Source organism: Shewanella putrefaciens, assembly GCF_016406325.1.
GTDB lineage: Bacteria > Pseudomonadota > Gammaproteobacteria > Enterobacterales > Shewanellaceae > Shewanella > Shewanella putrefaciens.
In genome coordinates this window covers 230,686-288,356 of record NZ_CP066370.1, presented here as the reverse complement: position 1 = coordinate 288,356, position 57,671 = coordinate 230,686, and the positions used below count along the sequence as shown (strand labels likewise).

Here is a 57,671-nt window from a genome sequence, read left to right as displayed (position 1 = left end):
CTTATTGAGGTGGTTTCTACATTTTTAAAACCAGTAAAGAAAAATGCCCCCAGAGCCATTCCGCCTGCACCAATCAGCGCTGCTGGGCCTAAAAAGGCCACACCGACAATACAAACCACCACCCCAAACCAAGCCAGCCCCCGCACTACCGCGTAAGCCGCATCCGGAATCGCGTCATGATAGGTGGTAACTAAACCCTCGGAGGTGAGCCGATAATGGTACTGTTTGTCGGCCAACCAGAGGTAGCGCATGAATGGCCCAAAAATCATCACTATGATGAGAAAATAATACCATTGCTCAAATCCATACCAGTATGTCACCAACCCAACTAGAGCCGTAATCCCGCACGGAATAAGGACCATGATCCACCCAATGCCATACACAGTCGCCACCCGAATATCCCACTCATAGAGGGTCGGTGCCTCGCGTACCCGCTGTTGGCGCAGTTGATAGAGCTGGTCTTGCTCCTCTTTGGGCAGTTGCAGATATTCACTGCGCGGCAGGTCTTCATACCGACTGTCGTCCAACGGTTGTGTCTCTTGCTCTGTCGACGCCGACTGCTGCGGCGCTGCTTTATTGTTCATCCTGTTACCTCTCGGTAGACTCTACTTGTAGCGTGGCCATCGCCAAACAGTAAATCCAGCCATCCATTTTAAATCAGCAACATAATATGCTCTCGGCCTACCCTCAAGCGAATATTTACTGAAACAGTTTTAAGGAAAGTAATAAAAGTCGCTAGATGGCCAGCGAGGGAAGTAGAGACTGATTTTAAAGAGTATGTTCAAAACTTATCAAAGTTCTGCGAGGGCGCGGCAAACAAACCTCCATGATTAATACCAATCGTATTAAATATCTGTTCATTCAGCGGGAGTTCAACGCACTTTAGACAAGGCGAAGGCTTGAAGGCATAGTGGTGCTCTGTCGAAAGCCTTAAACGCAGTATAAAGCGCGTTGAAACCCGCCCTTCGGGAGCCACACAAGCATCCCACTCCGGTGTTGCATTGACTTAAAAGGGAATACCATTTCTGCGTCAATGCGCCTTGGATTGAGATGCTTGTGAGGCTCTGAACTGATGAGATATTTAATGTGATTGGTATAATACTTATCCAAAACAAGAGTCGCCGTTAACAACTAGGTTATTGAGCTTGGTTGTCTCTCGTTTCTGTTGATGAATAATTGACAGATATAATCATATAGTTAGAATGCCAAGTTGTTGAAACAGAAAAGATTGGCATCGAATGAAATCAGATCTGGTTCCACACCACTGACGCTCTCAGTTGATCAAGTGAGTAGATCATACCGAAGCAATGCAGTTTTTCACATATAAACAATGGAGTGGTTATGCGTTGGTTGATTTGGTCGGTCGTGTGCTGTTCTCTGACTGGATGTGCGACAATAACATCGAGGATGGGAGAAAATTCAACTTGGGGTCATTCTTTCTCTAGTGTACAAACGGCTGTTGATAATGGCGAGGAGTGTATGGTTATCTCCGCGTTGGCGGCCCCGCCCTTGCTGCTCTTTACCATCCCGCTGACTCTGGTGGATATGGGCAGTGCGCTGCTCGTCGACGCTGTTATGCTACCTGCAGATTTAGCGATCACGCCCAGCGATCCCAAGCTCCACACCCCACGACCTATGGTCTGCCGCTATGACTACAAGATTTAAGCATGATCGCACCCAATAAATAACCTCAAATCCAAGCACCGCTGCCTGTGTGACGATGAGTTAACGCCGCCATTTTAAATCATTTACGTTAGCGATGAGCCTTGATCACACTCAATAGCAACTGAATATCGGCTTTATCATTATAAATATGCGGCGAAATACGTATCCCCATACTACGAGCATCCACACTGATATTTGCCTTGGCAAGGGCTGCCATTATTTGCCCTTGTTGTTCACCAAATTGCAAAACTAAGGTGCCACTGCGTTTTTCTATCTCTCTAGGTGATACAAACTCTTGATCTAGCGCCTCGGCAACGATATCAATCAATAGCTGGTTCCCTTTACGCAATTGTTCAACCCCTATATCGGCAAAATAATGAATACTGTGGGCGGCAATGGCATAGGGCGCAATAGAGGGCGTTCCACCCCAAAAACGCAGTGCCGAGTTGTGATAACGAAAATCATGGATATTAAATTCAAAGGGATTTTCATGGCTAAACCAACCCACATCCTTAGGTTGGCAACTGTCTATAATGCTAGGGTTAACCCAAAGGTAAGCGGCTCCGGGGCCAGAGCAAAGCCACTTCACACTCGACCCTATCAAAAAGTCAGGTTGTAACTGAGCTAAATTAAGCGGAATAATTCCAGCGGATTGCGCAACATCGACCACACTTAAGCTGCCATATTGACGTGCCATCGCCAAGATATTCGCAAGCGGAGCCTGCTGCCCAGTATTGGAATATGCATGGCTAACAAACACTAAATCGATATCCGAGCCCATATGGGCATCCCATACATTGGCATCGGTTATATCTAACGTTTTAGGAATAAAACGCACTTCACAACTGGCGGGTAATGCCTTTTTAATAGCAAAACCCATGCTAGGGAAATCAATTTCACTCATCAACACCACGGCATGTTCGCGGTTTAGGCGTGCCAAAGACATCAGGATTTTTGCTAACGCACTCGACAAATTAACCTGAGGGCAAAAATCTTTTTGGTGACCGTTAAATAACTTAGATAAAGCAAAGGTAAAATCATCAATCACGCTTAACCATTGTCCCCAAGGTTCACGCCCAGAGTCCTGCCATGGTGCAAAAAATGCTTCTTTAAAGACTTGTTCGGTAGACTTAAGTGGACGCCCTACGGAGTGGCTCAACAAATAACCGGGATTGGCGAGACAAAAATCCTTTTTAAAATCGCTAAACATGGTATTACCTCAAACTCTCTTTTAAACAGTTAAGATCATCATAGCGGGTACGAATATCACTGCGTTTAGTGGCTGCACGCCTATCTCGAAGTTTTTCGAGGGAACCCAGCAGCACAGATAATGGTGGCCCACTTGCAGTGACCTTAGCCAGATGTTGTTGAGCCATAGTCGTAGAAGGCTCGGCAATATATTTAGTGACTAATTGATTATGGTGCTGAATTGCGGTCTCACCATGCAATTCACAAACCTCGATAAAGAGTTTAAGATTTTGCTGATACCAATCTTGGTTAACACTATTCTTCGCCCGCAAAAAATCATCCATTAAGTTAGGGCGGCGCATGCATTCCCGTAGTAGCTGCTGATCTTCTGGCATCATATATAAAAATTTATCCACCAGCATTTGCGAGTAGGAAGACTCGTTGGCAAAACAAAGCCCTAATGTCAGATCAATAACATTAATCCCCGCAAAATCCCCAGCATTTGCCCCACGATAAACAACGGAGCCTACACGATAAGGTTTGTAGTAAGGACGCACACAATAAAAGAAGCGGTCTGTATCTAATCGATTAAATAATTGGGTATTCGATTCAATTACATCCTGTAATGCCTGTTTAGCGACACGCAGTAAATCCAGACTTATTGGATGGGAAATTCCTAGCGGTTGGATCTTCAATAACGCATCCGCGGCACGTTTATAGGCTAAGATCCCCTTAGTGTTATAATCCACAAACAGTTTTTCATCAGGCAAATCGGTAAAACGCTTATAGATACCACGATGAGCACGATTGTGTGTGGTTAAATGCGCGGTGGCAAAGCGTGGCGTAACGCCAATGGAGGCACCAATATGCATCGCCAGTGCAGAGGCTTCGGCCAGTGGTGAGGTGGTTTCCCGCGACGGTTCGGTAATTTCATGGCGACGACAGGCCGCCATATACAGGCCAACATTACCGAGTAAATCAAATGCACTATCAAAGCCTTCATCGGTATTGCCTTCATCGAGCAAGGTTTTTATCAGTTCTCGCCCTTCAGATTCGAGCCGCTGTTTCGCTTCATCGCCGATATTGAGCACATTGGCGCGATCTGATTGCTGGTAATAAAGCCGTTCAAGCTCGGAGTTTAGCTCGACGAAACGAGTGCGGATCCAATCATCGAACGCTTCGGTATTGTAGGTGGCAGGTTTCACTTGGACATCCTTGGATATTGTTATCGTTATTTTGGATGAGATGTTTTCAGTCTAACGGGTTTACACATTGCAATAAACTGAATTCACCGAGTCAAGTTAACAAGAATGCAACTTATCACCGTCTGTTGCTAGAGCTTGGCCAAATTTGCCAAAGATCTAATGCCACTTTTTATTTACACCTTGTACTTAAGTATGAATCTCATCCCGTTAACGCCTTTCCCTAGACGCTCACACACTTAGAGCTTAAAATACTTGGGCGATGTATCTTACTGAATTTCAGATATTAATTTCTTGAGTTTGCCTTGTTAATGATTAAACGTATCTCCATTCTATTTTTGGGTTTAGGTATTCTCCTCAGTCTTATCTATTGTGCCTATCGTCTTATCACCCAGCATAACTTTAATACCAAATACCAAGTGGGTGACGTTATCGACTCCCTCAATGGTGTCGAGATCTATTATAACGGTGGTGTAAATACCAGTGACGGCCGCAATTTGTCTATCGATGGTTATAATTTAGGCATTAAATATCAATGTGTTGAATTTGTGAAACGTTACTTTTATCAGCGTCATCAACACAAAATGCCTGACACCTACGGTCATGCTCGCAACTTTTTTGATAACAGCTTGGCTGACGGTGCGTGGAATGAAAAACGTGCCATGCTGCAATATGTCAATGGTAGTCAATTAACGCCTCAGGCTGATGATCTACTCGTTTTTGCTCCATGGCTTTTTAATCCCTATGGCCATGTCGCTATTATTGCTGAGGTCCATGACCATCAGGTTGAAATTGTTCAGCAAAATCCAGGGCCTTTTGGACCTTCAAGAGAATATTTCCCACTAACTCAACACGATGGGCTCTGGTATATTGATGCTCCTCGGTTAAAAGGCTGGTTAAGATTGCAAACACCGACTATCGCGCCCTCGCTCTTTAACAACCATGCCGTTGAGGAATAACACCAATGTCAGTGCTCGCTTGGTTTACCAAATGCGTTAACTTGATTAAATCATCCAAGCAAGACGTGGCATTGCCTGAGGTTTTTAATCAAATACAAATGCCCTGTATCACCATACCTCTGCAGCAGACTTATCCACTGGTGATGCCTATGGCACAGGACGATATTTATGCTTATCAAATACATTGCTTACTCACACTCGAAGGTAAACAAGCCATCGATACCCTGATAAACAATGCAGGTTTTGAAGTACTGCCGGAGCACTCCGCTCCGTTTAATGGCTTAATAATGCATTCAAACCAATCGAGCTGTGTGTTTTTAAATCAATATGCAGACTTTGCAGGTATTTGCCTGAATTTAATCACTAACGATCAAACCCTACTTGAGCAACTAATTAGCTTCAAGTCACAATTACCTGATCCGTGGAAGAGTTTTCCTGATATCGATCCTGATACTCTCGGTAGCTTGCAAGGAAATCTCGATTTTTGGTGTCATTATTTTTGGCGCCCCTATTGGCTGTCACTCTCACAAAAAGAACGCTTACAATATCCCGAACCTTGGCGAGAGTTCAGCGAGTTCCATTAAAGTCTGAGGCATTTACAGAGGCTTAATTCAGGATAAATAATGAAATTGAAATATGTTGGATTAGCGCTAGTGTTACTGTTAATCAGCAGTTATCTGGTCCCTGAGTCACCCATCATCCCCGTGAAAGGCGCAAGTAGTAAAGATTGGAATAGTCAAACCTTCTGGTACGAGCCTTGGGGAGCTTCTGGCGTACATAAAGGGATAGATATTTTTGCCCCAAAAAATACCGCCGTGATAGCCCCTACACCGATGCTGATCATTTATCGAGGCGACTTCTTCCAAGGAGGTAAAGTCGTGGTAGGTCTTGGCCCTAAATGGCAAATTCACTATTTTGCCCATTTGGCGACAATTGCCGCCGATACGGGGTTAATTGTAGCAAAGGGAGAGACTCTTGGCGCGGTTGGTGATACGGGGAATGCGCAGGGAAAACCGCCACATTTACACTATTCAATATTAAGTTTATTACCTAAACCTTGGTTGATAGATACATCGACTCAGGGATATAAAAAGGCATTTTATCAAAATCCTATCCGCTATTTAGAGGCGCAATAGTCTTTTTAAACAGGCATTAAGCAGCCGCATCACTAGGCTCTGATTCGGGTAACACCGCTGGCACTAATGCTTCCCTGTCTGCCTTAGCAATATATTTGGGTTTATTGCAGGTTTGCAGCTTAGCATTGGCTTTTTTAGCCTTATTCTTCAACGTTTGATTTATCTTCTTTTTGCGATTCATATCGGCACCAATACAGCATAAAGTGGGCAATTATATCCACTAGCTAACACTTGAGACAATCGAAAGAGTCCAAACGATGCTCAGGTGTTGCATCTAAACCTATCAACCCAAATAACCACTCGAAATAGTCGTTCATTATTTATAGATACTGCGGCATAACAAAACGATTTCATTTACGACACGACTAGACAATCTATTCTTCCTCCCCTAGAATCTCGCCATTAACGAAAATCGTTATCATTTGCAATGTTATTTAACGGAATATGAACCATGCCAAGGAATCCGGTGTAACACTCTTACTCGCCTAGCAGGAAGTTATATGACGTTTAAAAGCTCACTTGTCGCCTTAGCAATATTGACTGCATTAACCCAATCCGCCGCCGCACAAGATGCCTCGGACAACAGTAATAAAGATCAAGAAATTGAAAAAATCACTGTCACCGCAAGCCGCATGGACAAATCCCCAAGTGCTATTCCAAATACAGTCACGATTATTGACCGCCTGCAGTTAGAGGAACAGTTCCGTACCACTAAGGATTTATCAACCATTATCGGTAACTTAGCCCCCAGCTTTTCCCCTAGTCGCCAAAAAATGAGTAACACTGGCGAAACACTGCGCGGTCGCCCTCCACTCATCATGATCGATGGCGTACCGCAATCTAATCCTTTGCGTAGCGGCGGGCGAGAAGGGCAAACCATAGATCCAGCCATGATTGAGCGTATTGAAATTATTCACGGTGCCAATGCAATGCACGGCCTAGGTGCACAGGGCGGGATTATCAACTACATCACGAAGAAACCCTCAGGCCATAATGAGCATGTGGTCAGTTTTGATGTCACCGTACCAGACTCAATGAAATCCAATGGCATGAGTTTTGGCACCAGCTATGCATTTTCTGGGGAGTCAGAATTGGTTGATATGCTAGGTTCGGTGAGTTATCGCAATAATGGCGTTTACTATGACGCTAACCATGATCTCGTGGGAGTCGATACAACACAAGGCGAGTCAATGGACAGCCAAAGTGCAGACTTCTTTATCAAGCTAGGCCATAACTTTGCCGAATCACGTATAGAGTTAATGGTTAACCACTACAACATGGATAACAATGGCGATTGGATGCCCATTGCTGGCGATAAACCTAATGGTGTACCAACAGGTGCAATAAAACAAAACCAACCTTGGGAAGCGGCTAACAACCAAGTGACGACTACTAGCTTAACTTATACCCACGAAAATATTGCAGGACAACAACTCAACCTCCAGCTTTTTAATCAAGACTTTAAAGCTGTGTATGGTGGCGGTTGTTTTGAAAGCTTCTACGATCCAGCCTTCGAGGGCAGCGACCAAGTTATCCAATGCGGCGTTGGTAGCAAAGGTGAAAGCTTGTATTATGACCAATCACGTAATTCTTCGGTCAAATGGGGCTTAAAAAGTGCGTTAATTGCTAAGGATATTGCTGGTTCAGGGATTGATGCGGCCTATGGTATCGACCTTTTCCGAGATACTACGGAGCAAGATTTAGTGAAAACAGGTTTTTCATGGGTGCCTGAAAGCACCTATGACAATATCGCCCCCTATTTACAGTTAGATTATGATTTAATTAAAAATTTAACCCTATCTACGGGCATTCGCTATGAACATGCCGAACTGAGTGTCGATGATTATAAAACCCTATGGGGCGCGGGCAATAAGCAAATCGCTGGGGGAGAAGCCTCCTTTAATAAAACCTTATTGAATATCGGCATATCCTACAAAATCACACCTGATATTCGTATTTATACTAGCTATAACGAAGGTTTTGGTATGCCTGATATAGGCCGCATTCTACGTGATGGTAAAAGCTTTCCTGGAGCAAATCCCAGTATCAGTGACTCACTTGCGCTCACGCCCATCGTTACAGATAACGTGGAAGTCGGTGCCGATTACCAAGGTAAATACCTGCGAGCTAAGATTTCCTACTACCGTTCGGCCACCGATTTCGGCTCACGTTTAGCCTTAAATAGTGATGGTTTTTACGATGTGAAACGGGAAAAAAGTGTTATCGATGGCATTGAAGCCAATGTGACCGCTTATTTGACCAGCAATGACGATTTAGGTATGAATATCGCTATCCAACAGGGCGAATACGATTCTAACGGCGATAATAAAGTGGATACCGATCTTGATGGTGCCAATATTGCTCCAAACCGTATCAACCTCTATTGGACGCATAATTTTGATAATGAAATGTCCACTCGCGTTCAAGCCAACTACTTTATGGACCGCGACTTTAAAAATGCTGCGGGAACGCAATATGCCGAATTTGATGGTTACACTACCGTCGATGCTTCCTTCTCTATGCCACTCTATACAGGCACTTTAAGCTTAGGCCTGCAAAACCTGCTAAATAAGGATTATTTCAACTATTACTCACAAACTATGGGGACAAATGATCGTTATTTCAAAGGGATGGGACGAACAGCGACCATAGGCTATACACTACCTTTTTAAACTGCTCTGATTTTTATCCATCAAAAAGCGCAATAAATATAGGTTGCGCTTTTTGATTGGGATATTGGGATCACTAATCCTTAGTAACAACCCACAGTGCGTGCAATAAACCGGGAAACCAGAAAAATAAACACAGAACGATGTTAATTAACAGATCCTTACCCGCTCCCGCTTTCAAGAATACCGCAACGGGCGGTAAGAGGATCGCAATAATAACTAAAAGTAATTTGTTTGTATCCATAGATAAGCTTGCTCCTGTAGAGGGGAAATCATTACACAGCTAACTTCGCAGGAAGACTCAGGATTTGCAAATACTTTATCCCAAAGCAGACTCATGTTCGCCAGTACTCGCTCTGTAAAGTTACTCCTTAGAGGGCCATGCCAGAGTCTCTGGCTTATGCCAAAGAGCCAGCGCGTCACTTACAGCCTCTAACTGAAAGGCTTCGCCCTGCTGTGATATATTCAGATAGGTATAATCCCGCCAACCAGTTACCGCATCCTGATAGCGGAAATGCAGGCAATAAGCGTGTAAATAGCAACGGTCAGCCACAGCACCACCATATAATTCATCGCCTAAAATCGGTACACCTAAGCTTGCCAATGCCACTCTCAATTGATGGGTTTTTCCCGAATGGGGTTTGAGAAGATAAAGTCGCAATCCATCTCCGACACTGACTGAAAAAAATTGGGTAATGGCAGGGTTTTCTTTGGTTCGCAACAGCTTAAACATACTACGGCGTGACTTTGCCATATCACCAATTACCCAGCCTTGTTTCTTTTTCGGCTTACCTTTTGCGAGGGCGAGGTAATATTTCTGCACTTTATGGGCGGTAAATAGCTCAGTAAATTGTTTTGCCGCGGCAGTACTCTTAGCCAGAATCAATAGACCAGATGTGGGCGTATCGAGTCGATGCACAGCAAAAAGCTTAATCCCTAAATCTTGCTCAACCTGTGCTACTACACCCGCGGTTCCATCTTGACTATGAAAGTGCACCTTAGGAAATTTTGAAATAACAAGAAAATCAGCCTCATCAGCTATGATTTGGTACATGGAACTCTCGACGCGGTAGTGCGGATCATTGACTTAGAATTGGATAGTAACGACTAAGCCGGGATGATTATCGCTAAGTTTAATTTGCGCATTGTGCCGTGAGAGAATCGCTTTGACCATAGATAATCCTAATCCTGTGCCCTGTAAATGTCGGCTAGGATCGAGTCGCACTAAACGCTCAAACACCTTCTCCTTACTCTCATCGGGGATCCCAGGGCCATTATCACGGATCTGAATTTGTGCGCCTGATTGAATAATATCAATCCGCGCACCCTGCCCAGAATATTTCATCGCATTGTCGACCAAATTATATAAAGCTTGGAATAATAAGTACTTATCACCCAACACCGTATGGTCTGATAACAAAGATAAACTCAATGTTTGTTCGTTTGACTCGGCAACCGCATCGGCCATTTCCAATAAATCGGTACAAAGTTGAGCTAGGCTTAGCTCCTGCAAGTCGAGAGTCTGCTGACCTTCCTCAATACGGGTGAGCGATAACATAGCATCAAATGTCGCCAAACAATGATCAAGCTCCTCAATTAAAATGGCACAACCTTCGCTGATATCATCATGTGACTTAGTGGCCAATTCTTCTAGCCCAATACGGATATGGGATAAAGGTGTACGTAAATCATGGGCAATATTGTCAGTGGCGCCGCGCACTGCCATCAGATTATTTTCGAGAATATCCAGCACATTATTAAATTGCAGCGCCAACATATCAAACTCATCCTGACGCCAACTTAGCGGTAAACGCGTATCGTAATGACCGCGCTCAATCTGTTCACTCAATCGGTTGTACTGCACAAGCCGACGCAAAATGGCCTTAGAAAACAGATAGCCCAACGCTAAGGTTAATACTATGGTCAACATCACCGCGGTTGCAGCAGCACTGATAAATTTGTCGATTAATGTGGCTAAGTTATCGGTGCGAGTCGCAATCAACACGGGGCCATAGCGGGTCATAACCAGACCGCCAGTGAGGATATGCAGTTTATCCGGGCCACCAGTTAAGATAGGAAAATCCCGCGTTTGCGGCAACATGGGCATGCCTTCGGGCATAAAGCTCAAGGCACCGACCATATCGTAGCTATTACGCCAAGCGATCAGAGCGGTTTGTGGATCGGCGGCGCGGATTTGAGCCGCAAAACTACGGCGATCAACAGTAAGGGCAAGCTGCTGATAGCGTTGGGTTTCGGACTCAAGATACTGAGTGACTTGATACTGCTGCTCGATGATCAGTTGTCGATAAAGCGCAAATAACAACGCACCTATAATCACAGTCACTAAGGTTGAAAAGACAATTGTGATGCGCCAAGCGCTACTTTGGTAAGGCTTAATGCCTTTGGCGTAAGCGATAACCCGCTCCCCTTACGGTTTCAATAAGCTCTCCGTGACCTAACTCCTCAAATTTACGCCGTAATTTTGCAATATGTACATCAATTACATTGGTGCGAGGGTCAAAGTGATAATCCCACACAGCTTCAAATAATAGTGTGCGGCTGATGACCTGATTAGCATGTTCCATCAAATACTTAAGCAACTGAAACTCTTTAGGTTGCAACATTAACTCCTGTCCGTCCAAGGTCACATTGCGGGTCAGTAATTCCATCTTGAGCCCACCAACCACTAAGTCGGTCGAAATGGGCGTGGATTGACCACGTTGCATCAGTTTTTCAGCGCGTACTAACAGTTCAGAAAAAGCAAACGGCTTAGTCATATAGTCATCACCGCCCGCCCGTAAACCTTTAACCCGTTCATCAACATGGGCTAAAGCCGACAAAATCAGCACAGGGGTTTGATTACCCGTTGCCCTTAAAGCCGCCAATAATTTTAAGCCATCAAGCTGGGGTAACATTCGGTCGAGGATCACCAGATCATATTGACAGCTTGTGGCGAGAGATAAACCTTGGTGGCCATCATTCGCCGTTTCGATATTGTGCCCCTGCTCAAGAAATCCTTTGACGATGTAATCAATCGTCGTCGCATCATCTTCAACTAAAAGTATTTTCATCTGTATGTTGCGCTCCCCAATCGTCACGGATGCTGCGGACATTAATCCCACTTGAGTAAAGGTAATTGACGTAAATTATCAACATCAAAAGCCAATTTATACTTACCAGTGTCATCCAGCAACTTAAGCTCTAAATAGCTAATGCCTAGATCATGATCCAATTTAGCATCAGTTAAGAAACCTTTATGATCTTTAATTGCCATGGTAATTAAACCTGAAAATGTCTGGTGTTTGCTCGTGATTAAGCGCGTTGCTTCAACTTCGCCTAAATCGTCAGCGCTAACCTTTCCTGCTTTTTGTTTCAATAACTTGCCATCTCGAGCACGATATTCAAAATGAGTAATCGCGTTAGCCAACGGGTTAATCAACTCAAACTGATAGACTAACTCACCTTCCTGCATTTCCATTTCAAACTCGGCAATCACGCCAGGAAAGTCTTTTTCAATCTGCTGCATCACTTTTAGTGGTGGCTGATACTGCCCACTCCCCAACATGGAATACAAGCTCTGGGCAGCAGAGACCGCCCCCGATACCAAGATGAATCCTAGCAACCATAGTCTCATGGCCCCTCCATATAAATCAGCTAAGTTTGTATCTTATGAGACAATCAGTTAGAAGTCGATGGACCATATTGTCCCTCTCTTATCTTCCACCCTCACTGCATTAAATCCGTCAAAGATAGCCGCAAAATAGGGATAGTCTACCTAATGGCGACTAAAACACCGATGGAAACAAGATTAACCTTTGATCATCTAAAACATTTTGCGCTTAGAAAGGGACTATTCCAGAATATGAATTTGTTCAGATTTGAGTGCCACTGTGGTTTGCATTCCCTTAGTGAGGGCAAGCTTTTGGGCAAAATGCAGCGAGACTTCGGTGTTAATTTGTAATTGGGTGCCGGCGACATAGCAGATAAGCCGAACAGATTCGCCCATCACCAGCATAGCGTCTATCGTGACAGTTAACTTATTAAAACTGCGGCATAAACGTCCTTTGGATATCGAATTAAAACGAATACCTTGGTTGGGGATAACCCAACGGACTCGACTTCCCACTGGGCGATCTTTACCATAATCGCAGGCAATTAACTGCTCACCAAACTTAAGCCAAGTGAGGTTTTTAGTGCTGTCTTGAAATACCACTTCACCATCAAAAATATTTCTTAGCCCCATCTGCCTAGCTACAGCTTCATTTCGTGGCCGCGACAATACCTCGAAAGGTGCACCCTGCTGCAGCATCTTGCCTTGGCTGATCAAAATCATCGAATCAGCCAGCAGCAAGGCTTCATTTAAGTCGTGGGTGACCATAATCACTGGGCAAAGTAACTGCTCTTTGAGGCGCGCAAGCTCAAGGTATAAACGCTCACGGGTTTCCCTGTCCACCGCAGAAAAAGGCTCATCCAACAATAAAACCGACGGTTCGCGGGCAAGCGCTCTTGCTAAGGCGACGCGCTGGCGCTGGCCGCCCGATAAATGTGCAGGTAATCTATCGGGTAATCCCTGTAGATTAACCCGCTCAAGCCAATCTTTCGCGCGCGGTATGCGCTCCGCCTTGGGAATATGATCAAGCCCTGCCACCACGTTTTCTAGGGCGGTAAGATTCGGAAATAAGCCAAAATGCTGCGGCATATAACCGATATGGCGTTGCTGCGGGCTTAAGGCGATACGCGCTTTATCATCAAACCAAGGCCGATCGCCAAAGTGGATTTGTCCCGTATCGGGATGATTCAACCCAGCGATCATCCGCAGTAGCGTGGTTTTTCCGCCGCCAGAGGGACCGACAACAGCAAGCACTTCGCCCGCTTTACAGCGAAAATCAGCGCTCAGATTAATGTGTTTATGATTTTGGATCTGACACTGCAGATCAGCGATGATTTGCGCCACGCTGACCTCCTAAACGCCGCGATAGACTGGTCGTGAGTGCTAAGGCCGTCACGGCAAACAGCAATAAGACTAATGACATAGTGCCTGCTGCATTAAAATCGAATGATTGCACACTGTCATAAATTGCAATCGAAATCGTTTTAGTCTCGCCAGCAATATTGCCGCCCATCATCAGCACAACGCCAAACTCGCCGAGCACATGGGAGAAACACAGCACTAAGGCCGTTAACACACCCGGCCATACCATAGGCAGTTCAATTTTAAGTAAAATTTTAAGTCGACTCATGCCGCAACAAGCGGCTGCATCGCGAACATCATTAGGTACAGTTTCAAAGGCGCGTTGTATCGGCTGCACGGCAAAGGGAATATTGACTAAAACGGAGGCGATAACCAAACCAGAAAAGTGAAACACGAGTTGCTGACCAATGACTTGTTCAATCCATTGTCCGAGCCAACTTTGACTCCCCAGCCCCACCAACAAGTAATAGCCAATCACTGTTGGCGGTAATACCAAGGGCACCATGATCAGTGCTTCAACCCAGGATTTGCCGACAAATTGGCGATAGGCTAATGCCCGTCCGGCGAGAATAGCTAAGGGGATAAGCACTAAAACAGTGATGCCACTCAGCTTGACCGATAACCAAAGTGCCTGCCAATCCATCATGGTTGCTCTGGTAATGAAAAACCATAATCGGCCAAAATACGACGAGCGCTATTGGCTCTTAAATAATCATAAAAATGCTGGGCTGTTTCACCCGCCTTGGTCATTAATGCCATACGCTGAAACAGCGGAGTATGCATTTTTGCTGGCACTATGGCGTAATCACTCAGTTTAGAAAACGTGGGTGACATAGCTAAAGACAGTGCAATAATTCCCCCCTGAGTTGAACCACTTATCGCAAACTGCCCGGCTTGGGACACATTTTCCCCAAGGATCAATTTAGGTTGAATCGCATCCCACAACTGCACAAACTGCAATGCTTCTTTGGCCTTTTCGCCATAGGGAGCGTGATCAGGATTAGCAATAGCAAAACGGGTAATTTTTCCTGCAGCGAGTGCTTCAGCGAGCCCCTTAAGTTCAGGGTCAACGGACAAACTCCCCGCTTTCGGTACAACAATCGCGAGTTGCCCTTGGGCATAAAGCACACCAGCATCGCGGGCGATACCGGCACTGTGCAATTGCTGAATATATTTTTCATCCGCAGATAAAAATAGTTCAAAGGGCGCACCATTTTGAATTTGAGTGGCAAAATTACCCGATGACCCATAGGAAATGTTAACTTTCAACCCCGTTTCATGGGTGAATTTTTGGCTAATCTCATCTAGGGCAAAACGTAAATCAGAGGCAGCGGCAATCGCGGGAACCGATGCGGTACTGGTATTCGTCGCCGCTTGGATGCTCAAAGATAAAGTAGATAATAAACAACAAACAGATAAAAAAACTGAGTTAAAAAAACGAGTTAAACCCACCATGTTGTCAATCTTCCATTAATTTGTGTTAGCAATATACGCCTGTTTGTCGCCAGCTTTTATGCTTGCCACAATTTAGCCGCCTGCTCATCGGCATCTTTCGCCTCAACCCAACTTTTACCTTGCTCGCCCGCTTCTAATTTCCAGAAGGGTGCTTTGGTTTTTAAAAAGTCGATTAAGAATTCACAGGCAGCAAAAGCGGCCTTACGATGGGCACTCGTCACGCCGATAAATACAATTTGCTCGCCCAGCGACATAGTACCGACACGGTGGATAACAGTAACCCGATTCAACGGCCAACGGCTACGCGCTTCGGCAACAATTTGTTCGAGTACAGCTTCTGTCATGCCAGGGTAATGCTCTAAGGTTAAGTCAGTCACCGCGGCGCCATCGTTAAAATCACGCACTTTACCGACGAAAGTGACTACGGCACCATCGCTATCATCTTGGGCGAGTTGGCGATATTCGTCAGAAACACTAAAATCGACCTCTTGCACTCGAACTGCGGGTAGTAAACGCATATTAACCTCCTGTAACTGGTGGGAAAAAGGCGACTTCATCACCATCCTTTACCGGTGTATCCCATTGGCTAATGGTCTGATTTACCGCCACCAGCAATTTGTCAGAGGTTAATACTTTAGCCCATTTGTCGTCGGTGGCCGCCAGCGTTGCCCGTAATGCTTCGGCAGTTTGTGTCTGCTCGCTCGCCTCTAGACTTAATTTAGCTGTACCCAATAATTCTCGAACTTGAGCAAAAAACAACACGTTAATCATAGTCTTCTCTCATTTTTGATCCGCTAAACCTTAAAATGTCCCGACTTGCCGCCACGCTTTTCCAACAGACGGACTTGGGAGATCACCATATCTTTTTGCACGGCCTTGCACATGTCATAGATAGTTAACGCCGCCACTGAAGCCGCAGTTAACGCTTCCATCTCTACACCCGTTTTACCGGATAATTTACACAGGCTAGTGATGCGCACACGGTTATGTTCAGGCTGCGCCTCTAAATCGACCTCCACTTTAGTGAGCATTAATGGATGGCATAAAGGGATAAGATCTGAGGTTTTTTTTGCGGCTTGGATACCCGCAATACGCGCGGTCGCAAACACATCACCTTTGTGGTGGCTGCCACTCATGATCATCTCGAGTGTCGTGCTCGCCATCTCAATAAAAGCTTCGGCGCGGGCTTCGCGTTCAGTGACGGCCTTTTCGGTCACATCGACCATATGGGCATTGCCATCGGCATTAATATGGGTAAATACATTGCTCATTGGAGCGATCCTTTCATGTGAGGTCAAAACAAAGTGCAAGGAAAATTGGGCTTATACTCGCGCTACATTAGCGATGACAAAACACCTAAATACAGATCTAGCCACCAATAGAGGCAAGATGTTGAGTGACACCAGTGATGCCTTGATGCAAGTAATGGGTTTCTTTCTTCTGGGCTAATTGGCCGTGCAGGCGTTCGATTAATTCCGCTTGCTGATCAGCATGCTGCAGTAGATCACGCAAATCGACACCGGACTCGGTAAAGAGGCATAAATGCAATTTCCCCTTTGCCGATACGCGTAAACGATTACAGGTAGCGCAGAAATTATTGGCATAGGGCATGATCAAGCCAATACGCCCCTTATAATCCGAGTGACTAAAGTTTTGCGCAGGACCATCGGAGGCGCTTGGCGTATCAAATTGCCAACCATCGGCCAATAATTGCGCCTTAATATCGGCCCCCGCTAAATGGTGGGCCTGAAAATACTCACGACCCAAACCCGTTTCCATCAGCTCGATAAAGCGTAGGTCAATTGGCGTGTGTTTAATCCAGTGTAAAAATCGCGGTAAATCTTTATCGTTTAAGCCTTTAAGCAGTACGGCATTAATTTTTACTCGCTCGAAACCTGCCGATAAAGCAGCATCAATCCCCCGCATCACTTCATCGAATTTATTTTCGCCCGTGATCTGGTAAAACATTTTGGGATCTAAGCTGTCAACGGACACATTAATACGACGTAAGCCCGCATCGAACCATTCTTTGGCATGCTTTTCGAGCCTATACCCATTAGTGGTAGTCGCAACAGTGTGAATACGCGGGTTATCGGCCACAACACGAATAATGTCGGTAAAATCTTTACGTAGGGTAGGCTCACCGCCCGTTATGCGGATTTTTTGAGTACCCACTTGGCTAAATGCAGACACGAGGTTTTCTATCTCATTAAGAGATAAGAATTTTGTTTTACCATCAGGATGATAACCATCTGGGAGACAGTAGCTGCATTTGAAGTTACAAACGTCTGTAACAGACATCCGTAAATAGTGAAATTTTCGACCAAAGCTGTCTTGTAATTGAGACATGATCACCTTTCCAAGTGTGGGAGGTGAGAGCATTTCTTTACTCACCCCGGTGGCATTATTACCACGGCTACACCTCCATATCTATTGACGTAGGTAGGCAAGCTCGGAGAACCGTCGCTGGTGATTATAAGCCTAAAGTCGTCCCTAGCTATACCCCTAAACAGGTATTTATTGGCCTAGATCAAACTAGCGTGAATAATCTGTGACAGTCCTCACCCAAAGATTTGTATTGAATTAGACTAAACAGCAGGTTGATACACTGTGCCCTAAGCCCTTTTTAAGGTAAGGTGAACATCAGTAATAAAACGCCCGTTTACAAACTACAACACCCAATAAAAATTGGGGAAACGTGAAGGAAGAGGTGAACAGATGGAACGCGAATCAATGGAATTCGATGTTGTTATTGTCGGTGCAGGGCCTGCTGGCTTGGCAACTGCGTGTCGATTAATGCAAATATCACAGGATTCAGGTAAAGAAATCACTGTTTGCGTGGTCGAAAAAGGCTCAGAAGTGGGCGCGCATATTCTATCAGGCGCAGTGTTCGAGACAAAAGTGCTCGACGAGCTATTCAGCGACTGGCGCGAAAAAGATGCCCCAATAAAAACCGCTGTCACCCACGACGAAATCTACCTGCTCAGCTCAGCCACCGACGGCCGAGTCATGCCTAATGCTTTTGTGCCAAAAACCATGCACAACGACGGCAATTTTATTATCAGCGTCGGTAATCTGTCCCGCTGGCTGGCTAGCCGCGCAGAAGAACTCGGTGTCGAAATATTCCCAGGGTTTGCTGCAAGTGAATTGTTATTTAACGAAGATAACAGCGTTAAAGGCATTTTAATTGGCGATATGGGCATAGGCGCTGACGGCGAGCCAAAAGATAGCTACATGCCAGGTATGGAGTTGCACGCTAAATATACTGTATTTTCTGAGGGTTGCCGTGGCCACTTAGGCAAGCAACTTATCGAAAAATACCATTTAGATAATGGTAAAACACCTCAGCATTATGGCTTAGGCTTTAAAGAAATTTGGAAAGTCCCCGCCGAGCAACATGAGCAAGGCAAAGTCGTTCACACTGGTGGCTGGCCATTAACCGAAGGCGCATCGGGTGGCGGCTTCCTTTATCACATGGAAGATAACCAAATTGCGGTCGGCCTTATTATTGATTTGAACTATAAAAATCCGCATCTGAGCCCATTTGACGAATTCCAGCGCTATAAAACCCACCCTGTGATTGCTAAGTATTTAACGGGTGGCGAACGCCTTAGTTATGGCGCCCGCGCGATTACTAAAGGCGGCTTAAACTCGCTACCTAAGATGAGCTTCCCCGGAGGCCTTATCATAGGTTGCAATGCGGGCACCTTGAACTTCGCTAAAATCAAAGGTACTCACACTGCGATGAAGAGTGGAATCGTTGCCGCTGAAACCTTAGCTACAGCCATGATGGCAGGCGTTGAGGGCGGTAAAGATCTTGACTGTTATCAAACTCACTTCGAAGAAAGCTGGCTGCACGAAGAATTGTATAAATCACGCAACTTTGGCCCTGCAATGCACAAGTTTGGCACCTATTTAGGCGGCGCCTTTAACTATATCGATCAAAACTGGTTTGGTGGAAAGTTCCCTATCACACTGCGTGATGAACACCCTGACTATGCGCAAATGGCACCTGTGAGCACTTACAGCAAGATTGATTATCCCAAACCCGATGGCAAACTCAGTTTCGATAAACTCTCCTCAGTATATCTGTCGAGCACTTACCATGAGGAAGATCAACCCTGCCATTTACGCCTAAAGGACAGCAGCATTCCACTGGGCATAAACCTCACCCAATTTAATGAGCCAGCACAGCGTTACTGCCCTGCCGGCGTATATGAAATTGTCGAAGAGGCGGGTCAGCCGAAGTTTGTGATCAATGCGCAAAACTGCATTCACTGCAAAACCTGCGATATCAAAGATCCCAGCCAAAACATCACTTGGGTTACGCCTGAGGGTGGTGGCGGCCCCAACTATCCGAATATGTAACAAATTAACAAAAAATGTAAACGAAGGCGCTCGATAGGGCGCCTTTTTTTCACCTTTAACACAAACAACTCACTTTTTTTGCTTGCCCTAACTCGCGACATTGGCCACAATTGCCGCACAAAAAGAGTGCGTTAAAAATCACCATTTCATTTCCGTCTATACTCTACATAATTAGATCTACCGCAAGACCAACAGGTTAGGTCAAATAAGTGTTCTATACGCTGTTTTATTCGGCAACTGACCCAGACTAAGGTTAACTTTTAACATTTCTGTCCGATAATAAATGTCGTACAAGAGTGCGTCGACCGATATCTCAAAACGTCCAACACAGGCATATTGATATTTATGATATTGAATAACCTCACTATTAAGCAGAAAATTCTGCTAACCGTGACATTTGCAGTACTGCTGTCGACCATACTCGTTGGAGTATTAAGCCAGAACAGTGCTAAGCGTGTCGTAGAACAACGTATGCTTGGGTCAGAAATGCCCAGCTTAATGATGCAAATCCGTAATAAAATTGAGTTGGATATCTCCAGCTTAATGAACGCCGCTGAACAACTCGCTAGCAGCCGCATGCTGCTTCAATGGCTAGAAAACGATCGACCTCAGGAGCAAGAAGCTCAAGTCGTTGCTCAGTTAAAGGACATCACCCTCCAATATAAGCTGGCACAAGCCTCCTACGCCGACAGACAAACGGCGGCTTATTACACTCAGGATGGGTTTCTACGCGTACTCACTCCTGCACAAGACGGTTGGTTTTTTGGTTACCGAGACAGTGGCCAAGAACGTATGCTAAACGTCTTCACAGAGGCAAATGGCGAGGTAAAACTCTTTATTAACTACCAACAACCTAATGGTCGTGGTTTAGTTGGTCTAGCCAAATCCCTCGATGATATGGTGCGTTTGCTTGGATCTTTTAAGATTGAAAAGACAGGTTTTGTTTATCTTGTTGATGCCAAAGGTGAGGTAAAACTGCACCCAGATACCAACCAAATAGGTAAGAGCACCCTAAACAATCTTTATAAAGATGCGAGTTCAAACTCCTTATTAAATCGCGGTGATTTCAATCTGATCAATACCAAGGTCAATGGTAAAGATATGCTAGTTGCCAGTAGTTATATCGCATCTATGGATTGGTATTTAGTGGCACAAGTGCCTGAAGCAGAAGTCTTCGCACTATTAGCAGACGCCGCTTATCAGATCTTAATCTGGACTCTGCTCATTGCTGCTGGCTTTATTGTGCTTGCAATCGCAGTAGCTGGATCGGTCAGCCGCCCAATCGCCCAAGTTGCCGCCATGTTCCGTGATATTGGTGAAGGTGAAGGTGATTTACGCCAACGCTTACCCGTCAATGGTGAAGATGAAATTGCGCAGCTTGCCAAAGGATTTAATAGCTTTATCAGCAAGATTCAGGAGTCTGTCATCGAAGTAGCACAAACCAGCGAACAGCTTGGTTTCTCTGCGAAGGATGTCTCGAATCAGGCGCAGCAAACCTTAGAAGATAGCCACGAACAGAAAGATCGCACCATGATGGTGGTAACGGCTATTAATGAGATGGGGGCGACTGTTAACGAAATCGCCAGCAATGCTGCCCAAGCTGCGGTTGCCGCCAGAGATGCAGATACCGAAGCCAGCAGCGGCCAAGTGGTGGTAACCCGTGCTCGCGATACCATTAACCAATTATCGAAAGACGTTGGCCAAGTGGGTGAAGTGATTGAGTCCCTCGCGACCCACACTAAATCCATCGGTGGTATTTTAGATGTGATCCGCGCTATCTCTGAGCAGACTAACTTGTTAGCCCTCAACGCAGCCATTGAAGCTGCACGTGCAGGTGAAGCCGGACGCGGTTTTGCGGTCGTGGCCGATGAAGTGCGTAACTTAGCATCACGTACTGCGGCATCGACCAATGAAGTACAAGGCATGATAGACAAGTTGCAATCAGAAGCAACCCGAGCCGTTAATGCGATGGCACAGAGTCGCACACGCTCCCACGAAGGTGTTGTAGCCGTTGATGAGGCAAGCCAATCTTTAGTTGGGATTAGTGATCGTATCGGCTTGATTAGCGATATGAATATCCAAGTGGCCGCCGCAACGGAAGAACAATCCACAGTGGTGGAGGATATCAACCGTAACGTCACTGAAATCAATGATATTACTCAACGTACGGCCAACACCGCACAAGCAGCGGCACAGGCAAGTTTAGCGTTAAACCAATTGGCCCATCGTTTAGATACTTTAGTGGCTAAGTTTAAGGTATAAATTTTATCCCATAAAAAACGCCTTAGATGCATCCATCTAAGGCGTTTTTCTTTGATGTCCAACAACATTAATCCATGGAAATAAATTTAATCGTGAGTGGATAGCGATACACTTGCCCTTCACTGGCTTTAATAATCCCAAGCACTGTACACACTAGATCCAAAATAGCGAGCACAATTAGGAAGATAAACCCAATACCGATAAAGGCCAGCACACCGCTGATAATCACATAAATCAGCAAACTCAATTTAAAGTTCAAACAACTACGACCACATTGATCGACAAATGCGGACTCTTCACGCTTCATCAGCCAAATGATCAAAGGACCAAGAATAGAGCCCAACGGCACTAAATACCCAATAAAACTCGACGCATACACGAGTAAGCCAAAATCTTTATCACTCTTTGTCACGGATTCAATCATAGGTCATCCCTGTTTTATCATTTTGAATATCAATACTTATATACCACTTGGCCCATATAAACGCATTTGCCAATCTTCTACTGTCTGCGAGGCTAAGCGGCGTTGCAAACTATTGATCCAACTCAGTGCCAATCCTTCGCATGAAGCTAAACGATCATAGGCACTGGCATTGAATGTTGGCGAAAAGTACAGTGACATAGCCTCGGCAACGCTGATATCAGTACGACGCTCAATCAATTCAATCCTATCGTGCAACTCAATAACCCCAGGAGTTAAAATTCTATAAAACCAACCACATAATTGGCTTTGCTGCATGGCGAGAGCAAATTCTCTGTGACCAAATTGTAGATTCAACTTAAAGCAAGGTGAACGTGGTTGAGTCACTTGCACTTTTACCGCGCCAATCTGTAAGATATCGCCAATATTAACTTGGGTTTCGTTCAGTCCAACGGTACTGATATTTTCTCCCATACTGGGTGCATCTTCGAACTGAGTGATTAAATCCCAACGACGATATTGGCCGTAATGCTCTCGGGGAAAATGATGTAGTACGCGATCAAGCCCGCCATGGTGTTTTGGATCGGCCTGAGCGTCCCCTTCTACATGGTCGATATGCACTAACAGTTGTTGAGCAGCTTGCTTACCATCAATCCCTGTCGCGACTCCTGCGACTTCTTGAAGCTGGGTTCCTAAGTACAATCCTGACAATTTATTAATTAACAGCTTTGACATCTGCAACTCCCAATCCATGACTCCTTTCGCATAAAGTCAGAGTGTAAACCGCGACATAACAGTAGCACAATCAAGCAACGCAATAACCCTAAACGACTCAATATGACTCAAAGCAGCGCCGAACAGCATCATGGATGATTCAATACCACTTGATTTCGACCCGCTGCTTTTGCCTGATACAAGGCCAGATCGGCACGTTTGATAAGATCTTCCGCTGGCTCTTGTGCTTGGTGCTCTGCGACGCCAATACTGGCAGTAATAGAGATGTGTAATCCATTCACTTTGATTTCCCGCAGAGAGATAAGGTCACGGATCTGTTCCGCAAATTCTGCAGCCCGACTTAAGTCCATTTCAGGAAGCAAAATTAAAAACTCCTCACCACCCCATCGACATAGGATATCCTGCGGCTGTAGTAAACCACGTAGCATGTTAGCCATGGTTTTTAACACTAAGTCCCCCATTCCATGCCCATAACTGTCATTCACTTTTTTAAAGTGGTCGATATCCAGCAAGAGTATTGAAATGGGTGATTGTGTCAGCTTCGCTTTATCTAACGCCTGCCTAAAGTACTCCTCAAACACCTGACGGTTAGCGGCGCCAGTGAGCTTATCGGTAGACGCCATCATTTCTAGCTTGCGCTGATAACGACCTAAGGTCATGTTTGAGATAAATAAAATACCCATAGTCACAATCAAACTCAGCGCCAGATTTCCCCAAAAAGTGTTAAGTAAATCTTGCTCTTGGGGAGCATCTTCCTGCTCAACAATCAAATACCATTTAAATTCAGATACTAAACGACTATTGAGATAAACTGTTTTTCCATTTTTCTTATAACTAAATGCCGCACTCGGACTCGTTAAAATACGTGTCGCCAATTGTTCTAGCCCAGTACTGGTCTGGAGTGAATCCGAACCATCATAGGCATCACCATGTAATGTGACATTACCTAATCTATCCGTGAAAAAAACGCGGCGGTTATAACGTTTTTGATAAAGTTCTACCAGTAATTTGACTTTCTCAACGGCTAAGCCAACACCGGTCACCCCAATAAATTTACCTTCAAAATCAAAAACTTTATAGTTTACAAATACAGTTGTCTTACTACGGTCTGCCGTATCGGCATCGATATTAATCTCATAATATTCGGATTCAGGTAAAGATCGCACCCGAAAATACCAAGCATCATCCGGTTCAACATCTTGAATTTGTTTTAAAATACCCGTGGAATGGTAATAGTTTCGACTCTTCTCTGACACAAAAAAACTCGTAACTGTGCCGTATTTTTCTTGAATTTCCTTAAGGTAACGAATGAGTTTTTCAGGCTCTTGTTCATGGTTTAAGGTCCAATCACGAACAAAGGTATCCTGCGCCATCAAAGATGAAATAAAGATCGGTCGTAACAAGTCCTGCTGAATTTCTGAGTAAATATTGTCACTCGTCAGAGGTAAAGTATTGCTCTCAATTTGTTGGCTGAGCGAATCGTGAGCCACTTTATAACTGATGCTACTGGTCACTAAAAAAGCAAATAATAACAATATAGATAAAAGCCAAATAAACTTCCTTCGCTCATTCCAAACATTATTGCCCATTCTCAACTCCAACCGCAGCGCGACACTTTGAGTAGCTTATTCTTTTTAACGCTTTTTCAGTTGCATAAATGTATCTCAATTGTGCAAGTACCGCACAACATTTCAGTAATGTGGATGTTCTGCGACAAAATCACTTTATGCTGTACAAAAAAATGCCCCGTTGGGGAAACGGGGCAAAACATGCGTACCACTAAGTGGGAGAGAAACACAGAAAAATGTTAAGGGACAATAGCGAATCGCCACTGTGGTCAAATTTACCAAGCCTAGATGACAAAAAGATGACTAATCCCAATCCATGCATCATTTATGACAAGGAGCCCTTAACCTCTAAATACCCTTTCAGTGCGTCCCCAGGGATAGAACTATCAGTTGCTACCGCAAATGCAGCCCATATAGCGCCCTCAGCCATTGCATCAGTGATCGATTGTCCGGAACACAGGCTGTGAATTAATCCGGCGGCATAAGCATCTCCAGCCCCCGTTGTGTCGACCACTTTTGCGGGTACCGCTTGGACATGTTGTACTTTATCTTTGGTATAAACATTTGCGCCATTAATACCATCCGTCACAATAAAATAACGTAATGAGTCACCGCCAATACTTTTGCCATATTCCCAAAAGGCGCTATCACAACGCCCTTGCATATCACTCATCGATGCGAGTAGTACATGGCAGGGTCTAGGTCTATCATCCTTCGCTAACTGGGCAACAACGAGACAATGATCTAGCGCTGTCTTTGCCCAACTAACAGTCCCCTCGGCCGAAGTATTAAAATACAACGCATCCCACTGCTGCCACTTAGGTGGAACAGACAATTCAAAAATAGGTCTTTGTGGACGAATAATCGTGCGTTCGCCATCAGGAGTCATAACAAGGAGCATTTCACAGGTATTTCCCGATCTTCGTTGCACTAAACGGCAATCGAGCCCTTGGGTGCTCGCTTCAGCAATGGCCCAATCTCCCATCTCGTCGCGCCCGACTTGACTGACCAGCGCCACTCGATGCCCAGCCCATACCAGTCCAAGCCCAGTATTAGCGCCTCCACCACCAAGCCTTTGACCACCATCTTGATAATGAAAGCGCCCTCCTGTTTTGAGTGGTTTATCCAGCAATAAAATTCGATCACAATTAAGATTTGCAACCAGTAAAATATTCGCCATTACAAGGCTCCATAGGACGATAAAGTAAAGCGCCTAAATGCAAGCCCCAATCTAGATCAAAACAGTGATAGGTACAATTCAATCCGTCACTGTGGATTTTACTGCGCCAACAAAACAGCCTAACACTATGACTAACATCGCTTTCGAGCGCCCTAAAACACACTTTCATCAATAAAATAGCCTATGCTCAATACTGGCTAATGGAGATATTGCATAACGAATAAAATAATGGGAGGTCGCGGTAATGATCGGCATGGTCAAAAAGAATATGATATGTCGAATAACAGAAAATAAGCATTTTTATCAATTTGTTAAATAAAACCAAAGAGCAGTCGGTCATAACTAAAGTAAACTAACTGCCCCTTGGAACCATTAACTAATCGACGGATGTGAGTGGCGATAACGAAGTAAACTTGACCTCTAATTGCCAATCAGAAATCGTCATCTCTGAAGGCTGCCAACTATCATCAACCCACTCATAGATTAAACCAGGATCTTCCTCTGCGTTAACCAACAAACGGCGCCCATCCTTCAATACAATTGTATAATCAAGGCCCTGTGCATCAACACTCTCTATATCCCCCAAAACAGCGTGATAAATGCTCGAAATGGCGCCTGTCGCTCTCACGGCATCGATATTTTCTGCACCACTGTAAAATCTTAATGCCCCATTGGTAGTAGGTTTATGAAATATAAACTCTTCAGTAACGCCCACAACGATCGACGGATCAAGTTCATACCAAGCGGGTATCCATAATGCGTTAATTGTCATCCCGTTATATCCTGCATAATAATTTTACGGACGGGATCATTCTGCCTTAACCCCGACAGAGAAAATACTCTTCAGGAATAAAATAATTTTAATCCCTGTAAGGGATAGCATCACTAAATTGAGCACATCACCTTCCTTGTAAGTTAACCCCAAACCAAAGGGTCATACCTGAGATGCTTTAAGCTCCAGCACTGATATTGGACTCAATTGGTCTTTCTGTTAGTTTGTAAAACACTTTACCTCAAACCGACACATTAAGCTGACAAAGTGATCCTGAGCTCAGTAATCGCGTATAGAGTCACACACGATAGATTAATCTTCCCATGCTTGCACCGCAGGCCGATAAATACGGAGTTTACTTATCTATGGATAAGCCCATAACGCAACCCCCTCAAACCCTTAAGCTCATTGGTGAAACTGAGGTCGGAAAGCGTCAAGAGCTCAAGCAATATTTTAATCAGACATGGGCTTTATATGAGTCACTGTTTGACTTGATCCAAGATGATAGCGCCTATTACCTCAAAGCTGAGCCGCTGCGCCACCCGTTAATCTTTTATTTTGGCCATACAGCCACTTTCTATATCAACAAGCTCAAACTCGGCAAATTTCTCGATGAGCGTGTAAACGACAACTTCGAATCCATGTTCGCCATTGGTGTAGATGAGATGTCTTGGGATGATTTGAACGAACAACATTATCCGTGGCCAGATGTGGCAGAAGTGCGAAGCTATCGCCAGCAAGTTAACGCCGTCGTCAATCGCGTTATTGATGAAATGCCCCTGACGTTACCTATCACTCAAAATAGCCCAGCCTGGATCATTTTGATGGGCATTGAGCATGAACGTATTCATTTAGAAACCTCATCGGTGATCATCCGCCAACTGCCGCTGGAATATGTCGCGCCCAACCACCTCTGGCCTGCGTGCCAAGACACCGCCCCTGCCGAGACCAACAGTTTATTGGCTGTAAAAGGGCAAAAAGTGACCTTAGGTAAAACCGAGCAAGACCAAACCTACGGCTGGGACAACGAATACGGCCATAAAATTTTTAACGTTAACGACTTTAAAGCGGCTAAATTCTTAGTATCAAATCAAGAGTATCTCGAATTCGTTGAGGCTGGCGGCTATCGCTCACCCCAATTTTGGAATGAAGAAGGCCAAGCTTGGCTTGCCTATACCCAAGCACAAATGCCGCGTTTTTGGCGCTTAAGACAAGATAAATGGTGGCAACGTAATTTAGCGGAAGAAATTCCGCTGCCATTAAACTGGCCTGTTGAAGTGAATCAGCTCGAAGCTAAAGCCTTCTGTAATTGGAAAGCCGAACAAAAGCAAAGCAATATACGTCTATTAACTGAAGCTGAGTGGTACATCTTACGCGAGAATGTGCCCGCCGATGCGCCCGATTGGCATGAAGTGCCGGGCAATATTGCTTTGGCTTATTACGCCTCTTCTTGCCCAGTGAATCGCTTCGAACATAATGGCTTTTTCGATATTGTCGGTAATGTTTGGCAATGGACAGAAAGCGCAATCGACGGTTTTGACGGCTTCGCCGTACACCCACTTTACGATGATTTCTCCACTCCAACCTTCGATGGTAAACATAATCTCATCAAAGGCGGCTCATGGATCTCGACGGGTAATGAGGCAATTGCTTCATCACGCTATGCGTTTCGTCGACATTTCTATCAACACGCGGGCTTTCGCTATGTGGAATCCACCCAAAATCCAGCTCAAATGGCCGAGGTCAATGTGTACGAAACGGATGAACTGATTTCCCAATACCTTGAATTCCACTATGGCGCCGAATATTTCGGGGTGGCTAACTTCTGCGTCAATGGTGTGCAGCAAGCGCTCAGTGAAATTCAGCTTAGCCATACCACCAAAGCCCTCGATATCGGCTGCTCCGTTGGGCGCGCGAGTTTCGAACTGGCAAAAGTGTTTGATCATGTTGATGGTATCGACTTCTCGGCGCGCTTTATTCAACAGGCCTATGCGCTGACAGAACAAGGTGAAAAACGTTACACCATACGTACCGAAGGCGACTTACAGGAATTTAAGAGTGCGAGTCTCGCGAAACTGGGATATGAGCTTGAGGCTAAAAAGGTCAACTTTATGCAAGGTGATGCCTGTAATTTAAAGCCCATCTACACAGGTTATGACTTGGTTTATGCCTCAAACCTTATCGACAGGTTGAACGATCCTAAGCACTTTTTAACCAGTATTGCCCAGCGGATTAATCAAGGTGGATACCTTGTCATTGCCTCGCCATACACTTGGCTTGAAGATTATACGCCCAAGGATAAATGGTTAGGTGGCGTTAAGATCAAAGGGGAGAACTTCACCACCTTAGATGGCTTGACCGAAACCTTAATTGGACAATTTGAGCTGGTCGCAGTGAAGGAAATCCCCTTCGTGATCCGCGAGACTAAACGTAAATTCCAACACTCCATTTCGGAAATGACAATTTGGCGTAAGCGTTCATAATTCTTTATTAGATAACTTAAAAGGTAAAAAATATCCGCCAGAGCTCCATTTCTGGCGGATATACAACATCGAGCTCAGTCACATTTACAGCACCAACTAAGGTGAGAACACTGTAAATGCAGCGAAAAATACCTACACCTTAAACTGTGCCGTTGTTAAACCAAGCTGATTTGCTAACCCCAACAGACTCCGCGTACTCGCTGCCACTTGGCTGATAGCCGCACTATTTTCCTCCGCCGCCACGCTTAAGCCAGCAATCCCCTGCGCAATTGTCGCTGAAACCGTTGTTTGTTCTTCCGCAGCGGTTGCGGTTTGAATCATTAATGCCTTTAAGGTTTCTAAGCGCAAAGCAATATCATCCACAGCCGCTTGCATTCCATCGGCATCTTCTGCAGTTTTAGAGGCTTCAGTGGAACACGTTACGCTATGCAACGCCAGCACACCTGACTGTTGCTGAATACCTTTTAACACTTGCCCAATATCCTGAGTTGCTAACTGAACCTTCACCGCTAACTGACGCACCTCATCGGCCACCACCGCAAATCCACGACCATGCTCGCCAGCTCTCGCAGCTTCAATCGCCGCATTAAGAGACAAGAGATTAGTTTGTTCTGCAATCGCATTTATCACCGCCAATACTGAACCGATTTTCTGACTATCCGCCTCAAGACTGCCCACCTGTTGATGGATAGTCGCAAAACTGTTCAAGGTTACTTTTAAGCTTTTACGAGTACTGGCTAAGTTTTGAGAAAGAATTTCACTCGAATGGGTACAGGCGGACACTTCATCGGAGGACCTCATCGTATTGGTGCTGATTTCGGCTGCGGCATAACTCATTTCTTCAACCGCTGTGGCCAGCATATCGGTTTCTTTGGCCTGCATCTGAATACTGCAATCGGCTTGACTCATAGCTGCAGAGTTTTGTTCGGCGGCGGATTCAAGTTCATGCCCAACACCCACCAGCTGACTGATGATTTCTTTAAGCTTAGTTTGCATCCGCGCCAACCAACTCATCAGGTGATTATCCGTTTGAATATGCGGTAAATGATGAGTTAAATCACCAGAGGCGATCATACTGGTCAAGTTGCACATGTCCTCAGGCTCACCGCCGAGCGGCTTTAATACAAATCCTGTGACTAACTTCGCGGCAGCGAACGCCAACACTAAGGCGGCCACACATACAGATAAACCAATAAACAGCATGCGGTAGGCGGGAGCTGCAATTTCACTCACATCAATTTCAGCCATCAACCCCCAACGTAAACCAAGCTCAACGACGGGAGAATAAGCAGATAATACAGGATTATTATTGTAATCATTCACTTGCATCACCCCTGTTTTACCTGCCAGCGCCTCCTTCACCGCCTGTGTATCGACACCATTCTGAGCTACCGTTCCCGCAAAAGAAGCCGTAACAGTGCGATTAACTGGGTCGAGAAAAGAATCGGAGCGCATACGATTATTTGGACCTATGAGATAAGTTTCACCGCTTTGCCCCATACCTTCACGAATTTGCATAACTCGATTAATGCGGTCGATAGATACCTGAGCCGCCACGACTAACCTTTGCTGATTGAACTGAATCGACTGGCCAATAAATGCCGCTGGTTGACCATTTGAAGGCGCGTATGCGGAAAAATCTTGCAACAATACAGTACCCGCCGATCCCAATGCCTTATTAAATAATTGTGCTAATCCCGAATCATGGAAGGGCCCTGTACGCAAATTGGTACCGAAATCAGACTCTTTCTCAACTGTATATAAAACGGTGCCATCATCACGAATAATAAACAGATCATAAAAACCGAGAGATTTATTTAAGGACTGCAAGGTTTGATCTATGTCGGTAAGAGTATCGAGGTTTTTTTGGCTGGCGATTACGGCGCTGACGGCCTGAAGATTATCGGAAAAGTCCTGAAACATACTCACAATTTGCCGCTGCTTGATCTCACGCACAGCCACTAAACGAGACTGAGCCTCGGCAAACAATTCATCCCGAGCAATATAAGTTACTATTGCTGTAGCAAAAATGAGGGGTAATAGGACAATTAATAAACTGATAAGCTGAATTTTACGAGTAAAACCCATGGAGGACTCCTTGTCATGCTTCGAATTCTATTCCTTCGCTCTTTACAGAATCAAACCTGCCATAACACTATAGAAGAAGAATCTCAGCGAAACAAAGTAGTACCGACTATTTTCATCAAAAGCTGACTAAAATGCCTCCAAGTCATTATTTTTAAATAAAAATAATGACTAATAACTTTAAATGACAATCAACTGTCGTCGACCACTTCAACTAAAATAATAAAGTGGGAAATTGGCGATAAACTGGACATTAGCATCAACGTATATTGAATGCGTACATCCACGCGGCAAACAACGCATTGAAATTTATCAAAAATGCATATAAATTCATCTAAAGCCAATTTATAGAGGATTAATAATGAGTTTACTCGAGCAAGTGTCAGTATCGAAAAAAGCCAATATCTACTTTGACGGCAAAGTAGCTAGCCGTAGTGTATTTTTAGCCGATGGCAGTAAGCAAACCTTAGGTGTTGTATTACCCGGGGAATATGAGTTCTCGACTTCCCAAGGCGAAGTCATGGAAGTCACCAGTGGCCGCTTTGAGGTGTTGTTACCGGAGAGTACTGTATGGCAAGAGTTTAGTGAAGGAACGCAATTTGAGCTTGCCGCGAATGTTAGCTTCAAAATCCGCAATACTGCCATTGCTGAATATTGCTGTAGTTACCTCTAATCATCTTAGTTAATTTCAATACTAATGGTTAATCGAACGCTCACAGTGAAAATTTTCTCTGCACTGTGAGTATGCTGCTCCACCCGACGATTTATCCTTTCCACAATTTCACCATCTGTATGCCTTATTTATCTGATATGCTATCAATCTGGTTGCTTTATTAAGTAACTGTTTTATTATGCAAAACTAGGTCAACGTAACACTCCCAACGTAAAGCTGGCTAATCGAGCGCGTTAACGTCACCGATAAAACCAAAACTAGACGACCGGTCTAATTTGATTTATGCTAGGCGCCATGAAAACTGAAACTCAATCCACTCGCCAGCACATTCTGGACATCGGCTATAAGCTGATTGTACGAAAAGGCTTCTCCTGCGTCGGCCTCTCTTTGCTATTGCAAGAAGCCGAAGTGCCTAAAGGCTCGTTTTATCATTACTTCAAATCCAAAGAACAATTTGGTGAAGCACTCATCACTGATTATTTCGAAAAATATCAGTTAGATTTAGATACATTGTTTAATAACTCAACACTAACAGGCTATGAACGTTTGATGCAGTACTGGCAACAATGGTTGCATGTACAGACAGATGGATGCGTCGATCAAAAGTGTTTAGTCGTCAAACTCAGCGCCGAAGTGGCCGATTTATCCGAAGCCATGCGCCTGGCTTTACTTCAAGGTTCCGCAGGCATCATCGACAGGTTAACCACTTGTGTTCAAGTGGGCATAACCGATAAATCAATCGCCGAGCAAGATCCACAATCGACCGCTGAAATGTTATATCACATGTGGTTAGGCGCCAGCTTAATGAACAAATTAGGCCACAGTCCTGCCGCGCTCGAACGTGCACTCGTAACGACTGAAGCCATTTTAACACCCAAAACGGTTCCTTAATTTAAACCGACTCAAAACTAATATTGGCTGATATCGATTGGCCTAGATTTTTAAAGAATTTATTTTTACGCCCCTAAATTAGACGACTGGTCTACTAACATAAGGGGCAACTTATTAACGAAATAACAGGAATACATTATCCATGCTAAATTTTAACTACTACAACCCGACCCGCATCCGTTTTGGTAAAGACACTATCGCCGAAATTGATTCCTTAGTACCGAGCGATGCTAAAGTGATGATCCTCTTTGGTGGCAGCAGTGCTAGAAAAACAGGCACGTTAGACGAAGTTAAACAATCATTGGGTAATCGTTTCGTTGTCGAGTTCGATGGCATTGAGCCAAACCCAACCTATGAAACCTTAATGAAAGCCGTCGCCCAAGTGCGTGAGCAGAATATCGACTTCCTCCTCGCGGTTGGCGGTGGTTCGGTTATCGATGGCACTAAATTTGTTGCCGCTGCAGCTGTATTCGAAGGTGAACCTTGGGATATTCTCACGAGCTGGGGCGCAAAAGTGACTCAAGCCATGCCTTTTGGCTCAGTGTTAACCTTACCTGCGACTGGTTCCGAGATGAACAATGCCAGCGTAGTGACCCGTAAATCACTACAGGCTAAACTGCCATTCCGTAATGATTTGGTTTATCCACAATTCTCAATACTCGATCCAACGAAAACCTTCACTCTGCCAGAACGCCAAGTGGCTAACGGTGTGGTCGATGCTTTTGTACATATCACAGAGCAATACCTCACTTACCCAGCTAATGCCGCCGTGCAGGACAGATTTGCCGAAGGTCTTTTACAAACCTTGATTGAGCTTGGTCCACAAGTGCTAGTTCAACCAGAAGATTACGACATTCGCGCTAACTTAATGTGGGTTGCCACTATGGCACTCAACGGCACGATTGGCGTCGGCGTTCCTCACGACTGGGCAACACATATGATTGGCCATGAACTGACTGCACTTTACGATATCGACCATGCGCGTACATTGGCAATCGTATTGCCTGCTCTGCTGCAATGCACAAAAGAGGCTAAACGCGAAAAGTTACTCCAATACGCAGACCGAGTGTGGCACATCAACACAGGTACAGATGACGAGCGTATCGATGCTGCCATTGCAAAAACTAAGGCTTTCTTCGAAGCCATGGGCATACCGACGCATCTATCTGCCTATGATCTTGATGCCAGCCACGTTGATACCGTCGTAAAACAGCTTGAACAGCACGGTATGGTGGCGCTTGGCGAACATGGCAACATTGACCCAACCATGAGCCATAAGATTTTGACCTTAGCCCTATAACGTCAAATGGTATCCTGATTGCACTAAACCAAAAGCTCACACATATTGATGTGAGAAACTAAGGTAAAGGTATGAAAATGAATATATTAATGGTACTCACGTCGCACGATAAACTCGGTGATACGGGGTTAAAAACCGGCTTTTGGCTAGAAGAATTCGCCTCACCTTTTTATGTTTTTAAAGATAAAGGTTTTGACATTACCTTAACCTCACCACTGGGCGGTCAACCACCACTCGATCCTAAAAGTGATGAGCCAGACTTTCAGACCGAAGCCACTGCGCGCTTTAGCAAAGATCCTGAGGCGCAAGCACTGCTAGCAAATACCACTCGCTTAAGTGCAATCAATGCAGCCGATTATGATGCGGTTTTCTATCCGGGCGGTCACGGCCCACTGTGGGATCTTGCCGAAGATAAACATTCTATCGTCTTGATTGAACAGTTTTATCAAGCCAATAAACCCCTAGGGCTCGTATGTCATGCGCCTGCTGCATTGCTGCACCCTAAAACCAGTGATGGCAAGCCATTGGTCAGCGGCAAGCGTGTTACCGGTTTCAGCAACTCTGAAGAAGAAGCCGTGCAACTCACTCATGTCGTGCCATTTTTGGTTGAAGACATGCTGCAGAAAAATGGTGGCAATTATGTCAAAGGTGATGACTGGACAGGCTTTGTTGTCGCAGATGGCCATTTGATCACAGGCCAAAATCCGGGATCATCCGAAGCCGTAGCCGAAACCATAGTTGCGCAATTGAATGCGAGAGGCTAAGCGATAAATACGCGACGCTCAGCTTAAAATGAACAAAGGCAGGCGCACAAGTGTACTAAATGCGTTAAAAAGGGCTATCGCACCATAATGGTGCGATAGCCAAAATGTACTCTCACTGTTCAAAGGAAAGCCCATGATCACCTTGCACCATCTCAATAAATCACGCTCTAAACGTATCATCTGGTTGCTAGAGGAACTCGGTCAACCTTATGAAATTAAGCGTTATCAACGTGATAGCCAGACTTTTCTCGCACCACCCGAACTTAAGCAAATTCATCCGCTAGGCAAATCACCCGTTATCGAAATGGACGGTCAAGTGATCGCCGAGTCGGGTGCGATTACCGAATATCTTATTGAAAAATATGCGGCGGATACCTTAGCCCCCGCCAGAGACAGCGCAGACTATGTCAGTTATCTGCAATGGCTGCACTTTGCCGAAAGCTCAGCCATGCTGCCTTTGTTACTGCGTATGTTCGTGCAAAAAGATGGCTGTAAAACCAATTTCCTTGAAGGTTATGCGGCGACTGAAGTCAGTAAAATTAGCCACTACTTCAATGATATGTTAGCAGGCAAAACCTATCTTGTTGCAGACAAGCTCACAGGTGCGGATATTATGATGTCCTTCGTGGTAGAGCTACTGGCTAACAGTGGCGATCTCGTGAAATTTGAACATATTCAACGGTATGCTACTCAATTATCCCAACATAGTGCTTGGAATAAGGCAAACCAAATAGAGCAAAGCCTCGATATTAGCCTATAAAATACCAGTAGAATTCAGGCCTATAAGGGCCTGAATTATCTTTCTACCATCCCCTTTTCGATAATCATCTCAGCCCAAATATTTGTCAGTCCTAGGCAAATTCAACTCACTACTTGGCGAAATAAACACCATGATTTTTGATAAAAAAGGGACTAATCTTGATTAACTTTATCTGTACGTCACAAGGACTTTAGCATGCGCGCATTCACACTCATCGGCTTATTGCTGCTCAGCATGCAGGCACAGGCCACGATTTACAAATGGGTCGATAAAGATGGAAAAGTCCACTACTCAGATGAGCCTAGAGCCAATGCAGAAGTCGTTGAACTAAATGAAAAAACACTCAACCAAATTGCCTTACCTCCTGTAAAGATAGGATCAGATAATAACAATCAAGTGATTGAAGACATTCAGTATCAAATCAACATCATCTCTCCGGAAGAAGAAGCCACAGTTAGAGATAATAATGGGGATTTTGAAGTGGTTGCGACTGTCAGTCCAGAAATAAAAAGCCAATTCCTAATGCAGTTAAAACTCAATGGCCAAATCATTGCGCCCCCTCAAGTTGGCGGTAGATTTAAGTTGACCAACATTGATAGGGGCGAACACACCATTATTGTGGACGCCATGACTCAAAACGGCAAAGTCTTTGCATCAAGCTCACCAAGAAAGATATTTCTTCATCAAGCAGCAATGGCTCCGCATCCAAAGAAACAACCAAAATCCAATTAAAACATATAATAACAACGGATTAGGTTACTCAGGAAAAATTGAACTGTTTGATGAAGTCGAGTTGCAGCTTGCACCAAATCGGTGCATCATGTTGATGCAACCCTATTTATAGGAACGGTCAATGGATAAAGAGACTCTGCTCAATCATTTAGTTACCGCTGTACTGGTTATAGATAAGGATCTCAAGCCTTGCTATGCAAATGCTGCAGCAGAACAACTACTGGGCGTTGGTAGCCATAGGCTTATAGAACAAGCTTTGCCAGCACACTATCAAATTCTCGGTATTGATACACAATTATTAAGTAGCGCAGTCAAAGCTAGCCAAGGATTAACGGTTAATACCGCAACCTTAGTCACCTTAGATGGTCAACATCACACTGTCGATCTTACCCTAGTACCACTCGAAGATGAGGCAGAGTTAAGTCTGCTCGAACTACGCCAAGTCGACCAGCAAAGACGTATCCACCAGCAACTGAGTCAAGATGCACAGCAACAAGCGGCGCAGTTTTTGGTACGTAACTTAGCCCACGAGATCAAAAACCCCTTAGGCGGCCTTCGTGGGGCGGCGCAGCTGTTATCGCGGGAACTTGACGATCCGGCACAAAAGGAATTTACCACGCTTATTATTGAACAAGCAGATCGTCTGCGTAACTTAGTTGACCGCTTACTCGGCCCCCAAAGGCCGACACAGCACAGCCTGCACAACATCCATAAAGTCGTGCAGAAGGTTTATAAGTTAGTTGAAATGGCGTTGCCCGCTAACATCCAACTCAAACGGGATTACGATCCATCCATTCCCGATATTGAGATGGATCCCGATCAAATGCAGCAAGCTGTGCTCAACATTTTGCAAAACGCAGTGCAAGCACTTGAACATACAGGTGGCGAAATTTTGATCCGCACTCGCACCCAGCATCAAGTCACCATAGGTTCACAGCGTCACAAGCTAGTGTTAACCCTATCGATTATCGACAACGGCCCCGGTATACCGCCTGAGCTAATGGACACATTATTTTATCCCATGGTGACAAGTCGCGAGCAAGGTTCAGGTTTAGGCCTCTCGATTGCCCATAATATTGCTCGTTTACACTCGGGCAGAATCGATTGTCTCTCCAGTGCAGGACATACCGAATTTACCATTTCGTTACCCATTTTAAATGCCAAATAATTTCACAGTACCTACCCATACCGTATGAGGAAGCAAGATGCGAATTAGTGAACAAGTGTGGATCCTCGACGATGATAGCTCGATACGTTGGGTGCTAGAAAAAGCACTTCAAGGGGCCAAACTCAGCACCGCCAGTTTTGCGGCGGCAGAATCCCTGTGGCAAGCCTTAGAAATATCCCAGCCTCGCGTAATAGTGTCGGATATTCGTATGCCGGGCACCGATGGGCTCAGCCTACTCGAACGGTTGCAAATCCATTACCCGCATATTCCCGTGATCATTATGACCGCACACTCTGATTTAGACAGCGCTGTAAGCGCCTATCAAGCAGGGGCTTTTGAGTATTTACCTAAACCCTTCGACATTGATGAAGCCATTTCCCTCGTCGAACGCGCCCTTACCCATGCCACTGAGCAAAGTCCTGCCCCAGTGCAAGAAACACAGGTAAAAACCCCTGAAATCATTGGTGAAGCACCTGCAATGCAAGAAGTGTTTCGCGCTATTGGCAGGTTATCTCGCTCGTCTATAAGTGTACTGATCAATGGTCAATCGGGTACGGGTAAAGAGTTGGTTGCTGGCGCATTACACAAGCACAGCCCGCGTAAAGATAAGCCGTTTATCGCGCTGAACATGGCTGCGATCCCTAAGGATTTGATCGAATCTGAGCTATTCGGCCACGAAAAAGGTGCCTTCACTGGCGCAGCCAATGTCCGCCAAGGTCGGTTCGAACAAGCTAACGGCGGTACCCTCTTTTTAGATGAAATCGGCGACATGCCGTTAGACGTGCAAACACGGTTACTCAGAGTGCTCGCCGATGGCCAATTCTACCGCGTCGGTGGTCATAACGCAGTGCAAGTCGATGTGCGTATTATTGCTGCAACACACCAAGATCTTGAGTTATTGGTACAAAAAGGTGGCTTTAGGGAAGACTTATTTCATCGACTCAATGTGATCCGCGTACACTTACCCCCACTATCACAACGGCGCGAGGATATTCCACAACTTGCGACTCATTTTCTTGCTTCTGCCGCCAAGGAAATCGGTGTTGAACCAAAAATCCTCACCAAAGAAACTGCAGCTAAACTTTCACAACTCCCTTGGCCAGGTAACGTACGACAACTTGAAAATACCTGTCGTTGGTTAACAGTAATGGCTTCAGGACAGGAAATTTTGCCACAGGATTTACCGCCTGAGTTACTTAAGGATCCCGTGAGCATCACTCACGCGACTAAAGTTGGCCAAGACTGGCAATCGGCGCTAACCGAGTGGATAGACCAAAAACTCTCTGAAGGAAATAGCGATTTATTAACCGAAGTACAACCGGCCTTCGAACGCATATTACTCGAAACAGCGCTGCGTCATACCCAAGGTCATAAACAAGAGGCGGCGAAACGTTTAGGCTGGGGGCGAAATACCCTAACGCGTAAATTAAAAGAACTGTCGATGGATTAATGGAGTGTTGATTTATAGCACTCTTCATATTTATCAGTGAAAAGCGATGAATACTCAGGACGGGACACATATTAAATAAAAAGGGATATTTCAATATCCCTTTTTCTATTTAATCTTATCGCCACTAAAATAGTAGCCGAAACAGATTTAGAATTGGTAATGAACACCAACGGCAAATTGCTTAATATCTGTGTCCATATCTTTAATGCCAACATAGCTATGGTCGGCATCTAAATCGCCCGTGGTAACATCATAACTGACTCTGATATTTAAGTGTTCGGTGACGGCTGCATTAATACCTGCACCATAGGTCCAACCAAAGCCGGTGAAATCTTCATCAAATCCAAAACCATCTACATTTACTGCCATAGAAGCGATACCCACTTTCGCATAGACAGAGAAAATGTCGTTGATTTGTGCTGTAAATTTGGGCGTAAAGCTTAGTGCTCCAGCACTCATATCCACATTTCTATCACCCAGATCACCAGTGGCAAACAGGTTGGCTTCTAATCCAAACCACTCATTAAAGTTATAACCACCATACACACCAAAACCCGTACCCGACTCAGAGTCCCCTAAGGCATCAAGTGTCACTCGATTAACAGCACCACCAACATAAAAACCCGTCTTATCTGTTTCGGCTGAAACTTGCGTCGCCACTAATGTTGATAATAGAGAGATAATAACAATTGATAACTTTTTCATCATAATTCCCATAATGATTTAACGAAGGTATTGAACGGCGTGGATATTACAATAAGCAATTTAGAAGTGTCATGGTTTAAATTATCAAAAGACAAACCATACAGGATTGATTCAGCTTGAGTAAAAAATAACGTTATTTTCTTTGCCACTAATCCAATCTGTGACTTTGCTTTTGCATCCATGCCATCATTTGCTCCTATTTTACGTTTCACTCTTCAAGTTTCACCGGATCTTGGTGAATAATGACCTCAGCATCCTCAAATGCAGCCTTGACTCGCAAGCCTGTGGTATCGGCGATACTGTGGGCTTCATTTAAACTTAAATTGCCATCGAGTTCTAAATGAAATTGAATAAAAACAGTTTTGCCTGCTTGACGAGTTCGTAAATCATGTAGCCCTTGCACCCGAGGATCTTCCTTCGCAATCTGCTTGATTTGCTGACGTGTTTCTTCGTCTAATTCTCGATCTAACAGTGCTTGAATTGAACGATAACCTAATCCAAAGGCTTGATGACCAATATAAAATGCAATCAGGACGGCAAATAAACCATCGGCCCACCACCAGCCATATTGGGATAACACTAATGCTAATAACACAGCGGCATTGAGGAATAAGTCGGACTTGTAGTGTAATGAATCTGCTTCCACCACTGTGCTATTAGTTGCGGCAAGCGCCCGTTTTTGCAACATGACCAGCGCCAATGTCAACGCTATAGCAACTACAGAAACCACAACCCCTAGGGTGGCATACTCCACTGGTGCAGGAGTAATAAGGCGTTCTCCGCCATAAAACAGCAACAAAAAGGCTGAACCCATAATAAAGGCTGACTGCGCAAGGGACGCTAAGGGCTCTGCTTTTCCATGACCATATCTGTGATCCTGATCGGCAGGAACGATTGCGTAACGAATAGCAATAAAATTAACAATAGAAGCAAGTGCATCAGCAAAGGAATCCGTCAAGGAAGCCAACATACTGGCAGAGCCTGAATATAACCAAGCTAAGAGTTTGATAATAATAAGGGTCAAAGCGGTAGCCACAGAGGCGCGGCTAGCCAATTTGACCCAAAAATCGTATTGGGAAGTTTGAGTCATAAAGGTCTATATCGGGAAGCGATGACCCTATTGTATATCAGCTTAGACACTTAACCGCGAGGTTCTTTACCAGCTTGTGCTTCAAATCGTGCTTTAAACTTCGCTTGTTGCTCTGGCGTCAGTAGATTATAAATTTGATTCTGAATCTTCATACGTTCAATTGCTTGCGCTTGGCGTTTATCTTGCCGAGCATTGAGTAAAGCTTTAGCTTGAGTTTCATCGAAGGTGGCTGCGGTGATAACTGCTTGCATCTCATTACGATGTGCTAACAACTCTTCTTTCGTTGGACGTTCATCTGAACGAGACGCTTTTTGCTCTGCAAAAAGTTTTTTAATATCCGCCTTTTGAGCATCTGTTAAATCAAGTCCTTCAAACATTTTATGCATACCGCCATGTTCCATTCTGTTGCCTTTTTTATGGAACTCACCCCTTGAATGATCACAGCCTTGGGTTGGCTCTGCACTGACCGTCGTCGCGAATACGGTTGAACTCGCTAAAATAGCAAATAAACCTGCTTTCAAAGGAGATAATGTTTTCATCATGTTAACCTCAATGTTTAGATAGATAAGACACAGTGACGACCCTTTTTCAAGCCGAATCACTTTCGACCATCACAGTCTATAGCGCTATACGTAAGCGAGGGCGTTGTCTGAGTAAATCACTGTAAAGTTGCGGCAATAACTCTATTCTTTACTTTGGCTTACATTGCTACACAGCAATTGACATCAAAACGGGTATACTCAGCCAAAGTACAACATTGCCAGTGATAAAAGCACATAAAGCCATATCACAAAGATTAAGGAACATTATGAGTCGGATATTATTGATCGATGACGATCTCGGTTTATCGGAATTACTCGGGCAGTTGCTTGAACTGGAAGGCTTTACCTTAACGTTAGCCTACGATGGTAAGAAAGGATTAGATCTTGCCCTCACAACCGATTTTGATCTGATTTTACTCGATGTCATGTTACCTAAATTAAATGGTTTTGAAGTGCTTCGAGCCCTGCGCCAACATAAACAAACTCCTGTATTGATGCTAACAGCCCGTGGCGATGAAATAGACCGCGTTGTGGGTCTTGAAATTGGCGCTGATGACTACCTGCCAAAACCCTTTAATGACCGAGAGTTAATCGCCCGTATTCGTGCAATTATCCGCCGTGCCCATTTAACCGCCCAAGAAATTCATGCGGCGCCAGCCCAAGAGTTTGGCGATTTGCGTTTAGACCCTTCACGCCAAGAAGCCTACTGTAATGAACAACTGATTATTCTTACGGGAACAGAGTTCACGCTATTGCATACCCTAGCATTACACGCTGGTGAGTTAATGAATAAAGAAGAGCTAAATGAAATTGTGCTTGGCAAAAAACTTATGCCCTTCGATCGCAGTTTAGATATGCACCTGTCCAATTTACGGAAAAAGCTCCCCGAGCGTAGCGATGGCAGACCGAGGGTAAAAACCATCCGAGGTAAAGGTTATATCTGGCTACCATAAGGGCGGAATATATTGTGCCTAATCGTTTATTTATCAAATTATTGCTCGGATTCTGGCTCTGTAGCTCACTGATCATTGCTTTGGTCGGCCTGTTGCCATTACTACAACAAAAGCACGATAGAGCACCGATTCCACCTCATCTTGAAAATGCGTTATCCAATATTGCGATACGATTCCAAGAAAATCCTTCCCTGTTCGAGTCTGACTTTTTACGTCGATGGGAAAGACAAAGAAATATGGAAGGAAAACCGCTCCGTATTTATCTCGCGAACAGCGAAGGGCAAGTGATTAATACCCAAAAAATTAGCCGTGGTGTTCGTAGCTTTATGCTGATGACAGATGAAGATAAACGACCCATTAGCCATCAATTTAAAGATGAATTGGTATTTGGCCCTTACCACTTCAATGTTAATGGTGAAACCTACTCATTATACGGCCGCTTGCCGGATCATCATCCACGGCCTTGGTTCTTCTTTTTTGTCGAAAACAAACTGTTAACCTTAAGTCTAGCAATTCTACTTTCGGGGTTACTCTGTGGTTTACTCGCGTGGCATTTAGGTAAAGCGCTAAATTCCCTTAAAAAAAGTGCTAATGCTCTCGCTGAGGGCGATTTAAGTAACCGTGTTGATAAAGCCACAACTAAGCGTAATGATGAAATAGGCCAACTCGCCAGTGCCTTTAATAGCATGGCGGATTCTATTGAAACTATGGTTAAAAATCAGCAAAGGTTAATGGGAGATATCTCCCACGAATTACGCACCCCATTGACACGTTTACAATTATCTTTGGCACTTGCGCGCAAAAAAGGCCAGCAAACCACAGAAACTGACCGCATAGGTTATGAGGCCGAACAACTTGAAAAACTTATCGCGGAATTGCTAGAGCTCTCACGAGTCAAACTCAACACCAACGAAACCAAAGTGCGCTTAGGCCTAGCCGAATCCTTAAGCCAAGTACTAGACGATGCGGAATTTGAGGCCGATCAACAGGATAAAAAAATCACTATCGATATAGATGAAGATATTGAATTAACACACTTTCCAAAATCGCTTTCCCGCGCCATCGAAAACCTGCTGCGTAACGCGATTCGTTATGCCAAAAACGATATCTATATACACGCCAACGCCACGGCTGATGAAGTCTATATCACCATTAAAGATGATGGGCCGGGCATTGATGCCTCTGAGCTTGATGCTATTTTTAAGCCTTTCTACCGTCCCGATTCGGCAAGACAGAGAGAAAGTGGTGGTTGGGGTTTAGGACTTGCCATTACCGAAGCTGCCATTACTGCCCATAAAGGAAAAATTAAGGCGAAGAATAGAGTACCACATGGGCTTGAAGTCAATATTACCCTACCCGTTTAAACCTTAAATCAATCGACATGGGATTAAAGCTTACCCTTATGGCTAAGCTTTAATTCCCATCTGTTTCAACTTACGATACAAGGCATTACGGCTGATCCCTAAGCGTTTAGCGCATTGGCTCACATTGCCATTACAGGCTTGGTATGCCTGCAGGACATTGCTATAAATCGCCTCATTTAGGGAATCCGATTGAACCTTTGTGACATTCGGCTCCACAACGAACTTACCACTTGGCAGGGGTGATGCAGAACGTTGACGGCTTACCTCTTTAAATTCATCACATAAAGATGCAGCTTGTAACAGGTCTCCTTTTAACGGCTCGCATGTGAGTTTGGCCGCCAGATAATCGGGTAAATGTTGCCAATTGAGGATGTTGTCTCCTTCTGCCATCAAGCAAGCGACTTGCATGAGGTTATCCAGCTCACGCAAATTCCCCGGCCAGTCGTATTGCATCATTTTCCCTAACAGTTCTGGGCAGATATCCTGCGCGGCGATACGATGTTTACGATGCAATTTATGGATAATACGCTCGATATCCTGCCGCTCACGCAGCGCAGGTAAACGTACTTGCAGACCATTCAATCGATAGAATAAATCCTGCCGAAACAGCCCCTGCGCTACTTGTTGCTCTAAATCCATATGGGTCGCGGCAATGATTTGGATATCGACTTTAAAACTTTGATTACTGCCAACGGGCACCACTTCGCGCTCTTGCAATACTCTGAGTAAACGACTCTGGGCCGCCAGCGGCATTTCACCGATCTCATCTAAAAATAAAAAGCCGCCGTGGGCTTGGCGAATTTTACCGATAAATCCAGTGCGGTTTGCCCCAGTAAAAGCGCCTGCCTGATAACCAAAAAGTTCAGATTCGACTAATTCAGCGGGCAATGCGGCGCAGTTCACTGCCACTAAAGGCCCGATGCGACGCGCACTCTGAGCATGGAGCTTTTTAACAAATTGCTCTTTACCCACCCCAGTCTCACCGAGCACTAACAGCGGAATTTGTTTGGTGATCACCTTATTGGCATGTTGCCAAGCGCGTTCTAATAGAGGATCGCGAAACCGAACCCCCAATTGAGTGAGCGATTTATTGCTAATCGCAACTCGACCCTTAGCGCTGGGAATATTTAGGGATTGAGTCTGTAAATGCAAAGCTAAATGTTGATTAAAGCCACCCGCACGGCTCCAATTATCGCCTAAGTACTGTTCGACGGTATCGCCCACCTTGGCATGATTAAGCAATTGTTTCGCCATGGGATTACAACCCACGATGCGGCCATCGCTATCGGCAATCACTATACCCTGCCAACCCGAATTGAGCAGATTGGGCTGCGCCGCTAAATCGATTCGATAATGGCTATCGGGCAGATGGCACAAAAGCGCGGTCTCGACCTGCTGTGCCAAACTGGACACTAACATCAGCGTCTGCTGGGTGTGCCTTTGCTGCTCGCTGGTGATATCAATCACCCCGAGCATCTCACCTTGGGGGGAAAATATCGGGCAAGCAGTGCAACTCATAAAACGATTCTGGCGAATAAAATGTTGCTCACCCACCACAGATACTGCTTGTTTGGCGGTAAGTGCCGTCCCTATCGCATTGGTGCCCTTGTGCTGCTCAAGCCAATTCACCCCGATATCCAAAGCCACGTCTGCCAGTTTTGTAGAGTAACGGCTCACGCCCCAATGCCTAAGCACATAACCCTCGGCATCGGAGAGCAAGAGTCGGCTATTAGAATGCGCCATCAACTGATTGAATAAAGGCAAGGCATAGGATTGCACTAATGCGATGAGCATTTGATATTGCTCATGTTTCTGCTTTAGTTCGCAGGCATCGAGCCTGAGCTCCTGGGGTAACTGAAATTCTGACAAGCCAGCGCCAATGCTGCGCTGCCACGAATCGGCCAACCACGCCTGTGTCGATGGTAAATGCGGTTTAACTGTCATAACCGTGCTCCCCCGAGCTATGTTCCGTTTCGGCACAATTGCTGTGTGCCACTCAATGACAAAGTAACCACAGGACACACTCCTATCCCTGAGTGCCCATACTTATTCAAATCTGCAAAATTAGCTTTTCATCATACTGTTAGCGCAACAAGTGTACAACTCCTGCCAGTTTGGCACTCTCCTTGCGATATCCATTTGTATGCAACGCTAAAGTGTTACGTAAGAGAACACTAAGCCAATCAACAAGAAGGAATGATTCTATGATTTATGCTCAACCCGGAACCGCAGGCGCAATCGTTAACTTCAAAGAAAAATATGCCAACTTTATCGGTGGTAAATGGATCGCCCCAGTCAATGGTAAATACTTCGACAATCGCTCCCCCGTGAATGGCCAAAACTTTTGCCAAATCCCACGCTCCGATGCCCAAGATATTGAATTAGCCTTAGATGCCGCTCACGCAGCGAAAGAAGCATGGGGTAAAACCTCAGTTACCGAACGCTCAAACCTGTTACTGCGCATTGCCGATCGGGTCGAACAAAATCTCGAATATTTAGCCGTAGCCGAAACCTGGGAAAACGGTAAAGCGGTGCGTGAAACCTTAAACGCCGACTTGCCCTTATTCGTCGATCACTTCCGCTACTTTGCGGGTTGTATCCGCGCACAGGAAGGCAGCGCTGCCGATATCGACGGCAACACAGTCAGCTATCACTTCCCAGAGCCTTTAGGCGTGGTCGGCCAGATCATTCCTTGGAACTTTCCACTCTTAATGGCCGCATGGAAAATCGCCCCTGCGCTAGCGGCGGGTAACTGTGTGGTACTCAAACCTGCGGAGCAAACGCCGGTATCGATTCTGGTCTTGCTCGAGCTAATTGAAGACCTATTACCCGCGGGTATTCTTAACGTAGTCAACGGCTTTGGTGCCGAAGCTGGACAAGCACTGGCCACCAGCAAACGCATCGCTAAGCTTGCGTTTACGGGCTCCACCGAAATTGGCTATCACATCTTAAAATGCGCCGCCGAATCCTTAATTCCATCGACCGTTGAGCTTGGCGGCAAGTCGCCTAACGTGTTTTTTGCCGATGTGATGGACCATGAAGACGAATATTTAAATAAGGCCGTCGAAGGCATGTTGCTGGCCTTCTTCAACCAAGGAGAAGTCTGTACGTGCCCATCTCGGGTGCTAGTCCAAGAATCGATTTTTGATCGCTTTATCGAAAAAGTGCTCGCCCGTGCGCAAACCATTAAGCAAGGCGATCCCTTAGATACCGACACTCAAGTGGGCGCTCAAGCCTCTAAAGAACAGTTCGATAAGATCTTAAGTTACTTAGCCATAGGTAAGGCTGAAGGTGCAGAAGTGCTATTGGGAGGCACACTTTGCCAACTCGATGGCGGCCAAAGTGAAGGTTATTACATCAGCCCAACCATTATGAAAGGCCACAATAAGATGCGTATCTTCCAAGAGGAGATCTTCGGCCCCGTCATTTCGGTCACCACCTTTAAAGATGAAGCCGAAGCCTTAGCGATCGCGAACGATACTGAGTACGGCCTAGGCGCTGGCGTGTGGACGCGGGACATGAACACGGCTCAACGTATGGGACGTGGCATTCAAGCGGGCCGCGTGTGGATTAACTGTTACCACGCCTATCCTGCCCATGCCGCCTTTGGTGGTTACAAAAAATCCGGCATCGGCCGCGAAACCCATAAGATGATGCTCAACCATTATCAAAATACCAAGAATCTCTTGGTGAGTTACGATGTGAATCCTTTAGGTTTCTTCTAAAGGGCTTTTTCTAGGAGATCTTGTCTACACGTTTTATGAATGGCTTTATATCAGTCAGTTATCTGCAATAAGTCATAACACAGAAAGGGCGATTCGCCCTTTCTTGTTTCTGTCACACAATATTAATAAATCAAATGCTGACACCAAAAATACTTACAGAAACATACCGCCTGAAGCTTCGATACGCTGGGCATTAATCCAAGCGGCCGCTGGCGATAGCAAGGCACTAATTGCGCCACCGATATCGTCAGGCAAGCCCACACGCCCCAACGCAGTTTGCTGTGCTAAAAACTGATTCATCTGCGCATTATCCCGCACTGCACCGCCGCCAAAATCCGTTTCAATCGCCCCTGGGGCAAGCACATTGACGCGAATTCCTCGTGGGCCTAACTCCTTCGCCCAATACTTAGTCATAGTCTCGACCGCGCCTTTCATGGTGGCATACGCACCAAATCCGGGAATCGCAAAGCGCGTCAAGCCGGTGGAAATATTCATAATGCTTCCCCCATCCATCAGCTGCGGCAGTAAGCTTTGTGTCAAAAAGAACGGCCCTTTGACGTGGATATTCATCAAGGTATCGAACTGTTCGATACTGGTTTCCGCCATAGGCACATGAATCCCGATACCAGCATTGTTAATCAAATAGTTAAACGACTCCCGCTGCCAAGTTTGGGCTAATACTGTGCTAACTTGGGTGGCAAACTCAGCAAATGAGCCGCTATCACTCACATCCAGCGGCAGCGCAACGGCTTTGCGGCCAAGCCACTCTATCTCGGCGACCACTTCAGCGGCCGCAGCGGCATTCGTTTGGTAGGTCAAGATAATATCTATCCCCTGCGCCGCTAATTTGAGGGCAGTATTTTTACCTAAACCGCGGCTGGCGCCAGTGATGAGTGCAATTGGAGTCGTGTTCATGGTCAGTCCTTATAATTGTCGCTTGGAAGTGAAACCTAAGCCTTGTAGGCCTAATTAACTGAACACAGCTTATTACTTGCAATTAACGAGATAAACACACTATAAATGCTAAGACTGTTAGCCAATAAAGGACAATCGCCGTGCAAGATAGATTGCAAGCCATGCAAATTTTTATGCGAGTCGCTGAATTACAAAGCTTTACCCAAGCTAGCGTCAGCTTAGGCCTATCGAAAACCCATGTATCGAATGTGGTGGCGCAGTTCGAAACATTTTTGGGTGCGCGCCTGCTGCAACGCACCACGCGAACGGTACGGCTAACCCAAGATGGCCAGAGTTGTTACGAGCGTTGCAAAAGTTTATTGGCGGAATTTCAAGAATTAGAAAGCCTGTTCCAACTGCAAGCCAAGCAAGTGTCTGGGCGGCTCAGAGTCGATATGTCTACAGGCATTGCCCGTAACTTAGTGCTACCTAAACTCCCTGAATTTATTGAGCAATACCCGCACATCGAGCTTGAACTCAGCAGCACAGATCGTAAGGTGGATGTCATTGCCGAAGGGTTCGATTGTGTTATTCGCATCGGCAGTGTGCAGCAAGAAGGACTGATAGCGAAAAGGCTCGGGCATTTTAAGATGCTGAACTGTGTCAGCCCATCCTATATAGCCAAATACGGTAAACCCGAAAGCCTTGAAGATCTGACCTTATACAATCACAAACTCGTCCACTATGTCAGCCAGTTAGGGGGCACTGACTCAGGCTTTGAATATCAAGATCCCCACACTCATCAAGCGGATCTCACCATCCAATTGCCTAAGTTGATTACGGTGAATAATGCCGATGCCTATAGTTCAGCCTGTTTAGCTGGACTGGGGATAATCCAAGTTCCCAGCATAGGGGGGGCTAAGTATTTACAAACCGGAGAATTAATCGAAATTCTGCCAGATTATCCAGCACCGCCTATGCCAGTGAGCTTAATCTATCCCCACAGGCGGCACTTATCTAAGCGCCTGCAAGTCTTTATGGCATGGTTAAATCAGCAGATGACGCCGTTTTTAGTCCAGCATTAAAGGGACTTTCCGATTGCCCCTAAACGCTGAGCTAATTCAGCAAGAGAGGAGGCTGTTTGTGGATCGCTTTGGGGATCGACAACTTCAACCAGTTTAAGTTTTGGCTGAAAAGATAACCAAGAACTGCCCGTTGTCATCACTAAATCCAGCACAAACTGACCGTAATAGTGCAACCTCAGTCGGTTATCCGCCATGGGCCAATGGGCATAAAGCAGAAAAGAATCGTACATTTGCGCCAAAGAGGTTGTCGCAATGAGCTTAAACCCTTCATCAAGCAGACTAAACTCGGTCGATTCTTCGAAGGGACAATCAAAAGAAGTGATGACCAAATACCCCGAGGTTTTATTGGGTAAAACGCAGCGATATTGACCTTCAATCACTAAGCCAGCAATAAAGGTATGAGTAGGTTGGCCATTGAAATACAAAGGTATTTTCAATGGATTAGGCTCAAGTCCATCAGTACGTGCTATTAGCAGTGAAAACCCCGTTATCGGCTGCATCCCTTACCCCACTTAGCTCGCCTACCTATCCGCGAAAACACACGTCACGCGACTCTTGCGGATTCAAATCACTAGGACTGACGGCTTTTCCAATAACAGCCCAGTAAGATCAAATAGCCGACAAAATACGCCACGAGATCGAGTGGATCAAAATGGCTACCTATCACTATCCGCGCCAATCGATTTCCACCCAAGCCCAGCTTATCGACTAAACCCCAATACTGACCAAACTCGATAGCAAAGGCAAACAGCAATACCGCAAACGCCAGCCAAGGAGTTTGAAAAAAGCGTTTAATACCCTCGCCTGTGTTTTGTGCTAGGGGCTTTTCTACTGGGCTGGCAACCGGAACGACAGCCTGCACCATGCAAAACAGTAAGATCACCACCAATACATCGCCCACAAAACCACGGATAAAACCCGCAGGTGCATACAAAGCAATTAAGACTTCAGTCAAAAATAATAAAACGGCATAAATACAAAAGGATTTACGACTCGGATTACGGCTGATAAAAGCGCGAATAACGGCGGTAGACATAAATAAGTTAATCCCTTCACTCGGTTGAGATGGCAGAATTTACCTTAATACCAATAGGTTAACAAGGACACTTGAGTTGACATTTAAGACTCGCCACACGAGCAAGCGCACCACTCACCCCCATCAATTCGATAAATGTTCGCCCCTCAAAATTTAAGCGAGGTTTAAGTTTGGGTTAAGTAGCCTACACCTAAACCCACTTAGGAGCGTCACACCATGTCATCAAACACACTGCAAACCATCAAAGTCTGGGACCTGTTGATCCGCATATTCCATTGGTCACTCGTCGGTTTTTTTGCCTTAGCCTACCTCACTGAAGGCGAAGACGAATGGATGACCATCCACAGTTACGCAGGTTACAGCATCTTAATTTTACTGGTGTTTCGCCTGCTCTGGGGCGTGATGGGTACCCACAATGCGCGCTTTAGCAACTTTATCACTCGCCCTAAAGAAGTGCTGGTGTACCTCAAAGGGCTCATCACGGGCAAAGCCAAAGACTACATAGGCCATAACCCCGCTGGGGCAATGATGATAGTGGCCTTGATTGCCAGCATAGCCATCACGGGATTCTCGGGCATGGCGCTGTACGCCACCGACGGACACGGCCCATTAGCTACGAGCTTTTTCGCCACTTGGCCCGAAGGCGCCATAAAAGAAGTCCATGAATTCTTTGCCAACTTCACCGTGTTCCTTGTGGTCATCCACGTTGGCGGCGTCATCGTCAGCAGCCTATTGCACAAAGAAAACTTAGTCAGAGCCATGGTCACTGGCAGGAAACAACGCCCTGCGGAACAAAAAGATTAATCCATTAGCCATTTTGCTTAGCAATAAGACATCCAGCCCAAAAGGAATGCTCTATGAACAGATTAACCAGACATACGAATAAAAGTCGCCTTGCCATTGTCGCGATTTCCACCTTGCTGCTGACTAGCCTTAGCGCCGCCAACAGTAAAGTGCAAAGCCTGCCACTTAGCGCCGAGCGTATTGGCACGCAGCTGCAAAGCTATCAAGCCCAAGGCGCTGGACCTTTTACCGCCGCCGCAGGACAAAAGCTTTGGCTACAGGACATGGACGGTCGCAGCTGCGCCAGTTGCCATACCGCCAAAGTCACCGACATGGGGATGCACCAAAATACCCGTAAACCCATTGACCCTATGGCGCCGTCGATTACCGCAGATCGGTTAACCGACTCAGCCAAAATCGAGAAATGGTTTACCCGTAACTGTAACTGGACCTTTAAACGCGACTGCACGCCACAGGAAAAAGGCGATGCTTTACTCTGGTTAAGCCTGCAATAACCGCCAAATTTCGACTTTATAACTCATTCAATGAGATCAATTAATTTCAATACCTTCCACAGAAGGTAACGACACAAAAAGGAAGATGTCATGACTCAACAAGCACACCCTATTAGCTGGCTCCTCGGTTCATCACTCACAGCTGCGGCATTGGCCATTGGCGTTATCGGTGTCAGCCTAACCTTAACTGGCACAGGCTATGCGGACGATGGCCGCGAGCTCACCCGCGCCATTCCACAGAATGCGGAATACACGGCAGAATGTGGTAGCTGCCACATGGCCTATCCAGCCAATTTACTCCCCGCCGACAAGTGGCGCGCCATTACCGCAGATCTTGAGAACCACTTTGGTGACAACGCCAGCCTAGATCCTCAAGTCACTGCTAGAATTGAGGAATATCTGGTTCAACATGCGGCGCAAAATGGTAAGGTGATGAAAAACAGCACGCCGCTGCTCGTAGGGTCTGGGCCGCAGAAGATCACAGAACAGGCATATTTTATTGGCAAACACGATGAGATCCCAAAACGTATGGTGCAAGATAATCCCAAAGTCGGCTCATTCAGTCAATGCAGCAATTGTCACAACCTCGCAGAGAAGGGCATATTCGATGAAGATACCGTTAATATTCCTGGCTTTGGCCGTTGGGATGATTAGCAGTCCAAGCACTGATGCCCACGACGATGATCTTTCAAGCAAAGTGGTCGAGTGGGTTAAGGAGGGCAAAGTTTTACCCTTCGACACCATAATGCAACGTTACGAATCACGCCTGCAGGGGCGGCTGCTGGACTTAGAAGTCGAGCAGAAACATGGTCGTATCATCTACGAGCTCGAGATCCTCCGTGACGATGGCATAGTGTATGAAATCAAAATTGACGCCAAAACCGGCGAGTGGCTAAAGGAAAAGGTCGACTGATGCGTTTGCTATTGATTGAAGATGATACCGATCTGGTCGCGCGCCTGATTCCCGCCCTTAACAAGGCGGGTTATACCGTCGAGCACGCCGATAACGGTATTGATGGCGCCTTTTTAGGCGAAGAAGAAAACTTCGAAGCCGTGATCCTCGATCTCGGTTTACCCGGCAAACCCGGTTTACAAGTCCTCGGCCAATGGCGACAAAAAGGCTTGGCTATGCCAGTGCTGATCCTCACCGCACGTGATGCGTGGCACGAGCGGGTCGATGGCCTCAAGGCGGGTGCCGATGATTACCTCGGCAAGCCTTTTCACATTGAAGAACTACTCGCAAGGCTCGAAGTGTTGATCCGCCGCCACTTTGGCCGTGCCGACAATGTGTTGCAGCATGCAGGCGTCTCCCTCGATGTCGACAAACAAGCCGTCACTAATGTTGATGGTGAAGTGATAGAACTGACTAAGATTGAATATCGTCTGCTGCATTACTTAATGGTCAATCCCAGCAAGATCGTCTCTAAGTCAGAGCTCAGTGAACGCATTTACGAAGAAGATCAAATCAAAGACAGCAATGTCATCGAAGTGTACGTCAACCGCCTGCGCCAACGCTTAGGCAAGGATTATATCGAAACCCGCCGCGGCCAAGGTTATCGACTCAAGGAGTAAAGGCGTGTATTCACTCAAGGGTTATCTGACGCGCAATCTGCTGATCACGCTCACCTTTGCCATGGTGCTGTTATTGTATTTTCTATACCAAGGCATCCAAATATTAACCCAAGACTTTGTCGCTTCGCGTCTACAACACGATGCCGACAGCCTGATCTCCGCCCTGAATCATAATCCCGATGGCACATGGGCGCTCACCACAGACCGCTTGCCCAATGTGTACCACAGGGTTAATTCTGGGCATTATTTTGCGATTCAAATCGGCGAGCAAACTCTGCGTTCACGCTCCCTATTCGACCATAACGTGAACATGCCTAAACTGACCGCTGGTGAGCAACACCAAGCCACTGAGTTTGTCAGCAAAGAGCATTGGCTGATGTTCAGTCAGGCCGTTATCAAAGATGATCAATTAGTTACCCTGTGGGTGACAGAAGATATTAGCTCGCTTGAACAAACCCAAGTGCAGTTTTTAGCCTTTGCCAGCGCAGCCGTGTTACTCACGATTGTCATTCTATTAATAGCACAGTATCAATTACTTAAACGCGGTTTTAAACCCTTAGAGCAGATGCCAGAAGCTATCCGGCAGATGCGCACCCAAGGGCAAGAAATCAATCCTGACCAAGTGCCAAGCGAGATAGTCCCACTGATCGAAGAGATAGATCGTTTAGTCAATCAATTGGGCCAAAGAGTACAACGCTCCCGTAATGCCTTGGGTAACTTAGCCCACGAAATGAAACGTCCGTTACAAGGGCTGCAGTCCTACCTAGAAAGCCTTCCACTAGAACAGCGGAGTGAGGGCAGCAAGGTGCTCGCAAACCTGCACCACATCATTGAGAGAGAGCTTAAGCGCACTAAGATAGTCGGCCTGTCTACTCCGGGGCGTTATACCGTACTCGATGACGATCTCGCGCCGCTGATTCAAGTGATGCAGCGCATCTACCCAGACCGTATTATTCACAGCCATTACGCGAGCGGCTTAGTGATGCCGTTTGACCGGGATGACTTACTCGAACTCTTAGGCAACTTGCTGGATAATGCCTGCAAGCATAGCCGCAAGAACATTGAGATCCATATCAGTCAGCAAAACGTGCCAGCTACTGGCTATGGGATAGAAGTGAGTGATGATGGCGAAGGCGTCTCCGATGCCGCGCTGTCCGTTATCATTGAGCGCGGCATTCGGCTAGATGAAAGCATCCAAGGCCATGGCTTAGGATTGTCTATCTGCAAAGATATCGTCGACAGTTATCAGGGCGAACTCAGCTTTAGCCACGCGAAACAAGGTGGACTCAAAGCCAGCGTATTTCTACCGCTCCCGAGTTAAGCGGTGTACTCACTCGGCCTATGACCACTGAGTTCATGCGAGCCAATAGAGGGTATAATTTGCCCATTCACCCCCTATTCCCAATCAACCTAGAGATTTATATGAAAGTTATCGACCTAAAATCTGCCCCGCAACACATTCCACAATTGGCGGAATGGCATCATCAAGCATGGGCACATTTGAGTTCTGCGGATGCTTCAGTCACTACGTTGATTGAGGAAATGAACGAGTATTTAACTGACGCAGCTATGCCTAAGATGTTTATCTGCGAACAGGCAAATCAAGTAATGGGATCATCTTCATTAATCGTCGCAGATATGGACAGTCGAACTGACTTAAGCCCTTGGCTTGCCAATGTGTATGTGAATGCAAACCATCGAAATAAAGGATTAGGTAAGTTGCTCGTCAATGCCGTCATTGAGCATGCTAGAGCGATTGGTTTACAGAAAATCTATTTATTTACTGCAGATAAAGCCGATTTCTATCAAGCACTCGGCTGGTCAATGATTTCACAGGAAAATTATAAGGGCGAGATGGTTACGATAATGGAATATCAATTAATGTCCCAAGGAGATAGCAGCACTAATTAGAATATGCCGCCAGTTTTTGCTGGCTCGGCAATTTCCAGTTGTTTTGTTTTTGTGATAACAATTTAAGTTAATAAGGATAAATAAGTTACAAAAGCGCACTTAGTTTCAATATCGCCTACCCCCAGTTTTAGGATTTTTGCCGTTGTTATACTCACCTCGAAAATAAATCAGACGACAGATCCACTCAAGAAACATCATTTATTGATTGAGTTTTGATGATTCCGAGATACGAGTAAAAACGCGACCCTACCTATACCGTCCGTTTTGAACAGATAAACATCATTCCTACTGGAGGGATAATTTTGAAAACCATAACCACAGATGTGGCGGTCATCGGCGCTGGTGGCGCGGGTCTTCGCGCAGCAATTGCTGCAGCAGAGGCGAATCCAAAGCTAAGTATCGCTCTCATTTCCAAAGTATATCCAATGCGCTCACATACCGTGGCTGCCGAAGGCGGTTCGGCTGCGGTAATTAAAGATGAAGACAGTCTGGATAACCATTTCAATGATACGGTTGCCGGTGGCGACTGGCTATGTGAACAAGACGTTGTCGAGTATTTCGTCGAGAATGCACTACGTGAAATGACCCAGTTAGAACTATGGGGTTGTCCGTGGAGCCGAAAACCTAACGGTGAAATTAACGTGCGCCGCTTTGGTGGAATGAAGATTGAGCGAACTTGGTTTGCGGCCGATAAAACGGGTTTTCACATGCTACACACCCTTTTTCAAACATCAATGAAGTACAGCAATATCGTGCGCTATGACGAATTCTTCGTGCTGGATCTCATCGTTGTCGATAATGAAGTGCAAGGTGTTATCGCCCTGTGTATTGCTGAAGGCGAGCTCGTTTGCTTTAAAGCCAAATCGGTGATCCTAGCAACAGGTGGCGGTGGCCGTGTCTACCACTTCAACACCAATGGCGGCATAGTCACAGGTGATGGAATGGCGATTGCCTATCGTCATGGCGTGCCACTGCGTGATATGGAGTTTGTGCAATATCACCCAACGGGTTTACCCGGTACGGGGATTTTGATGACGGAAGGATGTCGCGGTGAAGGCGGTATCATGGTCAATAAAGATGGTTACCGTTATCTGCAGGATTATGGTCTAGGGCCAGAAACCCCCGTTGGTCAACCACAAAACAAATACATGGAATTAGGCCCTCGCGATAAGGTTTCTCAAGCATTTTGGCATGAGCAACGTAAGGGAAATACCATCAAACATCCTCTGGGAGATGTAGTTCACTTAGATTTACGCCACTTAGGTGAAGACTACCTCAAAGAGCGCTTACCTTTTATCTGTGAACTAGCAAAGGCCTATGTCAACGTAGACCCCGCGAAAGAACCCATTCCTATTCGCCCTACTGCCCATTACACCATGGGAGGTCTTGAAACCGATCCTCAAACTGAAACCCAAATTAAAGGCTTGTTTGCCGTTGGTGAATGTTCTTCAGTTGGCTTACACGGTGCTAACCGCCTTGGTTCTAACTCGCTAGCAGAGCTTGTTGTGTTTGGCCGATTAGCTGGTGAAACCGCGGCTAAGCGCGCCGCAGAATTTCAAGGATGGAACTACGATGCGATTAATGAACAAGCCGCAGCCGTTGAGGCCCGTCTCGATGCGCTATTAGCTCAGAAAGGTACAGAGAACTGGTCTGATGTACGTACTGAAATGTGTAAGAGCATGGAATCTGGTTGTGGCATCTACCGCGATGAAGCAGGTATGCAAGCAACGATAGATAAGCTCGCTGAGCTGCGCTTACGTTATAAAAACATCCAAATCACCGATAAAGGCAAAGTATTTAATACTGATTTGCTTTATGCCATTGAAGTCGGCTTTAGCTTAGATGTTGCCGAGGCCATGGCACACTCCGCAATTCAGCGCCGAGAATCACGCGGCGCCCATCAACGGCTCGACGAAGGCTGTAACTCGCGTAATGACAAGGATTATCTAAAACACTCCCTTGCACTCTATAACCCTAATTCTGTGCCAACCATCAAGTACAGCGAGGTGAAGATTACTAAGTCTCAACCTCAAGCTCGCCTGTATGGTGATGCCGCAAAACAGCAGGAGAAAGTCTAATGACAGAGCATAATATTCAGACGGTTAATATCCTTCGATATGATCCAGAAAGGGACAATGAACCCTTCTTGGAGACGTTCAAAGTCCCTGCGGATAACACAACCTCCATACAAGATGCATTAACTTACATTAAAGATCATATGGATAAATCTTTATCCTATCGCTGGTCTTGTCGCATGGCGATTTGTGGCTCCTGTGGCGTAATGGTTAACAAAGTGCCTAAATTGGCCTGTAAAACCTTTTTACGCGACTACCCAGAAGGTATCACGCTTGAGCCACTCGCTAACTTCGCCATTGAGAAAGATCTGGTGGTCGACAAAGCCCCCTTCCTTGAACGATTAGAAGCAATGAAACCTTATATCATTGGTAACGATCGCAAACCCGAAGATGGACCAAATCGACAAACGCCAGCACAAATGGCGAAATACAAGCAGTTTGCAGGCTGTATCAACTGTGGTTTGTGCTATGCAGCTTGTCCGCAATTTGGTTTGAACCCAGAATTTATCGGCCCAGCGGCCATTACACTGGCCCACAGATATAACTTAGATAGTCGCGATCTG

59 protein-coding genes and 1 riboswitch (2 of these 60 only partly in view) are annotated in these 57,671 nt (G+C 45.6%); of the genes, 29 read left to right on the top strand and 30 right to left on the bottom strand.

From position 1 onward, the window contains the following. Positions 1-584: the 5' portion of a hypothetical protein gene (locus JEZ96_RS01375; protein WP_025008025.1), read on the bottom strand. It extends 289 nt beyond the left edge of the window; 584 of the gene's 873 nt are visible here — the first part of the coding sequence; the start codon lies at positions 582-584; its stop codon lies beyond the left edge, outside the window. A 197-nt stretch (positions 585-781) separates the two neighbouring features. Further along, on the bottom strand, positions 782-976 hold the full coding sequence (locus JEZ96_RS19485; RefSeq protein ID WP_011918503.1) for a hypothetical protein: 195 nt from the start codon (positions 974-976) through the stop codon (positions 782-784). A gap of 365 nt (positions 977-1,341) precedes the next feature. Here JEZ96_RS19485 and JEZ96_RS19480 point away from each other — a divergent pair, with 365 nt between their 5' ends. After that, positions 1,342-1,665 (top strand): YceK/YidQ family lipoprotein, encoded by a 324-nt coding sequence (locus JEZ96_RS19480; protein WP_011787659.1) that lies wholly within the window; start codon positions 1,342-1,344, stop codon positions 1,663-1,665. An 88-nt stretch (positions 1,666-1,753) separates the two neighbouring features. Here the strand turns inward: JEZ96_RS19480 and JEZ96_RS01365 are convergent, their stop codons facing one another. Continuing rightward, positions 1,754-2,875: an aminotransferase class V-fold PLP-dependent enzyme gene (locus tag JEZ96_RS01365; RefSeq protein WP_014609634.1), complete on the bottom strand. Its 1,122-nt coding sequence runs from the start codon at positions 2,873-2,875 to the stop codon at positions 1,754-1,756. Positions 2,876-2,879: 4 nt separating this feature from the next. Next, positions 2,880-4,058: a PrnB family protein gene (locus tag JEZ96_RS01360; RefSeq protein WP_025008023.1), complete on the bottom strand. Its 1,179-nt coding sequence runs from the start codon at positions 4,056-4,058 to the stop codon at positions 2,880-2,882. Between the two features lie 308 nt (positions 4,059-4,366). On the opposite strand from JEZ96_RS01360, the gene JEZ96_RS01355 reads away from it, so the two are divergent. Genes JEZ96_RS01355 through JEZ96_RS01345 form a run of 3 tightly spaced genes read left to right on the top strand, consistent with a single transcriptional unit; the run spans position 4,367 to position 6,150 of the window. After that, on the top strand, positions 4,367-5,014 hold the full coding sequence (locus JEZ96_RS01355) for a CHAP domain-containing protein (protein WP_025008022.1): 648 nt from the start codon (positions 4,367-4,369) through the stop codon (positions 5,012-5,014). A 5-nt stretch (positions 5,015-5,019) separates the two neighbouring features. Continuing rightward, positions 5,020-5,598, top strand: a complete 579-nt coding sequence (locus JEZ96_RS01350; protein WP_025008021.1) for a hypothetical protein — start codon at positions 5,020-5,022, stop codon at positions 5,596-5,598. A gap of 39 nt (positions 5,599-5,637) precedes the next feature. Then, complete coding sequence (locus tag JEZ96_RS01345; RefSeq protein ID WP_025008020.1) at positions 5,638-6,150, top strand: M23 family metallopeptidase; 513 nt, start codon at positions 5,638-5,640, stop codon at positions 6,148-6,150. 16 nt (positions 6,151-6,166) lie between these two features. Here JEZ96_RS01345 and JEZ96_RS01340 read toward each other — a convergent pair whose 3' ends face one another. Beyond that, positions 6,167-6,331, bottom strand: a complete 165-nt coding sequence (locus tag JEZ96_RS01340) for a DUF2986 domain-containing protein (protein WP_011787653.1) — start codon at positions 6,329-6,331, stop codon at positions 6,167-6,169. Between the two features lie 319 nt (positions 6,332-6,650). Here JEZ96_RS01340 and JEZ96_RS01335 point away from each other — a divergent pair, with 319 nt between their 5' ends. Then, positions 6,651-8,822, top strand: a complete 2,172-nt coding sequence (locus JEZ96_RS01335) for a TonB-dependent receptor (protein ID WP_011787652.1) — start codon at positions 6,651-6,653, stop codon at positions 8,820-8,822. A 73-nt stretch (positions 8,823-8,895) separates the two neighbouring features. On the opposite strand, the gene JEZ96_RS01330 is transcribed toward JEZ96_RS01335, so the two are convergent. The 12 genes from JEZ96_RS01330 to moaA all read right to left on the bottom strand — a co-directional run bounded on the left by JEZ96_RS01330 (position 8,896) and on the right by moaA (position 17,595). Then, positions 8,896-9,063 (bottom strand): YqaE/Pmp3 family membrane protein, encoded by a 168-nt coding sequence (locus JEZ96_RS01330; protein ID WP_011787651.1) that lies wholly within the window; start codon positions 9,061-9,063, stop codon positions 8,896-8,898. 120 nt (positions 9,064-9,183) lie between these two features. Next, entirely contained in the window at positions 9,184-9,873 is a 690-nt protein-coding gene (locus JEZ96_RS01325) for a TIGR01621 family pseudouridine synthase (RefSeq protein ID WP_011787650.1), read from the bottom strand. A 33-nt stretch (positions 9,874-9,906) separates the two neighbouring features. Continuing rightward, entirely contained in the window at positions 9,907-11,163 is a 1,257-nt protein-coding gene (locus JEZ96_RS01320) for a sensor histidine kinase (protein ID WP_011918496.1), read from the bottom strand. Between the two features lie 49 nt (positions 11,164-11,212). Next, the gene (locus JEZ96_RS01315) at positions 11,213-11,890 is read right to left on the bottom strand and encodes a response regulator transcription factor (protein ID WP_011787648.1); all 678 of its coding nucleotides are present in this window, start codon (positions 11,888-11,890) and stop codon (positions 11,213-11,215) included. 41 nt (positions 11,891-11,931) lie between these two features. Next, a complete protein-coding gene (locus tag JEZ96_RS01310) occupies positions 11,932-12,453 on the bottom strand; it encodes a PepSY domain-containing protein (RefSeq protein WP_011787647.1) in 522 nt (173 codons plus the stop codon). 216 nt (positions 12,454-12,669) lie between these two features. Further along, the gene (locus JEZ96_RS01305) at positions 12,670-13,773 is read right to left on the bottom strand and encodes an ABC transporter ATP-binding protein (RefSeq protein ID WP_011787646.1); all 1,104 of its coding nucleotides are present in this window, start codon (positions 13,771-13,773) and stop codon (positions 12,670-12,672) included. Next, a complete protein-coding gene (gene modB, locus JEZ96_RS01300; RefSeq protein WP_025008018.1) occupies positions 13,754-14,434 on the bottom strand; it encodes a molybdate ABC transporter permease subunit in 681 nt (226 codons plus the stop codon). Before modB ends, JEZ96_RS01305 begins: the two co-directional genes overlap by 20 nt. Further along, positions 14,434-15,246, bottom strand: coding sequence for a molybdate ABC transporter substrate-binding protein (modA, locus tag JEZ96_RS01295; RefSeq protein WP_025008017.1), 813 nt, complete (start codon positions 15,244-15,246; stop codon positions 14,434-14,436). Before modA ends, modB begins: the two co-directional genes overlap by 1 nt. 56 nt (positions 15,247-15,302) lie before the next feature. After that, positions 15,303-15,764 (bottom strand): molybdopterin synthase catalytic subunit MoaE, encoded by a 462-nt coding sequence (gene moaE, locus JEZ96_RS01290; protein WP_011787643.1) that lies wholly within the window; start codon positions 15,762-15,764, stop codon positions 15,303-15,305. A gap of 1 nt (position 15,765) precedes the next feature. Continuing rightward, complete coding sequence (gene moaD / locus JEZ96_RS01285) at positions 15,766-16,017, bottom strand: molybdopterin synthase sulfur carrier subunit (RefSeq protein WP_011787642.1); 252 nt, start codon at positions 16,015-16,017, stop codon at positions 15,766-15,768. A gap of 23 nt (positions 16,018-16,040) precedes the next feature. After that, complete coding sequence (gene moaC / locus JEZ96_RS01280) at positions 16,041-16,517, bottom strand: cyclic pyranopterin monophosphate synthase MoaC (protein ID WP_006079755.1); 477 nt, start codon at positions 16,515-16,517, stop codon at positions 16,041-16,043. Positions 16,518-16,614: 97 nt separating this feature from the next. Further along, positions 16,615-17,595 (bottom strand): GTP 3',8-cyclase MoaA, encoded by a 981-nt coding sequence (gene moaA / locus JEZ96_RS01275; protein WP_061782974.1) that lies wholly within the window; start codon positions 17,593-17,595, stop codon positions 16,615-16,617. Continuing rightward, positions 17,583-17,716, bottom strand: a riboswitch (molybdenum cofactor riboswitch). Its footprint overlaps the gene before it by 13 nt. A gap of 248 nt (positions 17,717-17,964) precedes the next feature. Between moaA and JEZ96_RS01270 the strand changes: the two genes are divergently transcribed. Together JEZ96_RS01270 and JEZ96_RS01265 are read left to right on the top strand one after the other, a co-directional pair. After that, positions 17,965-19,614 carry an electron transfer flavoprotein-ubiquinone oxidoreductase gene (locus tag JEZ96_RS01270; protein WP_014609625.1) on the top strand — a complete coding sequence of 550 codons (1,650 nt, stop codon included), beginning with the start codon at positions 17,965-17,967 and terminating at the stop codon, positions 19,612-19,614. Between the two features lie 345 nt (positions 19,615-19,959). Continuing rightward, complete coding sequence (locus JEZ96_RS01265) at positions 19,960-21,876, top strand: methyl-accepting chemotaxis protein (RefSeq protein ID WP_025008016.1); 1,917 nt, start codon at positions 19,960-19,962, stop codon at positions 21,874-21,876. Between the two features lie 67 nt (positions 21,877-21,943). Here JEZ96_RS01265 and JEZ96_RS01260 read toward each other — a convergent pair whose 3' ends face one another. The 5 genes from JEZ96_RS01260 to JEZ96_RS01240 form a co-directional block, all read right to left on the bottom strand. After that, on the bottom strand, positions 21,944-22,300 hold the full coding sequence (locus JEZ96_RS01260; protein ID WP_011787638.1) for a DUF4870 domain-containing protein: 357 nt from the start codon (positions 22,298-22,300) through the stop codon (positions 21,944-21,946). Positions 22,301-22,336: 36 nt separating this feature from the next. Next, entirely contained in the window at positions 22,337-23,032 is a 696-nt protein-coding gene (locus JEZ96_RS01255; RefSeq protein ID WP_011787637.1) for an MOSC domain-containing protein, read from the bottom strand. A gap of 128 nt (positions 23,033-23,160) precedes the next feature. Beyond that, entirely contained in the window at positions 23,161-24,621 is a 1,461-nt protein-coding gene (locus JEZ96_RS01250; protein ID WP_011787636.1) for a sensor domain-containing diguanylate cyclase, read from the bottom strand. A 304-nt stretch (positions 24,622-24,925) separates the two neighbouring features. Continuing rightward, a complete protein-coding gene (locus JEZ96_RS01245; protein WP_014609623.1) occupies positions 24,926-25,780 on the bottom strand; it encodes a PfkB family carbohydrate kinase in 855 nt (284 codons plus the stop codon). Positions 25,781-26,156: 376 nt separating this feature from the next. Then, positions 26,157-26,552: a hypothetical protein gene (locus JEZ96_RS01240; RefSeq protein ID WP_011787634.1), complete on the bottom strand. Its 396-nt coding sequence runs from the start codon at positions 26,550-26,552 to the stop codon at positions 26,157-26,159. A gap of 365 nt (positions 26,553-26,917) precedes the next feature. Here JEZ96_RS01240 and ovoA point away from each other — a divergent pair, with 365 nt between their 5' ends. After that, the gene (ovoA, locus tag JEZ96_RS01235) at positions 26,918-29,035 is read left to right on the top strand and encodes a 5-histidylcysteine sulfoxide synthase (RefSeq protein ID WP_061782976.1); all 2,118 of its coding nucleotides are present in this window, start codon (positions 26,918-26,920) and stop codon (positions 29,033-29,035) included. A gap of 132 nt (positions 29,036-29,167) precedes the next feature. Here ovoA and JEZ96_RS01230 read toward each other — a convergent pair whose 3' ends face one another. Next, on the bottom strand, positions 29,168-31,123 hold the full coding sequence (locus JEZ96_RS01230; RefSeq protein ID WP_061782977.1) for a methyl-accepting chemotaxis protein: 1,956 nt from the start codon (positions 31,121-31,123) through the stop codon (positions 29,168-29,170). A 358-nt stretch (positions 31,124-31,481) separates the two neighbouring features. On the opposite strand from JEZ96_RS01230, the gene ppnP reads away from it, so the two are divergent. From ppnP to glnG, 8 genes are all read left to right on the top strand, one after another. Then, positions 31,482-31,793, top strand: a complete 312-nt coding sequence (gene ppnP / locus JEZ96_RS01225) for a pyrimidine/purine nucleoside phosphorylase (protein ID WP_011787628.1) — start codon at positions 31,482-31,484, stop codon at positions 31,791-31,793. Between the two features lie 294 nt (positions 31,794-32,087). Continuing rightward, positions 32,088-32,684, top strand: a complete 597-nt coding sequence (locus JEZ96_RS01220) for a TetR/AcrR family transcriptional regulator (RefSeq protein ID WP_014609619.1) — start codon at positions 32,088-32,090, stop codon at positions 32,682-32,684. Between the two features lie 142 nt (positions 32,685-32,826). After that, positions 32,827-33,984, top strand: a complete 1,158-nt coding sequence (locus JEZ96_RS01215) for an iron-containing alcohol dehydrogenase (protein ID WP_025008014.1) — start codon at positions 32,827-32,829, stop codon at positions 33,982-33,984. Between the two features lie 71 nt (positions 33,985-34,055). After that, positions 34,056-34,748 carry a type 1 glutamine amidotransferase domain-containing protein gene (locus JEZ96_RS01210; protein WP_198779843.1) on the top strand — a complete coding sequence of 231 codons (693 nt, stop codon included), beginning with the start codon at positions 34,056-34,058 and terminating at the stop codon, positions 34,746-34,748. 133 nt (positions 34,749-34,881) lie between these two features. Beyond that, positions 34,882-35,508 carry a glutathione S-transferase family protein gene (locus tag JEZ96_RS01205; protein ID WP_025008013.1) on the top strand — a complete coding sequence of 209 codons (627 nt, stop codon included), beginning with the start codon at positions 34,882-34,884 and terminating at the stop codon, positions 35,506-35,508. A 195-nt stretch (positions 35,509-35,703) separates the two neighbouring features. Beyond that, the gene (locus JEZ96_RS01200; RefSeq protein ID WP_061782979.1) at positions 35,704-36,240 is read left to right on the top strand and encodes a DUF4124 domain-containing protein; all 537 of its coding nucleotides are present in this window, start codon (positions 35,704-35,706) and stop codon (positions 36,238-36,240) included. Positions 36,241-36,361: 121 nt separating this feature from the next. After that, positions 36,362-37,408: a nitrogen regulation protein NR(II) gene (gene glnL, locus JEZ96_RS01195; RefSeq protein WP_011787621.1), complete on the top strand. Its 1,047-nt coding sequence runs from the start codon at positions 36,362-36,364 to the stop codon at positions 37,406-37,408. A 37-nt stretch (positions 37,409-37,445) separates the two neighbouring features. Then, positions 37,446-38,858, top strand: a complete 1,413-nt coding sequence (gene glnG / locus JEZ96_RS01190) for a nitrogen regulation protein NR(I) (RefSeq protein WP_011787620.1) — start codon at positions 37,446-37,448, stop codon at positions 38,856-38,858. Between the two features lie 147 nt (positions 38,859-39,005). Here glnG and JEZ96_RS01185 read toward each other — a convergent pair whose 3' ends face one another. From JEZ96_RS01185 to JEZ96_RS01175, 3 genes are all read right to left on the bottom strand, one after another. Continuing rightward, positions 39,006-39,563, bottom strand: a complete 558-nt coding sequence (locus tag JEZ96_RS01185) for a porin family protein (protein ID WP_025008012.1) — start codon at positions 39,561-39,563, stop codon at positions 39,006-39,008. Between the two features lie 208 nt (positions 39,564-39,771). Beyond that, on the bottom strand, positions 39,772-40,653 hold the full coding sequence (gene fieF, locus JEZ96_RS01180) for a cation efflux pump FieF (RefSeq protein ID WP_011787618.1): 882 nt from the start codon (positions 40,651-40,653) through the stop codon (positions 39,772-39,774). A gap of 50 nt (positions 40,654-40,703) precedes the next feature. Beyond that, a complete protein-coding gene (locus JEZ96_RS01175) occupies positions 40,704-41,192 on the bottom strand; it encodes a Spy/CpxP family protein refolding chaperone (protein ID WP_025008010.1) in 489 nt (162 codons plus the stop codon). A 269-nt stretch (positions 41,193-41,461) separates the two neighbouring features. Between JEZ96_RS01175 and JEZ96_RS01170 the strand changes: the two genes are divergently transcribed. Continuing rightward, entirely contained in the window at positions 41,462-42,148 is a 687-nt protein-coding gene (locus JEZ96_RS01170) for a response regulator (protein ID WP_011787616.1), read from the top strand. 14 nt (positions 42,149-42,162) lie between these two features. Continuing rightward, complete coding sequence (locus tag JEZ96_RS01165) at positions 42,163-43,512, top strand: ATP-binding protein (protein WP_014609613.1); 1,350 nt, start codon at positions 42,163-42,165, stop codon at positions 43,510-43,512. 42 nt (positions 43,513-43,554) lie between these two features. Here the strand turns inward: JEZ96_RS01165 and JEZ96_RS01160 are convergent, their stop codons facing one another. Beyond that, the gene (locus JEZ96_RS01160; protein WP_198779842.1) at positions 43,555-45,456 is read right to left on the bottom strand and encodes a sigma-54-dependent Fis family transcriptional regulator; all 1,902 of its coding nucleotides are present in this window, start codon (positions 45,454-45,456) and stop codon (positions 43,555-43,557) included. A gap of 260 nt (positions 45,457-45,716) precedes the next feature. Here JEZ96_RS01160 and exaC point away from each other — a divergent pair, with 260 nt between their 5' ends. After that, positions 45,717-47,237 carry an acetaldehyde dehydrogenase ExaC gene (gene exaC / locus JEZ96_RS01155; protein WP_011787613.1) on the top strand — a complete coding sequence of 507 codons (1,521 nt, stop codon included), beginning with the start codon at positions 45,717-45,719 and terminating at the stop codon, positions 47,235-47,237. A gap of 153 nt (positions 47,238-47,390) precedes the next feature. Here the strand turns inward: exaC and JEZ96_RS01150 are convergent, their stop codons facing one another. Then, complete coding sequence (locus JEZ96_RS01150; protein WP_025008008.1) at positions 47,391-48,152, bottom strand: SDR family NAD(P)-dependent oxidoreductase; 762 nt, start codon at positions 48,150-48,152, stop codon at positions 47,391-47,393. Positions 48,153-48,292: 140 nt separating this feature from the next. Between JEZ96_RS01150 and JEZ96_RS01145 the strand changes: the two genes are divergently transcribed. Continuing rightward, positions 48,293-49,216, top strand: a complete 924-nt coding sequence (locus JEZ96_RS01145) for a LysR family transcriptional regulator (protein WP_025008007.1) — start codon at positions 48,293-48,295, stop codon at positions 49,214-49,216. On the opposite strand, the gene JEZ96_RS01140 is transcribed toward JEZ96_RS01145, so the two are convergent. Further along, positions 49,213-49,716 (bottom strand): hypothetical protein, encoded by a 504-nt coding sequence (locus tag JEZ96_RS01140; RefSeq protein WP_025008006.1) that lies wholly within the window; start codon positions 49,714-49,716, stop codon positions 49,213-49,215. The genes JEZ96_RS01145 and JEZ96_RS01140 overlap by 4 nt on opposite strands. A 71-nt stretch (positions 49,717-49,787) precedes the next feature. Next, a complete protein-coding gene (locus JEZ96_RS01135; RefSeq protein WP_014609610.1) occupies positions 49,788-50,252 on the bottom strand; it encodes a ribosomal maturation YjgA family protein in 465 nt (154 codons plus the stop codon). Between the two features lie 216 nt (positions 50,253-50,468). On the opposite strand from JEZ96_RS01135, the gene JEZ96_RS01130 reads away from it, so the two are divergent. The 9 genes from JEZ96_RS01130 to JEZ96_RS01090 form a co-directional block, all read left to right on the top strand. Continuing rightward, positions 50,469-51,056 carry a cytochrome b/b6 domain-containing protein gene (locus tag JEZ96_RS01130; RefSeq protein ID WP_014609609.1) on the top strand — a complete coding sequence of 196 codons (588 nt, stop codon included), beginning with the start codon at positions 50,469-50,471 and terminating at the stop codon, positions 51,054-51,056. Positions 51,057-51,109: 53 nt separating this feature from the next. Beyond that, entirely contained in the window at positions 51,110-51,550 is a 441-nt protein-coding gene (locus tag JEZ96_RS01125) for a DUF1924 domain-containing protein (protein WP_025008005.1), read from the top strand. A gap of 90 nt (positions 51,551-51,640) precedes the next feature. After that, positions 51,641-52,204, top strand: a complete 564-nt coding sequence (locus JEZ96_RS01120; protein WP_061782981.1) for a diheme cytochrome c — start codon at positions 51,641-51,643, stop codon at positions 52,202-52,204. After that, a complete protein-coding gene (locus JEZ96_RS01115; protein ID WP_011787607.1) occupies positions 52,197-52,463 on the top strand; it encodes a PepSY domain-containing protein in 267 nt (88 codons plus the stop codon). The genes JEZ96_RS01120 and JEZ96_RS01115 overlap by 8 nt, the downstream gene beginning before the upstream one ends. Continuing rightward, positions 52,463-53,122, top strand: a complete 660-nt coding sequence (locus JEZ96_RS01110) for a winged helix-turn-helix domain-containing protein (protein ID WP_006079718.1) — start codon at positions 52,463-52,465, stop codon at positions 53,120-53,122. Before JEZ96_RS01115 ends, JEZ96_RS01110 begins: the two co-directional genes overlap by 1 nt. Positions 53,123-53,126: 4 nt before the next feature. Further along, positions 53,127-54,443: a sensor histidine kinase gene (locus tag JEZ96_RS01105; RefSeq protein ID WP_011918470.1), complete on the top strand. Its 1,317-nt coding sequence runs from the start codon at positions 53,127-53,129 to the stop codon at positions 54,441-54,443. A 101-nt stretch (positions 54,444-54,544) separates the two neighbouring features. After that, on the top strand, positions 54,545-55,033 hold the full coding sequence (locus tag JEZ96_RS01100) for a GNAT family N-acetyltransferase (protein WP_025008004.1): 489 nt from the start codon (positions 54,545-54,547) through the stop codon (positions 55,031-55,033). Between the two features lie 302 nt (positions 55,034-55,335). Beyond that, positions 55,336-57,111 carry a fumarate reductase (quinol) flavoprotein subunit gene (gene frdA, locus JEZ96_RS01095; protein WP_011787603.1) on the top strand — a complete coding sequence of 592 codons (1,776 nt, stop codon included), beginning with the start codon at positions 55,336-55,338 and terminating at the stop codon, positions 57,109-57,111. Next, positions 57,111-57,671: the 5' portion of a succinate dehydrogenase/fumarate reductase iron-sulfur subunit gene (locus JEZ96_RS01090; RefSeq protein ID WP_011787602.1), read on the top strand. It continues 180 nt past the right edge of the window; the window shows 561 of its 741 coding nt (coding positions 1-561); the start codon lies at positions 57,111-57,113; its stop codon lies off the right edge, out of view. The genes frdA and JEZ96_RS01090 overlap by 1 nt, the downstream gene beginning before the upstream one ends.

What these genes read in the sequence shown, in the direction of transcription:
- JEZ96_RS19480 (WP_011787659.1), top strand. Translation starts at nt 1,342, where the DNA reads ATGCGTTGGTTGATTTGGTCGGTCGTGTGCTGTTCTCTGACTGGATGT.
- JEZ96_RS01365 (WP_014609634.1), bottom strand. Translation starts at nt 2,875, where the DNA reads ATGTTTAGCGATTTTAAAAAGGATTTTTGTCTCGCCAATCCCGGTTAT.
- JEZ96_RS01355 (WP_025008022.1), top strand. Translation starts at nt 4,367, where the DNA reads ATGATTAAACGTATCTCCATTCTATTTTTGGGTTTAGGTATTCTCCTC.
- JEZ96_RS01350 (WP_025008021.1), top strand. Translation starts at nt 5,020, where the DNA reads ATGTCAGTGCTCGCTTGGTTTACCAAATGCGTTAACTTGATTAAATCA.
- JEZ96_RS01345 (WP_025008020.1), top strand. Translation starts at nt 5,638, where the DNA reads ATGAAATTGAAATATGTTGGATTAGCGCTAGTGTTACTGTTAATCAGC.
- JEZ96_RS01340 (WP_011787653.1), bottom strand. Translation starts at nt 6,331, where the DNA reads ATGAATCGCAAAAAGAAGATAAATCAAACGTTGAAGAATAAGGCTAAA.
- JEZ96_RS01335 (WP_011787652.1), top strand. Translation starts at nt 6,651, where the DNA reads ATGACGTTTAAAAGCTCACTTGTCGCCTTAGCAATATTGACTGCATTA.
- JEZ96_RS01330 (WP_011787651.1), bottom strand. Translation starts at nt 9,063, where the DNA reads ATGGATACAAACAAATTACTTTTAGTTATTATTGCGATCCTCTTACCG.
- JEZ96_RS01325 (WP_011787650.1), bottom strand. Translation starts at nt 9,873, where the DNA reads ATGTACCAAATCATAGCTGATGAGGCTGATTTTCTTGTTATTTCAAAA.
- JEZ96_RS01315 (WP_011787648.1), bottom strand. Translation starts at nt 11,890, where the DNA reads ATGAAAATACTTTTAGTTGAAGATGATGCGACGACGATTGATTACATC.
- JEZ96_RS01310 (WP_011787647.1), bottom strand. Translation starts at nt 12,453, where the DNA reads ATGAGACTATGGTTGCTAGGATTCATCTTGGTATCGGGGGCGGTCTCT.
- modB (WP_025008018.1), bottom strand. Translation starts at nt 14,434, where the DNA reads ATGGATTGGCAGGCACTTTGGTTATCGGTCAAGCTGAGTGGCATCACT.
- modA (WP_025008017.1), bottom strand. Translation starts at nt 15,246, where the DNA reads ATGGTGGGTTTAACTCGTTTTTTTAACTCAGTTTTTTTATCTGTTTGT.
- moaE (WP_011787643.1), bottom strand. Translation starts at nt 15,764, where the DNA reads ATGCGTTTACTACCCGCAGTTCGAGTGCAAGAGGTCGATTTTAGTGTT.
- moaD (WP_011787642.1), bottom strand. Translation starts at nt 16,017, where the DNA reads ATGATTAACGTGTTGTTTTTTGCTCAAGTTCGAGAATTATTGGGTACA.
- moaC (WP_006079755.1), bottom strand. Translation starts at nt 16,517, where the DNA reads ATGAGCAATGTATTTACCCATATTAATGCCGATGGCAATGCCCATATG.
- moaA (WP_061782974.1), bottom strand. Translation starts at nt 17,595, where the DNA reads ATGTCTCAATTACAAGACAGCTTTGGTCGAAAATTTCACTATTTACGG.
- JEZ96_RS01270 (WP_014609625.1), top strand. Translation starts at nt 17,965, where the DNA reads ATGGAACGCGAATCAATGGAATTCGATGTTGTTATTGTCGGTGCAGGG.
- JEZ96_RS01265 (WP_025008016.1), top strand. Translation starts at nt 19,960, where the DNA reads ATGATATTGAATAACCTCACTATTAAGCAGAAAATTCTGCTAACCGTG.
- JEZ96_RS01260 (WP_011787638.1), bottom strand. Translation starts at nt 22,300, where the DNA reads ATGATTGAATCCGTGACAAAGAGTGATAAAGATTTTGGCTTACTCGTG.
- JEZ96_RS01255 (WP_011787637.1), bottom strand. Translation starts at nt 23,032, where the DNA reads ATGTCAAAGCTGTTAATTAATAAATTGTCAGGATTGTACTTAGGAACC.
- JEZ96_RS01250 (WP_011787636.1), bottom strand. Translation starts at nt 24,621, where the DNA reads ATGGGCAATAATGTTTGGAATGAGCGAAGGAAGTTTATTTGGCTTTTA.
- JEZ96_RS01245 (WP_014609623.1), bottom strand. Translation starts at nt 25,780, where the DNA reads ATGGCGAATATTTTACTGGTTGCAAATCTTAATTGTGATCGAATTTTA.
- JEZ96_RS01240 (WP_011787634.1), bottom strand. Translation starts at nt 26,552, where the DNA reads ATGACAATTAACGCATTATGGATACCCGCTTGGTATGAACTTGATCCG.
- ovoA (WP_061782976.1), top strand. Translation starts at nt 26,918, where the DNA reads ATGGATAAGCCCATAACGCAACCCCCTCAAACCCTTAAGCTCATTGGT.
- JEZ96_RS01230 (WP_061782977.1), bottom strand. Translation starts at nt 31,123, where the DNA reads ATGGGTTTTACTCGTAAAATTCAGCTTATCAGTTTATTAATTGTCCTA.
- ppnP (WP_011787628.1), top strand. Translation starts at nt 31,482, where the DNA reads ATGAGTTTACTCGAGCAAGTGTCAGTATCGAAAAAAGCCAATATCTAC.
- JEZ96_RS01220 (WP_014609619.1), top strand. Translation starts at nt 32,088, where the DNA reads ATGAAAACTGAAACTCAATCCACTCGCCAGCACATTCTGGACATCGGC.
- JEZ96_RS01215 (WP_025008014.1), top strand. Translation starts at nt 32,827, where the DNA reads ATGCTAAATTTTAACTACTACAACCCGACCCGCATCCGTTTTGGTAAA.
- JEZ96_RS01210 (WP_198779843.1), top strand. Translation starts at nt 34,056, where the DNA reads ATGAAAATGAATATATTAATGGTACTCACGTCGCACGATAAACTCGGT.
- JEZ96_RS01205 (WP_025008013.1), top strand. Translation starts at nt 34,882, where the DNA reads ATGATCACCTTGCACCATCTCAATAAATCACGCTCTAAACGTATCATC.
- JEZ96_RS01200 (WP_061782979.1), top strand. Translation starts at nt 35,704, where the DNA reads ATGCGCGCATTCACACTCATCGGCTTATTGCTGCTCAGCATGCAGGCA.
- glnL (WP_011787621.1), top strand. Translation starts at nt 36,362, where the DNA reads ATGGATAAAGAGACTCTGCTCAATCATTTAGTTACCGCTGTACTGGTT.
- glnG (WP_011787620.1), top strand. Translation starts at nt 37,446, where the DNA reads ATGCGAATTAGTGAACAAGTGTGGATCCTCGACGATGATAGCTCGATA.
- JEZ96_RS01185 (WP_025008012.1), bottom strand. Translation starts at nt 39,563, where the DNA reads ATGAAAAAGTTATCAATTGTTATTATCTCTCTATTATCAACATTAGTG.
- fieF (WP_011787618.1), bottom strand. Translation starts at nt 40,653, where the DNA reads ATGACTCAAACTTCCCAATACGATTTTTGGGTCAAATTGGCTAGCCGC.
- JEZ96_RS01175 (WP_025008010.1), bottom strand. Translation starts at nt 41,192, where the DNA reads ATGAAAACATTATCTCCTTTGAAAGCAGGTTTATTTGCTATTTTAGCG.
- JEZ96_RS01170 (WP_011787616.1), top strand. Translation starts at nt 41,462, where the DNA reads ATGAGTCGGATATTATTGATCGATGACGATCTCGGTTTATCGGAATTA.
- JEZ96_RS01160 (WP_198779842.1), bottom strand. Translation starts at nt 45,456, where the DNA reads ATGACAGTTAAACCGCATTTACCATCGACACAGGCGTGGTTGGCCGAT.
- exaC (WP_011787613.1), top strand. Translation starts at nt 45,717, where the DNA reads ATGATTTATGCTCAACCCGGAACCGCAGGCGCAATCGTTAACTTCAAA.
- JEZ96_RS01150 (WP_025008008.1), bottom strand. Translation starts at nt 48,152, where the DNA reads ATGAACACGACTCCAATTGCACTCATCACTGGCGCCAGCCGCGGTTTA.
- JEZ96_RS01140 (WP_025008006.1), bottom strand. Translation starts at nt 49,716, where the DNA reads ATGCAGCCGATAACGGGGTTTTCACTGCTAATAGCACGTACTGATGGA.
- JEZ96_RS01135 (WP_014609610.1), bottom strand. Translation starts at nt 50,252, where the DNA reads ATGTCTACCGCCGTTATTCGCGCTTTTATCAGCCGTAATCCGAGTCGT.
- JEZ96_RS01130 (WP_014609609.1), top strand. Translation starts at nt 50,469, where the DNA reads ATGTCATCAAACACACTGCAAACCATCAAAGTCTGGGACCTGTTGATC.
- JEZ96_RS01125 (WP_025008005.1), top strand. Translation starts at nt 51,110, where the DNA reads ATGAACAGATTAACCAGACATACGAATAAAAGTCGCCTTGCCATTGTC.
- JEZ96_RS01120 (WP_061782981.1), top strand. Translation starts at nt 51,641, where the DNA reads ATGACTCAACAAGCACACCCTATTAGCTGGCTCCTCGGTTCATCACTC.
- JEZ96_RS01115 (WP_011787607.1), top strand. Translation starts at nt 52,197, where the DNA reads ATGATTAGCAGTCCAAGCACTGATGCCCACGACGATGATCTTTCAAGC.
- JEZ96_RS01110 (WP_006079718.1), top strand. Translation starts at nt 52,463, where the DNA reads ATGCGTTTGCTATTGATTGAAGATGATACCGATCTGGTCGCGCGCCTG.
- JEZ96_RS01100 (WP_025008004.1), top strand. Translation starts at nt 54,545, where the DNA reads ATGAAAGTTATCGACCTAAAATCTGCCCCGCAACACATTCCACAATTG.